This window comes from Vandammella animalimorsus (genome assembly GCF_002288875.1).
GTDB classification, from domain to species: Bacteria; Pseudomonadota; Gammaproteobacteria; order Burkholderiales; family Burkholderiaceae_C; genus Lampropedia; species Lampropedia animalimorsus.
The window spans coordinates 171,258-227,284 of record NZ_NTBH01000005.1 but is presented as its reverse complement, the minus strand read 5'-3'; the positions used below and the strand labels follow the sequence as shown (position 1 = coordinate 227,284).

Annotated in this window: 54 protein-coding genes and 1 pseudogene (1 of these 55 only partly in view); 31 read left to right on the top strand and 24 right to left on the bottom strand. The window is 66.2% G+C overall.

The window, feature by feature from the left end; all coding sequences use genetic code 11:
* The 3 genes from CLI93_RS09295 to CLI93_RS09285 form a co-directional block, all read left to right on the top strand.
* Positions 1-655, top strand: partial view of a valine--tRNA ligase gene (locus tag CLI93_RS09295; protein WP_095542189.1) — the 3' end only. 2,294 nt of this gene lie to the left of the window's left edge; 655 of the gene's 2,949 nt are visible here — the last part of the coding sequence; its start codon lies off the left edge, out of view; it ends in the stop codon at positions 653-655.
* 67 nt (positions 656-722) lie between these two features.
* On the top strand, positions 723-923 hold the full coding sequence (locus CLI93_RS15405; RefSeq protein WP_238945782.1) for a hypothetical protein: 201 nt from the start codon (positions 723-725) through the stop codon (positions 921-923).
* A gap of 109 nt (positions 924-1,032) precedes the next feature.
* A complete protein-coding gene (locus CLI93_RS09285; RefSeq protein ID WP_095542190.1) occupies positions 1,033-1,473 on the top strand; it encodes a putative toxin-antitoxin system toxin component, PIN family in 441 nt (146 codons plus the stop codon).
* A gap of 13 nt (positions 1,474-1,486) precedes the next feature.
* On the opposite strand, the gene CLI93_RS09280 is transcribed toward CLI93_RS09285, so the two are convergent.
* The 3 genes from CLI93_RS09280 to CLI93_RS09270 are packed head-to-tail and all read right to left on the bottom strand — an operon-like array spanning position 1,487 to position 3,828.
* Entirely contained in the window at positions 1,487-3,022 is a 1,536-nt protein-coding gene (locus tag CLI93_RS09280) for a TIGR04222 domain-containing membrane protein (protein ID WP_095995871.1), read from the bottom strand.
* A 49-nt stretch (positions 3,023-3,071) separates the two neighbouring features.
* Complete coding sequence (locus tag CLI93_RS09275) at positions 3,072-3,407, bottom strand: helix-turn-helix domain-containing protein (RefSeq protein ID WP_095539236.1); 336 nt, start codon at positions 3,405-3,407, stop codon at positions 3,072-3,074.
* Positions 3,358-3,828 (bottom strand): type II toxin-antitoxin system RelE/ParE family toxin, encoded by a 471-nt coding sequence (locus tag CLI93_RS09270; RefSeq protein ID WP_238945783.1) that lies wholly within the window; start codon positions 3,826-3,828, stop codon positions 3,358-3,360. Before CLI93_RS09270 ends, CLI93_RS09275 begins: the two co-directional genes overlap by 50 nt.
* An 86-nt stretch (positions 3,829-3,914) precedes the next feature.
* Between CLI93_RS09270 and CLI93_RS09265 the strand changes: the two genes are divergently transcribed.
* From CLI93_RS09265 to CLI93_RS09225, 9 genes and pseudogenes are all read left to right on the top strand, one after another.
* Complete coding sequence (locus tag CLI93_RS09265) at positions 3,915-4,400, top strand: NUDIX hydrolase (RefSeq protein WP_095542193.1); 486 nt, start codon at positions 3,915-3,917, stop codon at positions 4,398-4,400.
* A gap of 55 nt (positions 4,401-4,455) precedes the next feature.
* Positions 4,456-5,859 (top strand): aminopeptidase P N-terminal domain-containing protein, encoded by a 1,404-nt coding sequence (locus tag CLI93_RS09260; protein ID WP_095542194.1) that lies wholly within the window; start codon positions 4,456-4,458, stop codon positions 5,857-5,859.
* Positions 5,860-5,926: 67 nt separating this feature from the next.
* Entirely contained in the window at positions 5,927-7,234 is a 1,308-nt protein-coding gene (hemL, locus tag CLI93_RS09255; RefSeq protein WP_172424252.1) for a glutamate-1-semialdehyde 2,1-aminomutase, read from the top strand.
* Positions 7,235-7,431: 197 nt separating this feature from the next.
* Entirely contained in the window at positions 7,432-7,851 is a 420-nt protein-coding gene (locus tag CLI93_RS09250) for a PaaI family thioesterase (protein WP_095542196.1), read from the top strand.
* A complete protein-coding gene (locus CLI93_RS09245) occupies positions 7,848-8,267 on the top strand; it encodes a PaaI family thioesterase (protein ID WP_095542197.1) in 420 nt (139 codons plus the stop codon). The genes CLI93_RS09250 and CLI93_RS09245 overlap by 4 nt, the downstream gene beginning before the upstream one ends.
* Positions 8,268-8,486: 219 nt before the next feature.
* Positions 8,487-8,684 (top strand): CsbD family protein, encoded by a 198-nt coding sequence (locus CLI93_RS09240; protein ID WP_095542198.1) that lies wholly within the window; start codon positions 8,487-8,489, stop codon positions 8,682-8,684.
* Between the two features lie 297 nt (positions 8,685-8,981).
* The gene (locus CLI93_RS09235) at positions 8,982-10,001 is read left to right on the top strand and encodes a hypothetical protein (protein WP_095542199.1); all 1,020 of its coding nucleotides are present in this window, start codon (positions 8,982-8,984) and stop codon (positions 9,999-10,001) included.
* Positions 10,002-10,434: 433 nt separating this feature from the next.
* A pseudogene (locus CLI93_RS15640) lies at positions 10,435-10,545 on the top strand (winged helix DNA-binding protein); the annotation flags it as partial.
* A gap of 56 nt (positions 10,546-10,601) precedes the next feature.
* Positions 10,602-14,399 (top strand): hydantoinase B/oxoprolinase family protein, encoded by a 3,798-nt coding sequence (locus CLI93_RS09225; RefSeq protein ID WP_095542201.1) that lies wholly within the window; start codon positions 10,602-10,604, stop codon positions 14,397-14,399.
* Positions 14,400-14,420: 21 nt separating this feature from the next.
* Here CLI93_RS09225 and CLI93_RS09220 read toward each other — a convergent pair whose 3' ends face one another.
* On the bottom strand, positions 14,421-15,566 hold the full coding sequence (locus CLI93_RS09220) for a 2Fe-2S iron-sulfur cluster-binding protein (protein ID WP_095551081.1): 1,146 nt from the start codon (positions 15,564-15,566) through the stop codon (positions 14,421-14,423).
* 178 nt (positions 15,567-15,744) lie between these two features.
* Here CLI93_RS09220 and CLI93_RS09215 point away from each other — a divergent pair, with 178 nt between their 5' ends.
* Positions 15,745-16,461 carry a hypothetical protein gene (locus CLI93_RS09215; protein ID WP_172424253.1) on the top strand — a complete coding sequence of 239 codons (717 nt, stop codon included), beginning with the start codon at positions 15,745-15,747 and terminating at the stop codon, positions 16,459-16,461.
* Positions 16,462-16,465: 4 nt separating this feature from the next.
* Here CLI93_RS09215 and creC read toward each other — a convergent pair whose 3' ends face one another.
* The 3 genes from creC to CLI93_RS09200 are packed head-to-tail and all read right to left on the bottom strand — an operon-like array spanning position 16,466 to position 19,230.
* On the bottom strand, positions 16,466-17,941 hold the full coding sequence (gene creC, locus CLI93_RS09210; protein ID WP_095542204.1) for a two-component system sensor histidine kinase CreC: 1,476 nt from the start codon (positions 17,939-17,941) through the stop codon (positions 16,466-16,468).
* Positions 17,938-18,705 (bottom strand): two-component system response regulator CreB, encoded by a 768-nt coding sequence (gene creB, locus CLI93_RS09205; protein WP_095542205.1) that lies wholly within the window; start codon positions 18,703-18,705, stop codon positions 17,938-17,940. The genes creC and creB overlap by 4 nt, the downstream gene beginning before the upstream one ends.
* A gap of 42 nt (positions 18,706-18,747) precedes the next feature.
* A complete protein-coding gene (locus CLI93_RS09200) occupies positions 18,748-19,230 on the bottom strand; it encodes a barstar family protein (RefSeq protein ID WP_095539249.1) in 483 nt (160 codons plus the stop codon).
* Between the two features lie 249 nt (positions 19,231-19,479).
* On the opposite strand from CLI93_RS09200, the gene CLI93_RS09195 reads away from it, so the two are divergent.
* On the top strand, positions 19,480-20,595 hold the full coding sequence (locus CLI93_RS09195; protein WP_095542295.1) for a homocysteine S-methyltransferase family protein: 1,116 nt from the start codon (positions 19,480-19,482) through the stop codon (positions 20,593-20,595).
* Positions 20,596-20,700: 105 nt separating this feature from the next.
* A complete protein-coding gene (locus CLI93_RS09190) occupies positions 20,701-21,135 on the top strand; it encodes a CopD family protein (RefSeq protein WP_095539250.1) in 435 nt (144 codons plus the stop codon).
* Positions 21,136-21,174: 39 nt separating this feature from the next.
* Here CLI93_RS09190 and recD read toward each other — a convergent pair whose 3' ends face one another.
* From recD to CLI93_RS09175, 3 genes are all read right to left on the bottom strand, one after another.
* A complete protein-coding gene (gene recD / locus CLI93_RS09185) occupies positions 21,175-23,433 on the bottom strand; it encodes an exodeoxyribonuclease V subunit alpha (protein ID WP_238945784.1) in 2,259 nt (752 codons plus the stop codon).
* 41 nt (positions 23,434-23,474) lie between these two features.
* Positions 23,475-23,936, bottom strand: a complete 462-nt coding sequence (locus tag CLI93_RS09180) for an HD domain-containing protein (protein ID WP_238945785.1) — start codon at positions 23,934-23,936, stop codon at positions 23,475-23,477.
* Positions 23,937-24,093: 157 nt separating this feature from the next.
* The gene (locus CLI93_RS09175; protein WP_238945786.1) at positions 24,094-24,834 is read right to left on the bottom strand and encodes a GntR family transcriptional regulator; all 741 of its coding nucleotides are present in this window, start codon (positions 24,832-24,834) and stop codon (positions 24,094-24,096) included.
* Between the two features lie 155 nt (positions 24,835-24,989).
* Between CLI93_RS09175 and CLI93_RS09170 the strand changes: the two genes are divergently transcribed.
* Genes CLI93_RS09170 through CLI93_RS09140 form a run of 7 tightly spaced genes read left to right on the top strand, consistent with a single transcriptional unit; the run spans position 24,990 to position 31,898 of the window.
* A complete protein-coding gene (locus tag CLI93_RS09170; protein WP_238945787.1) occupies positions 24,990-25,745 on the top strand; it encodes an SDR family NAD(P)-dependent oxidoreductase in 756 nt (251 codons plus the stop codon).
* Positions 25,745-26,275: a TRAP transporter small permease gene (locus CLI93_RS09165; RefSeq protein ID WP_095542297.1), complete on the top strand. Its 531-nt coding sequence runs from the start codon at positions 25,745-25,747 to the stop codon at positions 26,273-26,275. Before CLI93_RS09170 ends, CLI93_RS09165 begins: the two co-directional genes overlap by 1 nt.
* Positions 26,276-26,284: 9 nt before the next feature.
* Positions 26,285-27,607 (top strand): TRAP transporter large permease, encoded by a 1,323-nt coding sequence (locus CLI93_RS09160; RefSeq protein ID WP_238945788.1) that lies wholly within the window; start codon positions 26,285-26,287, stop codon positions 27,605-27,607.
* Positions 27,608-27,635: 28 nt separating this feature from the next.
* Entirely contained in the window at positions 27,636-28,778 is a 1,143-nt protein-coding gene (locus CLI93_RS09155; protein ID WP_238945789.1) for a C4-dicarboxylate TRAP transporter substrate-binding protein, read from the top strand.
* Between the two features lie 9 nt (positions 28,779-28,787).
* The gene (locus CLI93_RS09150; protein ID WP_095542209.1) at positions 28,788-29,537 is read left to right on the top strand and encodes an SDR family NAD(P)-dependent oxidoreductase; all 750 of its coding nucleotides are present in this window, start codon (positions 28,788-28,790) and stop codon (positions 29,535-29,537) included.
* Positions 29,534-31,249: an FAD-dependent oxidoreductase gene (locus tag CLI93_RS09145; RefSeq protein ID WP_095542210.1), complete on the top strand. Its 1,716-nt coding sequence runs from the start codon at positions 29,534-29,536 to the stop codon at positions 31,247-31,249. Before CLI93_RS09150 ends, CLI93_RS09145 begins: the two co-directional genes overlap by 4 nt.
* Before the next feature lie 31 nt (positions 31,250-31,280).
* The gene (locus CLI93_RS09140; protein ID WP_095542211.1) at positions 31,281-31,898 is read left to right on the top strand and encodes a glutathione S-transferase family protein; all 618 of its coding nucleotides are present in this window, start codon (positions 31,281-31,283) and stop codon (positions 31,896-31,898) included.
* 17 nt (positions 31,899-31,915) lie between these two features.
* Here CLI93_RS09140 and CLI93_RS09135 read toward each other — a convergent pair whose 3' ends face one another.
* On the bottom strand, positions 31,916-32,353 hold the full coding sequence (locus CLI93_RS09135; RefSeq protein ID WP_095542212.1) for an Lrp/AsnC family transcriptional regulator: 438 nt from the start codon (positions 32,351-32,353) through the stop codon (positions 31,916-31,918).
* Between the two features lie 149 nt (positions 32,354-32,502).
* On the opposite strand from CLI93_RS09135, the gene CLI93_RS09130 reads away from it, so the two are divergent.
* The gene (locus tag CLI93_RS09130) at positions 32,503-33,462 is read left to right on the top strand and encodes a DMT family transporter (RefSeq protein ID WP_095542213.1); all 960 of its coding nucleotides are present in this window, start codon (positions 32,503-32,505) and stop codon (positions 33,460-33,462) included.
* Here CLI93_RS09130 and yjgA read toward each other — a convergent pair.
* Positions 33,423-34,100, bottom strand: a complete 678-nt coding sequence (gene yjgA, locus CLI93_RS09125) for a ribosome biogenesis factor YjgA (RefSeq protein WP_095542300.1) — start codon at positions 34,098-34,100, stop codon at positions 33,423-33,425. The genes CLI93_RS09130 and yjgA overlap by 40 nt on opposite strands.
* Before the next feature lie 115 nt (positions 34,101-34,215).
* On the opposite strand from yjgA, the gene pmbA reads away from it, so the two are divergent.
* Positions 34,216-35,631: a metalloprotease PmbA gene (gene pmbA, locus CLI93_RS09120; protein ID WP_095542301.1), complete on the top strand. Its 1,416-nt coding sequence runs from the start codon at positions 34,216-34,218 to the stop codon at positions 35,629-35,631.
* Between the two features lie 55 nt (positions 35,632-35,686).
* Here the strand turns inward: pmbA and lnt are convergent, their stop codons facing one another.
* The 6 genes from lnt to CLI93_RS09095 form a co-directional block, all read right to left on the bottom strand.
* Positions 35,687-37,321, bottom strand: coding sequence for an apolipoprotein N-acyltransferase (gene lnt, locus CLI93_RS09115; protein WP_238945790.1), 1,635 nt, complete (start codon positions 37,319-37,321; stop codon positions 35,687-35,689).
* 159 nt (positions 37,322-37,480) lie between these two features.
* On the bottom strand, positions 37,481-38,353 hold the full coding sequence (locus CLI93_RS09110; RefSeq protein ID WP_095542214.1) for an HlyC/CorC family transporter: 873 nt from the start codon (positions 38,351-38,353) through the stop codon (positions 37,481-37,483).
* Positions 38,354-38,534: 181 nt separating this feature from the next.
* Positions 38,535-39,272 (bottom strand): GNAT family N-acetyltransferase, encoded by a 738-nt coding sequence (locus tag CLI93_RS09105; RefSeq protein ID WP_095542215.1) that lies wholly within the window; start codon positions 39,270-39,272, stop codon positions 38,535-38,537.
* 86 nt (positions 39,273-39,358) lie between these two features.
* Positions 39,359-39,529 carry a hypothetical protein gene (locus CLI93_RS15150; RefSeq protein WP_172424254.1) on the bottom strand — a complete coding sequence of 57 codons (171 nt, stop codon included), beginning with the start codon at positions 39,527-39,529 and terminating at the stop codon, positions 39,359-39,361.
* Between the two features lie 162 nt (positions 39,530-39,691).
* Positions 39,692-40,525, bottom strand: coding sequence for a class I SAM-dependent methyltransferase (locus tag CLI93_RS09100; RefSeq protein ID WP_172424255.1), 834 nt, complete (start codon positions 40,523-40,525; stop codon positions 39,692-39,694).
* Positions 40,526-40,878: 353 nt separating this feature from the next.
* Entirely contained in the window at positions 40,879-42,198 is a 1,320-nt protein-coding gene (locus CLI93_RS09095) for a branched-chain amino acid ABC transporter substrate-binding protein (protein ID WP_095542217.1), read from the bottom strand.
* 418 nt (positions 42,199-42,616) lie between these two features.
* Between CLI93_RS09095 and CLI93_RS09090 the strand changes: the two genes are divergently transcribed.
* The 6 genes from CLI93_RS09090 to CLI93_RS09065 all read left to right on the top strand — a co-directional run bounded on the left by CLI93_RS09090 (position 42,617) and on the right by CLI93_RS09065 (position 48,555).
* Positions 42,617-42,838 (top strand): zinc-finger domain-containing protein, encoded by a 222-nt coding sequence (locus CLI93_RS09090; protein WP_095542218.1) that lies wholly within the window; start codon positions 42,617-42,619, stop codon positions 42,836-42,838.
* Between the two features lie 88 nt (positions 42,839-42,926).
* Entirely contained in the window at positions 42,927-44,267 is a 1,341-nt protein-coding gene (locus tag CLI93_RS09085) for an O-antigen ligase family protein (protein ID WP_238945791.1), read from the top strand.
* Entirely contained in the window at positions 44,264-45,403 is a 1,140-nt protein-coding gene (locus CLI93_RS09080; RefSeq protein WP_238945792.1) for a glycosyltransferase, read from the top strand. Before CLI93_RS09085 ends, CLI93_RS09080 begins: the two co-directional genes overlap by 4 nt.
* The gene (locus tag CLI93_RS09075) at positions 45,400-46,455 is read left to right on the top strand and encodes a glycosyltransferase family 2 protein (RefSeq protein WP_095542219.1); all 1,056 of its coding nucleotides are present in this window, start codon (positions 45,400-45,402) and stop codon (positions 46,453-46,455) included. The genes CLI93_RS09080 and CLI93_RS09075 overlap by 4 nt, the downstream gene beginning before the upstream one ends.
* A complete protein-coding gene (locus tag CLI93_RS09070) occupies positions 46,452-47,495 on the top strand; it encodes a glycosyltransferase family 32 protein (RefSeq protein WP_095542220.1) in 1,044 nt (347 codons plus the stop codon). Before CLI93_RS09075 ends, CLI93_RS09070 begins: the two co-directional genes overlap by 4 nt.
* Positions 47,485-48,555: a glycosyltransferase family 32 protein gene (locus CLI93_RS09065; protein ID WP_095542221.1), complete on the top strand. Its 1,071-nt coding sequence runs from the start codon at positions 47,485-47,487 to the stop codon at positions 48,553-48,555. Before CLI93_RS09070 ends, CLI93_RS09065 begins: the two co-directional genes overlap by 11 nt.
* A gap of 179 nt (positions 48,556-48,734) precedes the next feature.
* On the opposite strand, the gene CLI93_RS09060 is transcribed toward CLI93_RS09065, so the two are convergent.
* Positions 48,735-49,625, bottom strand: coding sequence for a fructose bisphosphate aldolase (locus CLI93_RS09060; protein WP_095542222.1), 891 nt, complete (start codon positions 49,623-49,625; stop codon positions 48,735-48,737).
* 303 nt (positions 49,626-49,928) lie between these two features.
* On the bottom strand, positions 49,929-50,828 hold the full coding sequence (locus CLI93_RS09055) for an META and DUF4377 domain-containing protein (protein ID WP_172425540.1): 900 nt from the start codon (positions 50,826-50,828) through the stop codon (positions 49,929-49,931).
* Between the two features lie 193 nt (positions 50,829-51,021).
* On the opposite strand from CLI93_RS09055, the gene trpC reads away from it, so the two are divergent.
* Entirely contained in the window at positions 51,022-51,828 is an 807-nt protein-coding gene (gene trpC / locus CLI93_RS09050) for an indole-3-glycerol phosphate synthase TrpC (protein WP_095542223.1), read from the top strand.
* Between the two features lie 38 nt (positions 51,829-51,866).
* Here the strand turns inward: trpC and hprK are convergent, their stop codons facing one another.
* The 4 genes from hprK to CLI93_RS09030 all read right to left on the bottom strand — a co-directional run bounded on the left by hprK (position 51,867) and on the right by CLI93_RS09030 (position 55,981).
* A complete protein-coding gene (gene hprK, locus CLI93_RS09045) occupies positions 51,867-52,859 on the bottom strand; it encodes an HPr(Ser) kinase/phosphatase (protein ID WP_095542304.1) in 993 nt (330 codons plus the stop codon).
* An 8-nt stretch (positions 52,860-52,867) separates the two neighbouring features.
* Entirely contained in the window at positions 52,868-53,347 is a 480-nt protein-coding gene (locus tag CLI93_RS09040; RefSeq protein WP_095542224.1) for a PTS sugar transporter subunit IIA, read from the bottom strand.
* A gap of 207 nt (positions 53,348-53,554) precedes the next feature.
* Complete coding sequence (hpf, locus tag CLI93_RS09035; protein WP_095539279.1) at positions 53,555-53,890, bottom strand: ribosome hibernation-promoting factor, HPF/YfiA family; 336 nt, start codon at positions 53,888-53,890, stop codon at positions 53,555-53,557.
* A 300-nt stretch (positions 53,891-54,190) separates the two neighbouring features.
* Positions 54,191-55,981, bottom strand: coding sequence for an acyl-CoA dehydrogenase (locus CLI93_RS09030; protein ID WP_095995868.1), 1,791 nt, complete (start codon positions 55,979-55,981; stop codon positions 54,191-54,193).
* Positions 55,982-56,027 lie beyond the last annotated feature (46 nt).

Below are 56,027 nucleotides of genomic sequence, written 5' to 3'. Positions count from 1 at the left end.
GCGCGTGCTCGAAGCCGTGCTGCGCCTGGCGCACCCCGTCATCCCGTTCGTGACCGAGGCGCTGTGGCAAGTCGTCGCCCCGCTGGCAGGCAAGACCGTGCCGCCCGGCGGCAGCATCGCCACTGCGCCCTACCCACAGGCGCAGGCCGAAAACATCGACGAAGCCGCCGAGGCCGAAGTCGCGCAGCTCAAAGCCCTGGTTGACGCCTGCCGCACCCTGCGCGGCGAAATGAACATCTCCCCCGCCCAGCGCCTGCCGCTGTACGCCGTGGCCGATTCGGCTGCCGCCAGCCAGCAACTGCAAGCCGTGGCGCCCGTGCTCAAGGCCCTGGCCAAGCTCAGCGAAGTCAAGGTCTTCGCCAGCGAGGCCGAATGGGCGCAAGCCGCTGCCGCCGCGCCCGTGGCCGTGGTGGGCGATGCGCGCCTGTGCCTGTTCGTCGAAATCGACGTGGCCGCCGAACAAGCCCGCCTGAACAAGGAAATCGCCCGCCTGGAAGGCGAGGTGAAAAAGGCCCAAGGCAAGCTCGCCAACGAAGCCTTCGTCGCCAAGGCCCCGCCCGCCGTCATCGAGCAGGAAAAGCAGCGCGTGGCCGACTTCGGCGCCACGCTGGCGCGCCTGCGCGAGCAGTTGGAGAAGCTGGCGCGGCTGGGCTGAAGCGCTTTATGCCCCTGCACATCGCCACCCCCTTGCTGGCCGCGAGGTCTGGTGCAAGCTCGAAGCCGTGCAGCCGCCGGGTTCGTTCAAGTTTCGCGGCGTGGGCCTGCCCGTGACCATGGTCGTGCCGCACACCACCAGCGCCCACGCGCGCCAGGCCATCACCCAGTACAGCGCCAAGGCCGTGGCGCATGGCCGCGTGTGGGGCGAAGCCCGCGCGCTGGCGCAATTGCAGGCCTGGCACGCCGATCTGCATGCATTGACATGATGAAAGCCCGCTACCGCTTGCACTGCCAGCGCAGCAGCTTCAAGGCCTGCGCAGCGCAGCCTCAGGCTGCCGTGCGGCTGACCCGCGCCCAGCAAACCAACCCGTAGAGATGACACCGCCGCGCGCCCTGGTGCTGGACACCAACATCGTGCTGGACATGCTGCTGTTTGGCGACCCGAGAGCGACCGCCGCGCAGACGCAGCTGTGGGCTGCGCTGGCCCAACCCATGCCGCGTCTGCGCTGGATCGCCACCACGGCCATGCGCGCCGAGCTCGCGCACGTGCTGACCTATGCCCATCTGCAGCCGCGCATGGCCCATTACCAGCGAACGGCGGCAGACATCCTGGCGCAATTCGACGCTGCGGTCACCCTGGTCAATGCCGCCGCCGAAACCGCCGTGCGCTGCCGCGATGGCGACGACCAGAAATTCATCGACCTGGCCATCGCCCACCGCGCCGTGCTGCTGAGCAAGGACCGCCAGGTGCTCAAGCTGCGCAACCGCCTGGCGCGGCTGGACGTGCTGGCCGCAGCGGCACTGCCGCAGCTTTGATAGCCTGCCCACATCAACCGCCACAGCCCCCACAACCGCCGTCGCAGCCACCGCCATCGCTGCCGGAGGAGCCACTGCCGGCAATACCGCCGCAGCCCGCGCCGCCCTGCCCGCCCTGGGCTGCGGGCGGCTGCATGAATGCCCCCTGCAGCGGCGCTGCCGCCGCCATGCCATGCAGCGCTGCTCCGCCCAGCAGGGCCAGCGCCCACGGCAGATGCGCCTGCCGCGCCTGCTTTGGATCGTCGCTGCGCTCCAACTGCGCCAGGCGTTCGCGCTGGGCTTGCAGCACGGCCTGGCCTTCGAGGGTCAAGCGCGAGGGGCGCAAATGCCGCCACCACAGCAGCGGCGCCACCAGCAGCAACAGCAGCAGCGCCAACAAGAAGCCCACCGGGCGCTGCAGCTGCCAGCCGCTGAACACCCGCAGTGCGCCCACCAGCGCCAGGGCCGCGTAGCCCAGCGCCAGCAGCTTGGCATCCCAAGGCCGATACCACTGCCGGCGCTGCGGCGCCTGCAACCAGCCCTGCTGCCACAGGCGCTGTTGCAGGTCGCGAATTTCCGGCTTGAGCTGCAACACCGTCTGCGCCCCGCTCTCGCCATTGAGCAGCGCGGCAGCCACCTTGCGCTGCAGCGCATCGGGCGCCACGAGCGTCGCGCCGCGCCGCCAGGCGCCCTCGTGCCAATGCACATGGCCAGCCTGCCACAGCTCGGCGGCCACAGTGTGCGCCACCCGGTACGGCCCGCCGGCCAGAAAGGCCAGCTCATACAGCTGCGGCGCACGCGCCGGCAAGGCCTTGTGCCGCGCCGGGCGCAGCCGCCAGTGCAAATGCCGCGCATACCAGAGCAAGACCAGCATGGCCAGGCCATACAGCAGCAAGAACAGCGGGCCGGACATGCGCTGCTGCGGCTGCGCCGCCGTCAGCTGCGCGCAGCCGGCCACCCAGGCGGCCAGGCCCAGCGCCCATGCGGCGCGCCCACTCCAGCCATCTCCCCAGCCGCTGCCGCCGCTCTCGTACTCCTGCTGTTGCCTGGGCTGGCTGCGTGTGGGCCACCAGCGCGGCTTGGGAATGCGCCAATGCGGCCGCTGCGCCGCTGCAGCCGCAGCCTGCCAGCGCTGCGCGGGCGCGGGCCAGATGTCCGGCGGCGGGGCGGCGCCAAAGGCCTGGGCATAGGCCTGCAGCGTGCGTGCGTAGTTGTTCCGATGGCGCTGGCTCTCGCACGCGCCGCCCCGGTTGGGCACGTGGTGCATGGTGACCTGCAGCACCTGCGGGCAGAACTGCTCGAAATAGGTCTGGCTGTCGAGCAAGTGCTCATGCCAGACAGCGTCGACGGCCTCGCTGGGGCATTGCGCGCCCTGGTGCGTGACCAGCAGCCACATGAAGCGCCGGTACTCCTGCACCGCGCGCGCGGCATAGGCCGCATCCCAGCCATGGCGCTGGCGCAGCCGCAGCTCCAGATGGCGCGCGAAGCCCTCGTCCTGCGGCCTCCAATGCTGCAGCCGCTGCCACAGGGCATCTGCCGGCCCCGCCTGGGCCTTGGTGTGATCGTTCATGCCTGCTCCTTTGCTGAGCTTTTGTGCAAAAAACCGCTGGCGCGGCAAGTCACAGCACGGCTTCCAGCCCCTTGCGATCGAGCAGATTGAGCAGCTTGAGCGATGGGCCGCTGGGCTGTTTATCGCCTTGTTCCCATTTCCTCACGGTTGAGACACTGGTGTTGAGCACACTGGCCAGCACCGCCTGGCTGAGCTTGAGCTGAGCGCGCAGCGCGCGGATCTGGGCGCTGTCGTAAGTCGGCACGGGCTCGATGCAAAGTGCCTCAAACTGGCCCATCTTGCGCTTGTCAATGAAGCCCAGGCGATGCAGATCGGCTGCTGTCTCATGCACTGCATCAAGGATCGGACTCTTGGCGCGAGGCTTGGTGGGGGTCTTGACGTTCATGGCAAATCTCCTGCAAGAAACCGTCCTCGACGGCTTTGTTCAACTGCGCGGGCGTGCGCGCCAGCAACTGGCTGGCCAGAGCCTGCAAGGCCTCCAGCTCCACAGCGGAAATGTTGGCTCGCGCACTTTTCTCGAAGCCGAACACGAAGAACCAACGATTGCCCAGCCGAGTCGCCACGAGTGTTCTGGCGCCACCGCTTTTGCCACGGCCGGGCAGGGTCACGCGCTTTTTGACCACACCGCCACCCAGATCGGCATCCACCAGACCACAGCGCATTTCTTCGACAGCCGCGCAAAGCGCCGGGTCGGTCAATGCCGTTTTGTGCATCCAACGGCTGAAATAGCGGGTCTTAAAGACTCGTGACATTGAAATATTGTGCCACCTAGTGGCATATTTTCCAAAAAACTCCCATGCCATCATGACCGAACGGCCTGTGAACGCTCGCGCCTGCTCCTTGACTGTTCTGTTGCCCGATGGGGGCTGACGGCAGTCCCATAATATGGCGCATGCCACAGCGCTGGAAACCCAATGTCACCGTCGCGGCCGTGATCGAGCGGCAAGGGCGCTTTCTGCTGGTCGAAGAGCACACTGCCGAAGGCCTGCGTCTGAATACGCCTGCCGGCCACCTGGATCCGGGCGAGAGCCTGCCGGCCGCCTGCCGCCGTGAAGTCCTCGAAGAGACGGCCTACGATTTCGAGCCCACCGCGCTGGTGGGCATTTATCTGCACCGCACCGCGCCAGATGCGCCGCAGGACATCACCTACCTGCGCTTTTGTTTTTGCGGCACGCTGGGCGCGCACCATGCCGGGCAGCCGCTGGACCAAGGCATCGTGCGCGCGCTGTGGCTGAGCCCACAGGAAATCCGAGCCAGCCGTGCGCTGCACCGCTCGGCGCTGGTGCAGCAATGCATCGACGACTACCTGGCCGGCCAGCGCAGCGCGCTGGATTTGCTGCACGCCCAAGTCCACCACCCGAACGGGGGCGGACAATAGCCCCTCTTGCCTGCCAGCCATCGCGGCTGGCCTTTTGCTTTTTGCCCCATCGCCTATGCACCACCGCCCCGATTTCGATGCCACGCCCTACATTCAGCGCCGCCAGCGCCTGGCCGCCAGCCTGCCGCCTGGCAGCATTGCGCTGATCCCCACAGCCCGGGAGTGCATTCGCAACCGCGACTCGCATTTCCCATATCGGCACGACAGCTATTTTTATTACCTGAGCGGCTTCACTGAGCCCGATGCCCTGCTGGTGCTGCACGCCGATGGCCAGAGCCTGCTGCTGTGCCAGCCCAAGGATCTGGAGCGCGAAATCTGGGACGGCTACCGCCTGGGCCCTGAGGCTGCCATCTCCACCCTGGGCGTGGATGAGGCCGACAGCATCGAGCAGCTGGACGCGTGCCTGCCCGCGCTGCTGGAAAACAAAAGCGCCATTTACTACCCCTTTGCCACGCATGCCGGGCTGGCCGCGCAGGTCGAGCGTTGGCTGGAGCGCGTGCGCGCCCGCGCCCGTTATGGCGCGCAAGTGCCCACGGCACAGCACGACCTGTGCGAACTGCTCGATGAGATGCGCCTGGTCAAGGACGCGCACGAGATCGCCACCATCGGCCGCGCCTGCCAAATCAGCGCCCAGGCCCACATCCGCGCCATGCAATGCTCGGCCCGGTTGCTGGCCGCTGGCGCCGATGCGCGCGAATACCACCTGGAGGCCGAGCTGCTGCACAGCTTCCGCCACCATGGCGCGCAAGGCCCGGCCTACAGCAGCATCGTTGCCGCTGGCGCCAATGCCTGCGTGCTGCACTACCGCGCCAGCGATGCGCCGCTGCGCCCGGGCGAGCTGGTGCTGATCGACGCCGGCTGCGAGCTCGACGGCTACGCCAGCGACATCACCCGCACCTTCCCGGCCGATGGCCGCTTCAGCGGCGCGCAGCGCGCGCTGTACGAGCTGGTGCTGGCCAGCGAAGAGGCCGCCATCGCCGCGGCCCGCCCTGGCGCGCGCTTTACCGACCCGCACGACGCCGCCGTGCGCGTGCTCACCCAGGGCATGCTGGATCTGGGCCTGCTCGACGCGCAGCGCGTGGGCAGCCTGGACGATGCCATCGAGCAGCGCGCTTACTTCCAGTTCTACATGCACCGTACCGGCCACTGGATGGGCATGGACGTGCACGACTGCGGCAGCTACAACGAGCCCAGCGAGCGCGGCCAGCTGCACGAGCGGCGCGATGCCCTCTCGGGCGAGCTCATCCGCGAACGCCCCTCCCGCATCCTGCGCCCGGGCATGGTGCTGACCATCGAGCCGGGCATCTACGTGCGCCCCGCCCCCGGCGTGCCCGAGGCCTTCCACCACATCGGCATCCGCATCGAGGACGACGCCCTCATTACCGCCGAGGGCAACACCCTGCTGACACGCGATGCGCCGGTGCAGCCCGACGAGATCGAAGCGCTGATGCGCGCCTGATGCGCAGAAGCATGCCCCGCGCCGGGCGCTGCCTCCCTGAACTGAAACCGACCCCATCCCCCCTGCCATGAACGCCAACCAAACCCTGTTCGAACGCGCCCAACGCAGCATCCCCGGCGGCGTCAACTCACCCGTGCGCGCCTTCAAGGCCGTCGGCGGCACACCCGCCTTCATCGAACGCGCCCAGGGCGCTTACCTCTGGGATGCTGGCGGCCAGCGCTACATCGACTACATCGGCTCCTGGGGGCCGATGATCCTGGGCCACGGCCACCCCGAGGTGCTGGAGGCCGTGGCCCGCGCCGCGCGCGAAGGCCTGTCCTTCGGCGCGCCCACCGAGCGCGAGATCGAGCTGGCCGAGCAAATCCTGCAGCTCATGCCCAGCATGGAGATGGTGCGCCTGGTCAACTCCGGCACCGAGGCCAGCATGAGCGCCATCCGCCTGGCGCGCGGGGCCACCGGGCGCCACAAGATCATCAAGTTCGAGGGCTGCTACCACGGCCACGCCGACGCCCTGCTGGTCAAGGCCGGCTCGGGCCTGGCCACCTTCGGCCACGCCACCAGCGCCGGCGTGCCGCCGGACGTGGTGCGCGACACCCTGGTGCTGGAGTACAACAACGTCGCCCAGCTCGAAGAAGCCTTTGCCCGCTTTGGCGCCGAAATCGCCTGCGTCATCATGGAGCCCATTGCCGGCAACATGAACTTCGTGCGCGCCAGCCTGCCCTTCATGCAGGCGGCGCGCCAACTCACGCGCCAGGCCGGCGCGTTGCTCATCATCGACGAGGTCATGACCGGCTTTCGCGTCGCGCTGGGCGGCGCGCAAAGCCTGTATGCCGCGCAGCTGCCGAGCTTCGCGCCCGATCTGACAGTGCTGGGCAAGGTCATCGGCGGCGGCATGCCACTGGCCGCATTTGGCGGGCCGCGCGCCATCATGGAGCAACTCGCGCCGCTGGGCCCGGTCTACCAGGCCGGCACGCTCTCGGGCAACCCCGTGGCCACCGCCTGCGGCCTGGCCACGCTGCGCCTGATCCAGCAGCCGGGCTTTCACGCCGCACTGGGCGCGCGCACCCGCGCCCTGGTCGATGGCCTGCAACAGGCCGCCAGCGCCGCCGGCATCACCTTGAGCGTGGACAGCGAAGGCGGCCTGTTCGGCTTCTTCCTGCTGCCGCAGCTGCCGCAGAACTACCAGCAGGTCATGCGCAGCGACGGCGCACGCTTCAACCAGCTGTTCCACGGCCTGCTGGCGCGCGGCGTGTACCTGGCCCCAGCCCTGTACGAAGCCGGCTTCGTCAGCGCCGCGCACAGCGCTCAGGACATCGAAGACACCTTGGCCGCTGCACGCGACGTCTTTCAGGAAATGGCGCGAACTGCCGCATAGGCCAAGGGCAGCAACGCATCGTGTGCGCTGAGAGAAACTTGTCAGCCATGGCCGTAGGGAATGCAAACAGGGCAAGCCCCTATTGCCCAAATAATGCCCAGCTTTAAGAATCCCATCGATTGGAATAAAAGTGTTTCAAAGGCTGGGTTTCGTGCTCAATGCATCGAAAGGCCATCAATCTCTACAGGAGTTTTTCCATGTCCAATGAAGAAATGAAGGCCTACTTGCAGTCCATCATCGCCAAGACGCCCTTTGCCGCACATCTACAGGCAGAGGTTTTATCCATCGAACCCGGCAAGGTGGAGTTGAGCGTGCCCATCGTTCCAGAAAGGACAAGCCAGCATCATGGTTTTGTGCATGGCGCCGTGATCGGGTTTGTTGCAGACAGTGCTTGCGCCTGGGCCGCAGGCTCGGTTGCTGGCGATGTGGTGACTTCGGAATACAAACTCAATCTCCTGGCTCCCGCGATCGGCGAGCGACTGATTGGCGTTGGCTCAGTCATCAAGGCCTCCTCGCGCACAGTGGTCACACAGGCTGAGGTATTTGCCGAACGGGGCAATGAGCGCAAGCTTGTTGCATGCGCCCTGGCCACCATTGCAAAGGTGGACGGAAAATGAATCCGCCCGATTGTCCAGAAGGCTTCAAGCCGCTGTTTCGCACCAGCCCGTTCCTGGACGCAACCGGCCCCTATTTCTACAAGCCTCTCGAAGAAGGCTTTATTGTTGGACTGCGCGTAGCTGCAAAGCACCTCAACACATCAGGTACAGCACATGGCGGGCTATTGGCCACCTTGGCAGACGTGGCTCTTGGATATGTGACGGCCATGTCGCAGCAGCCCCCCGTCCGCATGACGACGACCAATCTGGGGCTGGATTATGTCGGGGTGGCCCATGAAGGCGACTGGCTGCAGGCCCATGTCTCGGTGGTCAAGCTCGGCAGCCGCCTGGCCTTTGCCAACGCGCTGATCGCCGCCAACGAGGTGCCGGTCGCCACTGCCAGAGCCACGTTCCTGGTTATCGGCAGCACCCCATGAAAGACCATTTCCCAAGCCCCACCGCCAGGCACTGCAATCGCTGATAATCATGGCAATAGCAATTCCATTTTGTGCGCTCTGGCCTTGCTGCAATTGGAGCGCGCAAACTCATGAAAAACCATTCAAATCATCATGGGATTTGACAAATCCTGAAATGCTGTTACCCTGAAAGGCAAGATTTGATTTGCAAATCGAATTCAATTCAAGAAAGGAAATGCCATGAACATGGATATCATCGAAGGCAAGTGGGAGCAACTCAAAGGCAAGGCCAAGGAAAAATGGGGCAAGCTGACCAACGACGATTGGACTGTCATTGAAGGCAAGCGTGACCAGATGGCCGGCCTGATCCAGGAGCGCTATGGTCGCACCAAGGAAGAGGCAGAGAAAGAGGTTGAAGACTGGTTCAACAACAACTGAGCATTGCTTCGCCATTGGCATAAAAATCCACCCTAATGGGTGGATTTTTATTTTCCACCCCAAAATTCAATCTGAAAAGTTACATAAATTTTCATTATGGCAATAACCATTTGATTTTTGCGTTTTTAAGAAGCCGAATACTCCTGAGATTACTCATGTGCTATATTCAATACCCAAATTTCATGAATCTCCAGATCAACCAATGAAGTCATTGGGCGTCAAGTCAATGCCTTCTGATTTGAAAAATCAGGTTTCATGAAATGAATTTCAAATCCATTCACCGATTGAGGAGAACAAATGACCGACAAGAAAATCCATGATGGCGACCTGAACCGTGACCCGATCACCGGCGAACCTGGTGCTCACCCTGTGGGCACTGGCATTGGCTCTGCCAGCGGCGCGGCGGCGGGTGCAGCGGTGGGTGCAGCCGTGGGCGGCCCCATTGGGGCTGTGGTGGGTGGCGCTGTGGGTGCAATCTCCGGCGGTCTGGCAGGCAAAGGCGCTGCCGAAGCCGTCAACCCCACTGTGGTCGATCCCGTAGCCGAAGAAGCCTTCTGGCGCGAAAGCTATACCAAGGCGCCTGGCTATCGCTCCGACTACACCTTTGACGACTACGGCCCGGCCTATCACCTCGGCTACGACGCTTACTCGCGCCACAACGGCCGCAGCTACGACGAGGTCGAGACCGAATTGGCGCGCGAGTGGGAAGTGCAAAAGCGCAGCTCGCGCCTGAACTGGGATGAGGCCAAGGCATCGGCCCGCGCCGCCTGGAATCGCCTGGAGCAGCGCCAGGGCATCGCCGACGGCCGGCCCGTGCAGGCCCAGGCCGTGGCAGTGCCGCAGGGCGATGCCAACCCCGACCCCATCACCGGCGAGCCTGGCGCCCACCCCGTGGGCACCGGCGTGGGCGCAGCCGGCGGCGCTGCCGCGGGCGCGGCCATTGGCACCATGGTGGCTGGCCCGGTGGGCACGCTGGTGGGCGGCGTGATTGGCGCCGTCTCCGGCGGCCTGGCCGGCAAGGGGGCTGCCGAAGCCGTCAACCCCACGGTGGTCGATCCGACGGCTGAGGACGCCTACTGGCGCGGCAATTTCACCAACACCCCTGGTTACAGCGCGGACTACAGCTACGACGACTACGGCCCCGCCTACCAGCTGGGCTATGACGGCTATGCCCGCTACAACGGCCGCAGCTACGATGAGGTCGAGGCCGAGCTGGCGCGTGAGTGGCAGAACGTGAGGCAAAACTCCCGCCTGAGCTGGGAGCAGGCCAAGCACTTCACGCGCGCGGCCTGGCAGCGACTGGCAACCAAGGGCTAAAAGCCAGCCCAATCGTCGGCTTGGGGCAGGCCGCCAAACGCCAAAAGCGCCAAGCCGCACACAGGCGCTAACAAGCCCAAAGGGGTCAGCACATGCTGGCCCCTTTTTCGTGGGCCATGCATCACCGCGCAGTGTCGCAGTGTCGCCGCAGTGCCAAGCCACAGCCCATCGCCCCGGTGGCATGGCGTTTTTACCGGTATCTTGTTGGCATTGAATCGACAAAATACTCGGTACTTTGCCGCTATGAGCCACCAAGCCCCCCTCCTGCCGAACCCAACGCTGCCGGCCCTGCCAGCCCCCCTGCGCGGCCCTACATCGCTGCCTCGTCGCAGCTGGTTTCCGGCCCACAGCGCCGAGATGAGCTAAAGCAGCCTCACGGTGTGCTGGAACGCCTTCAGCCGCTGGGCCGTGCGCTGTGCATGGCAGCTGCAGGCTCAATGACGAGGACACGCACGTCGTCAACTACGCGCTGAAAAAGCTGGTGGCCGCCGGCCTGGCCGTGGGCGAAAAAACCGGCAAGGAAGTTTTCTACAGCCCCTCCGAACGCGACCAGCTCGCTGTGAGCCATTGTTTCTCGTCCCCCTTGATCTCCTTTCCCGCATGACCTCTGCCCACTCCCCTGCAGCCCGCTGGCAATTCTGGATCGACCGTGGCGGCACTTTCACCGACATCGTGGCCAAGCGCCCCGACGGCAGCCTCATCACCCACAAGCTGCTGAGCGAAAACCCCGAGCAGTATCGGGATGCCGCCGTGGCCGGCATCCGCCAGCTGCTGGGCCTGGCCCCTGGCGAGCCCATCACGCCCGAGCTGGTCGAGTGCGTGAAGATGGGCACCACCGTAGCCACCAATGCGCTGCTGGAGCGCAAGGGCGAGCCCACGCTGCTGGTGACCACGCGCGGCTTTCGCGACGGCCTGCGCATTGCCTACCAGAACCGCCCGCGCCTGTTTGACCGCCACATCGTGCTGCCCGAGCTGCTCTACAGCGCCGTGGTCGAGGCCGACGAGCGCGTCAGCGCCTTGGGCGAGGTCGTCACCCCGCTGGACGAGGCGCAGCTGCGGCAGGCCCTGCAGATGCACGCCAACCAGGGGCTGCGCTCGGTGGCCATCGTCTTCATGCACGGCTGGCGCTTCACCGCCCATGAACAAGCTGCCGCGCGCATCGCCCACGAGGTGGGGTTTGCGCAAATCAGCACCAGCCACGCCACCAGCCCGATGATGAAATACGTCAGCCGGGGCGACACCACAGTGGTCGATGCCTACCTCTCGCCCATCCTGCGCCGTTATGTGGATCAGGTGGCCAGCGAGATGCCGGGCGTGAAGCTGTTTTTCATGCAATCGAGCGGCGGCCTGACCGATGCGCGCGCCTTCCAGGGCAAGGACGCCATCTTGAGCGGCCCGGCCGGCGGCATCGTGGGCATGGCGCGCACCGCGCAGCTGGCCTTTGCGCACGAGCAATCCAACCCGCCGCCCGAAGCCGCAGAAGCGCGCGACGCGGCCATGCGCGCCGATCACCCCCGAGTCATCGGCTTTGACATGGGCGGCACCAGCACCGACGTGAGCCACTACGCCGGCCAGTTCGAGCGCGAGTTCGAAACCCAGGTGGCCGGCGTGCGCATGCGCGCGCCGATGATGAGCATCCACACCGTGGCCGCTGGCGGCGGCTCCATCCTGCAGTTTGACGGCACGCGCTTTCGCGTCGGGCCGCAAAGCGCCGGCGCCAACCCCGGCCCGGCCAGCTACCGGCGCGGCGGCCCGCTGGCCGTGACCGACGCCAACGTCATGGTCGGCAAGCTGCAGCCGGCCTACTTTCCCAAAGTGTTCGGGGCCGATGCCAGTCAAGCGCTCGATGGCGAGGTGGTGCGCGCGCGCTTTGCCGACATTGCCCAGCAAATCGGCGCCAGCGCCTCCGCCAGCCAGCGCAGCCCCGAGGACGTGGCGCACGGCTTCATCCAGATCGCCGTGCAGCAAATGGCCGGCGCCATCAAGAAAATCAGCGTGGTGCGCGGCTACGACGTCACGCACTACACCCTGCAGTGCTTTGGCGGCGCGGGCGGCCAGCATGCCTGCCTGGTGGCCGATGCGCTGGGCATGTCCCGCGTGCTCGTGCACCCGCTGGCGGGCGTGCTCTCAGCCTATGGCATGGGCCTGGCCGACCAGAGCGTGATGCGCGAGACCGCCGTAGAACTGCCACTTTCCGCTGCGGCCCTGCCCCAGGTGCGCCAGCGCCTGGCCGAGCTGACCCAGGCCGCCCGCGAGGAGCTGCTGCGGCAGGGCGTGGGCCACGGCACCATCGGCGTGCACCACCGGCTGCACCTGCGCTACGAGGGCACAGACTCGGCCCTGATCGTGCCCTTTGACTCCAATGACGGCGCTTATGACGGCGCCGATGAAACCGCCGATGACGGCGCGGCGCTGGCGGCCATCGGGCAGGCCTTCGACGCCGCCTACCTGCAGCGCTTTGGCTTTCTGATGCATGGCAAATCGCTGGTGGTGGAGGCCGTCTCGGTCGAGGCCGTGGCCGCAGGCGATGCCCCGGCCGAGCGCGCCCAGCCCCTGCACCCCGCGCGCGAGGTGCCCCGGCGCGAAACCGTGCGCATCTACACCACTGGCCTGGACGGCCAGCCCAGCTGGCACGAGGCCGCCCTGGTCGTGCGCGAGGACATGCGCGCAGGCGACGTGCTGCAAGGCCCGGCCATCATTGCCGAGCAAAACGCCACCACTGTGCTGGAACCCGGCTGGCGCGCCCGCCTGACGGCGCTGGACCATCTGGTGCTGGAGCGCATCGCGCCGCGCGCCGCGCAGTTTGCCGCCGGCACGCAGGTTGACCCCGTGCTGCTGGAGGTGTTCAACCACCTGTTCATGAACATCGCCGAGCAAATGGGCCTGCAGCTGCAGAACACGGCCTACTCCGTCAACATCAAGGAGCGCCTGGACTTCAGCTGCGCGCTGTTCGATGCGCAAGGCCAGCTCATCGCCAACGCCCCGCACATGCCCGTGCACCTGGGCTCCATGGGCGAGAGCATCAAGACCGTCATCCGCGACAACGCCGGCCGCATGCGCCCGGGCGACGTCTATGCCCTCAATGACCCCTACCACGGCGGCACGCACCTGCCCGACGTAACCGTCATCACCCCCGTGTACCTCGATGGTGCCAGCGAGCCGCTGTTCTACGTGGGCAGCCGCGGCCACCATGCCGACATCGGCGGCATCTCGCCGGGCTCCATGCCGCCGTTTTCCACCCGCATCGAAGAAGAAGGCGTGCAGATCAGCAACTTCAAGCTGGTCGATGCCGGCCGGCTGCGCGAGGCCGAGCTGATCGCGCTGCTGCAAAGCGGCCCCTACCCCAGCCGCAACCCGCAGCAAAACCTGGCCGACCTGAAAGCACAGATCGCCGCCAACGAAAAAGGCGTGCAGGAGCTGCGCAAGATGGTCGAGCAATTCGGCCTGGACGTGGTGCGCGCCTACATGGGCCACGTGCAGGACAACGCCGAGGAAAGCGTGCGCCGCGCCATCGCGCGCCTGGCCGCGCGCATGCAAGGCGGGCAATTCACCCTGCCGCTGGACAACGGCGCGCACATCCAAGTGGACGTGCGCATCGATGGCGCCGCCCGCAGCGCCCGCGTGGACTTCAGCGGCACCAGCGCCCAGCAAAGCAACAACTTCAACGCCCCCACGGCCGTGTGCATGGCGGCCGTGCTGTACGTGTTCCGCATGCTGGTGGACGACGACATCCCGCTCAATGCCGGTTGTCTCAAACCCATCGAGGTCATCATCCCCGAAGGCTCGATGCTCAGGCCCGCGCCACCTGCCAGCGTCGTGGCCGGCAACGTGGAAACCTCCACCTGCATCACCAATGCCCTGATCGGCGCCCTGGGGCTGATGGGCGCCAGCCAGTGCACGATCAACAACTTCACCTTCGGCAACGCACAGCACCAGTATTACGAAACCATCTCCGGCGGCTCCGGCGCAGGCGGCGTGTTCGATGAGCGCGGCCAGCTGGTGGGTGGCTTTGACGGCACCAGCGTGGTGCAAACGCACATGACCAATTCGCGCATGACCGATCCCGAGGTGCTGGAGTGGCGCTTTCCCGTGCGTCTGGAGAGCTACGCCATCCGCCCCGATTCAGGCGGCGCGGGCCGCTGGCGCGGCGGCAATGGCGGCGTGCGCCGCCTGCGCTTCTTGCAGCCCATGACGGCCAGCATCCTCAGCAACGGCCGCGTGCACGGCGCCTTCGGCATGGCCGGCGGCGCAGCGGGCGCTGTGGGCATCAACCGCATCGTGCGCGCAGATGGCCAGGTGCAGGAACTGGGCCACATCGGCAGCGCCGAAATGCAGCCCGGTGACATCTTCGAGATCCACACCCCCGGCGGCGGCGGCTTCGGCAGCAGCCAAGGGTGAGGGCAGGCAGCCAGAGCCTGCTCAGGCCTTCGCTTCTTGCTGGGTGGCGCAGGCCGGGCAGCTGATCTGGCCAGTGCGCTTGTGGTAGAGCACGGTCACGCCAGCGGCCACTTCCGCGCCGCACTGGTCGCACAGCGTGGCTTCGGAGAGCGTCTCGTGGTCGAAGCCCTCGATCGAGAAGATCTGATCGCCGATGCGCTTGGGCCACTCCTTGTCCTTGACGATGTCCCAGCGGTAGTACTCCTCAAAGCGCGTCCAGCGTTCGATCTGTGATTCGCTCAGGCCGTGCTCGCGCAGGGTTTCGACCATCAGGCGCTGGCGGTGGTCGAACAGCGAGTGCGGGATGATCATCCAGTGGTGCATGTTGCGCGGGTTCTCGCCCCAATAGACCTTCTCGCCGGTCATCAGCTGCTGGATGAAGCTGTATTGCTTGCTGGCGGCGCGGTCCATGGTTACGCCGTGAAAGAACGGCGAGAGCAGCGGGTCGGCATAGACCTTGGCATAGAAGGCGTCGAAGATCTTGCGCGCCAACTTGCCATTGTCCAGCTCCTGCCACAACTGCGGGTCGGTCGGCGGCGGGGTGACCAGCTCGGGCAAGTCCTTGTAGTCCAGGTTGAAGGGGCCGCGCACCTCGAACTCCAGGCCGAACTCGGCGCCGGGCGCGAAGTAATCGGGCACCACGTCGCCCTGCTGCAGCACCCAGCGCGCCTCAGGCACGGGCGTTTGCTGCGGGTCGCTGGTGAGCATGAGCACCGGCTCATCCTCCAGCGCTGCGCCATTGACCAGGCGCAGGCTTTGCCCGGCGCGGTAGTCCAGCCCCGTCATGGGCTCGAACTGGATGCGCAGCGAGCCCGTGCCGTGGCCGTCGACCTCCACCAGCATGCAGCGCGTGACCATGTCCTGCGCCTGCTTGCGCTCGAGCTGCATGGAGCTGGTGGCCACGCACTTGCAGGGCAGGAAGTAGCCCCGCTCACGCAGGCGATCGGGCAGTCCGCGCTGGGCTTTCTCAGGGATCTCCCCTGTCACACAGCGCGTCATGCAGGTATGGCAGGAGCCGCCCTTGCAGGAAAACGGCGTGGCAATGCCAACGCGCAGCATGGCGTCGAGCACGGTTTCATGCTCAAAGGGGCGAATGGTCTGGCCCTCGAATTGGATTTCTATGGTCATGGTCTCGTGGGAAGGGTTCAGGGCGTAGCCTGCGACAGGCAGGCCGGGCATTGTTGGGCAATGCAACGAATTGTTGCACGGCTGCCCGGGGCCTGCCAAGCCCGCGGCCCTGGGCTGCCCTGGAAGGGGCCGGCCTACAATGCGCGGCTTGGTCTTAGCCCCCACAAGGAAAACCCACGTGCCCCCCGTTTCTGTCAGCGCGCCCGCTGTGCGCAGCGCTGCTGCCCTGCCCCCCCAACGCGTCAGCCGGCTGCTGCAAGGCATGCAGCTGTTCACTGGGCTGGTGTTCGCCCCAGTGCTGTTCCTGCTGTGTCAGCGCCTGCCCGTGCAGCTGGGCTGGGAAAACGGCCCGCTGGAGATGGCGCAGAACATTCTCCTGGGCCTGGCAGCGCTGCTCTCTGCCGGCATGGCCTGGCGCCGCCGCGCGCATGGGCAGCGCTTTCTCTGGTGGGCGCTGGCCCTGCTCTGGCTGGTGCTGCTGGGGCGTGAGATGTCCTGGGGCGGTGTGTTCTGGCCCCCGGTGCGGGTGGAGACCATCATCGGCCCGTACTACAGCTCCCAAGTGCTGCCGTACAAGGGCTGGCTCAAGCTGCTGGATCTGGCCGCCGTGCTGGCACTGGCAGTGCTGCTCTACCGCGCCCAGCCCCGACAGCTGCTGCGCCAAGCCTGGCAGCAGCGCATCTGGGCGCCCTGGGCCTTTGGGCTGTGCTGCCTGCTCTACACCATCATCGCCACCATGGCCGATGGCAAGCCCGGCACCGTGGGCCACAGCTGGACGAATGCGCAGGTCATCGAGGAAGGCTTCGAGACCGTGGCCTATTACTTTTTGCTGCGCGCCCAGCTGTGGACGTTCTGGCGCTGGCTCAAGCCAGCCGCGCCGCCCGCACAGGTCTGAACCCTCAATCGGCAGCCATGGCAGAGGCCGGCAGAACCAGCCTGGCTTGCGCGCCCGGCCCGTCTGCGGCATTGGCGATGTCGATCTCGCCCTGGTGGATGCGCATGACCTCGCGCACGAAGGCCAGGCCCAGGCCGGTACTTTTCTGCCCCGTATCAGGGCGCGGCAGCGAATAAAACCGCTCGAACAAATGCCCCAGCGCATAGTCGGGGATGCCCGCGCCCTGGTCGCGCACGGTGATGGCCTGCATGGGCTGCTGCGGCTGGCCGGGCCCAGGCGGCCAGGGCTCGATGTCGATGGTGATGCGCCCGCCGGGCGGGGAGAACTCCAGCGCGTTGTCCAGCACATTGCCCAGAGCCTGCTGCAACAGAAACTGGTCGCCATGCACGGCCAAAGCCTGCGCCGCCCCCTGGCAGCGCACGTCCACGCCCAGCCCCTTGTGCTGCAGGCGCGTGGCGCGCGAGTCCACGACCTGCTGCACCCACTGGTGCGTAGGCACGGTGCGGGCGCTGGCCGGGGCCTGCAGCTGCTCCACACGGGCCAGGGCCAGCAGGCGGTCGATGATGCGCTGCAGGCGCTCGGACTGCTCCAGGATGGTCTGGGCAAACTGGCGCTGGTCAGGCTCCGACGCACCCGGCAGCAGCTCAGCGGCGGCGCGAATGGCCGTCAGCGGGCTTTTCATCTCGTGCGTCAGGCTTTGCACGTAGTGCTCCACATACTGCTTGCCATCGAGCTTGTGGCGCATGTGCTCCAGCGCCCGGGCCAGCTCCGTCAGGTGCCGCCCGCCCGAGGTGGGCAACTGTGCGCGCTGGCCTTCGGCCACGCGGCGCGCGTAGTCGCGCAGCCGGTGGATGGAGTGCGACAGCCAGGCCGTGAACAGCACGCCAATCGCCCCCGAGGCCAGCAGCAGCAACAGGCCCAGCTGGCGCACCCGCTGGCGGGCGTTGTGGGCGTACTGGGCCACGCTGTGCGAGGGCTTGCCCAGGCTGAGCACCCCCACCAGGTTGCCTTGATCGATGATGGGCGCGGCCACGTACATGACGGAGCTGTTTTCATCGCCGGGCCTGTCGCGCGTGCTGCGCGCGCCGTAGTGCCCGCGCAGCGCCAGGTACACGTCGCGCCAGCGGCTGAAATCGCGCCCCACGGCTTCGGATTCCGAGTCGAACAGCACGATGCCGCGCGTGTCCGTGATGTACAGGCGCAGGTCCATGTGGTTTTTGAGGTTGCCGTGGATGTTGGCCTCGGGCTGGCGCGACTTGGCCGCCTGCAATGCGCGCTGCAACTCGGCATGTTGCAGGCGGCCCTGCGCCAGCTGCGGCGCAAGGATTTCAGCCAATAGATTGGCGCTGTCCACCAGCGTGTCCTCCGTGCCCTGACGCACGCCGGGCTCGACCTCGCGGCTGAAAAAGCCCAGGATGAACCAGGCCGCCAGGCCAACGATCAGGAAGTAGCCGATGAACAACCGGATTGCAAAGCTCATGCGCGCAGGCTGTAGCCCAGGCCACGGTGGGTTTCGATGGGGTCGGCCTCGGCCTGCACGGCGCGCAGCTTGGCACGCAGCGTCTTGATGTGGGCATCGACAGTGCGATCCAGGCTTTCCTGCGCATCGCTCCAGACCTGCTCCATCAATACGGCGCGGCTGAACACGCGCCCAGGCCGGGCCAGTAGCGTGGCCAGCAGGCGGTATTCATAGCGCGTCAGGCTCAGCCACTGGCCATGAAAGGCAATGCGCAGCCCAGGCTCGTCGTGCAGGAATGGCCCGCGCGCCTGGCCCTGCTGGCCCTGATGCGCTGCGTCCCCAGCCTGGGGCTGCTGCGGCTGGGCCGCCGCGCCCGCGCCGCCCTTGCGCGTGCGCCGCAGGATGGCGCGCACCCGCGAGGCCACCTCGCGCGGGCTGAAGGGCTTGGAGACGTAATCGTCCGCGCCGATCTCCAGACCCACGATGCGATCGACCTCATCGCTGCGCGCCGTGAGAAACAGCACCGGCAGCTCGCCATGCTGGCGGATCGTGCGGCACAGGTCAAAGCCGCTCATGTCCGGCAGGCCCACGTCCAGCACCGCCAGCGCAAACGGCGACGGCTGTTGTGGTTGCTGTGGCTGAGGTGCAGCCCCCAGCTGCAAGGCCTGCAGCGCCGCAGCGCCCAGCGCCACCCACTCGGTGGCAAAGCCCTCGGCCTGCAGCGCATAGGCCAGCGTCTGCGCAATGGCCGGCTCGTCCTCCACGATCAGGATGCGCTCGCTCATGGCTCAATGGTATTCAGGGGCGGGCAAGGCGGGGCAGCGCCTTCAGAAAAAGGAATAAAAGCAGCGAAACGGCACCTTGCGCTCGGCCCAGAACTCTGCCGCATCGCGAAACACGTCCAGCAGCTGCTCGCGCATTTCCTTGTCGAACTTGCTGCTGATGGGGATGTGCTCGAGCACGACGACAAAGCCCGGCTGGGCGCCGGCCTGCCGCAGCGTGTCGGTCAGGCAATCGAACAGGGCATCCAGGTTGCGCCCAAAATAACCCGGCAGCAGAAACTGCTCGCCCAACTCTTGCAGGATGCGCTGCTTGGTGGTGGCCTCGCTGAGCTGCGCATAAAGAAAATGCTGCCCCCAGCACTGGGCCACGGCCTGCAAATCCGTGGGCTGATAGGCACGGATGGACTGCACGATGTTGGCAGGCACGGTTTTCTCAATGTGTGCGGCCAAGTCGCGCAGCTGCGCATCCACCTGGGGCCTGGCCGACGGGGGGCAGGATGAGGGCAACACAGACTCGTTGGAAGGCATAGGGCAAGGAGGGTGGTGCATGGCGCAAGCCAGCGGGCCTGTCATTGGGGCCACTGGCTTTTGGCTGGCGTGCATTGTGGCGGAGAAAACTGCCCGGATGTGTAAAAAACACCCTGCCGATGGCGCAAAGCCAAGGCAGGGTTTGCACGCACGCCCATGTGCGGCCCTCTCTACAATACGGCCCCTTTTGCCAGCGTGCGCCGCACAGCGCGCCGCCTGCGTGTTGCCGCCAACGTGTCGTCCTGCGCCATGCCTGCTTCTCACACCCCCGCCCATCCAGCCTACACCCGCGCCCAGGCCCTGCCCGCGCTGCTGCAGCAGCGCATCGTCATCCTCGATGGCGCCATGGGCACCATGATTCAGCGCTTCAAGCTGGAAGAGGCGCAATACCGCGGCCAAGGCTATGACGGCCCGGGCGCCGCTGGCGCGCGCTTTGCCGACTTCCCGCGTGACGTCAAAGGCAACAACGAGCTGCTCTCGCTGACCCGGCCAGACGTCATCTCCAGCATTCACGAAAGCTACCTGGCCGCCGGCGCTGACCTGATCGAAACCAACACCTTCGGCGCCACCGCCGTGGCCCAGGAGGATTACGGCATGGCCGATCTGGCGCGGGAGATGAACCTGCGCTCGGCCCAGCTGGCGCGCGCGGCCTGCGACAAGTTCAGCACCCCCCAACGGCCGCGCTACGTGGCCGGCGCGCTCGGGCCCACACCCAAGACCGCCAGCATCAGCCCGGACGTGAACGACCCCGGCGCGCGCAACGTCGATTTCGAGACCCTGCGCCAAAGCTACCTGGAGCAGACCCTGGCGCTGATCGAAGGCGGCGCCGACGTCATCCTGGTGGAGACCATCTTCGACACCCTCAACGCCAAGGCCGCGCTGTTTGCCGTGCAACAGGCCTTCGAGCAAAGCGGCCAGTGCCTGCCCATCCTCATCAGCGGCACCGTCACCGATGCCTCGGGGCGCATCCTCTCCGGGCAGACCGTCACCGCCTTCTGGCACAGCGTGCGCCATGCCCAGCCGCTGGCCGTGGGCCTGAACTGCGCGCTGGGCGCGGCGCTGATGCGGCCCTACATCCAAGAGCTGGCCAGCGTCGCCAAGGACACTTTCATCAGCTGCTACCCCAACGCCGGCCTGCCCAACCCCATGAGCGAAACCGGCTTTGACGAAACCCCCGAAGTCACCAGCCGCCTGGTGCACGAATTCGCTGCCGAAGGCCTGGTCAACATCGTCGGCGGCTGCTGCGGCACCACCCCCGACCACATCGCCGCCATCGCCCAGGCTGTGGCCCAGGAGCCCAGCCGCGCCTTGCAAGCCACCGGCCGCTTTGCCCGCTATCGGGAAGAGGGCAACGATCCCGCCTGACTGAATCTGAATCGCACGGCGCGCTGAATACCCCTACCCCGCTTGGCCAGGCACAGAAGCTGCGCCCGGCCGCCTTGCCCCACAACTGCCCCGCCCTGCCCCACCATGTCATACCTCTGGACCAAAGCCTTTCACATCGTCTTCGTCAGCGCCTGGTTTGCCGGCCTGTTCTACCTGCCGCGCATCCTCGTGAATCTGGCGCAGGTGCCGCCGGAATCACACGCCGAGCGCCAGCGCCTCATCGGCATGGCGCAGCGCCTGCTGCGTTTTGCCGCGCTGCTGGCCATCCCCGCCATCGCCCTGGGCCTGTGGCTGTGGCTGGCCGAGGGCATAGGCCGCGGCCCAGGCAACGGCTGGCTGCACGCCAAGCTGGCGCTGGTCGCCCTGGCCCTGGGCTACCACCACGGCTGCGGCGTGCTGCTGCGCAAGATGGTGCAGGGCCAAAGCCGGCGCTCGCACACCTGGTACCGCTGGTTCAACGAAGTCTCTGTGCTGCTGTTTGCCGCCATCGTGGTGCTGGTGGTGGTCAAGCCATTCTGAGAGCCTGGGCACAATCTCTGCACGGTCGGCAACTAGGGCCTAACGCACCACCGCGCCGCGCGCATTTGCGGATTGATCCGGGCCATCGTGCAGCAAGGCCCCCAACCCGCTGGTGCGGCGGGTGCGCTGGGCCATGGCCTGCTGCCAGATGCCTTTGCCAGGGCTGAGGTAGCTCAGCCGCTGACGCGCGCGCGTCAGGCCGGTGTAGAGCAGCTCGCGCGTCAGCAGCGGGCTGGCATGGCCAGGCAGCGCCAGCAGCACGTGCTCGAACTCCGAGCCCTGGCTTTTGTGCACCGTCATGGCAAATGCCGTCTCCACATGCTGCAGGCGGCTGGTGGCCACGGATCGGATGACCGCAACGCTGACGCTGGCTGGCGCAGCCTGCGCACCCGCCTGGGGCGACATCGCCTGACCGTCGGCCAGGTACACGCGCAGCGCTGCGCCCGGCTGCGGCCCTGGCAGCGCCATGCCGATGTCGCCGTTGAAGACGCCCAGATGGGCATCGTTACGCGTGACCATGACGACGCGGCCAGCGAACCAGCCCTGCGCCTTGACCGCCAGGCCAGCGCTGCGCAGCAGCTCCAGCACCAGCGCGTTCATGCCGTCCACGCCCCAAGCGCCAGCGCGCGTGGCGCACAGAATGCGAAAACGGCCCAGCGCCTGCAGGAGCTGGGCCACCCAGCGCTGGTGCGCGGCCTCATCGCCCGCAGGGGGGGCGGCGCGCAGCAACCTGGCCAGCGCCGCGTAGCCGGGCGCGGTCTCGGCCTGCTCCTCCTCGGGCCAGATCACGCGCCGGGCATCGGCCAGTGTGGCCTCTTCCCGCCAATGCACACTGCGCTGCGCCTCAGGCTGTGCCTGCAGCGCGGCCATGGCCCGCGCCATGGCCTGCGCATCGCCTTGCTGCACGGCCTGTGCCAGCTGGCCAATGCTGCCGCCAAAGCGGCGACTTTCGCGCAGCATGGCGATGGTTTGCGCCAGCGGCGGCGCGGCCGCTGTGGCCAGCAGCGGCTGCGGCAGCGCCTGGCCCGTGGTGCGAGCGATGTGCTCGGCCGTGGCCTGGCTGTAGCGGCCGCTGGCTGCATCGCGGCAAAGGTCGCCCAGCACGGCCCCGGCCTCCACCGAGTCGAGCTGGTCCTTGTCGCCCAGCAGCACCAGATGGGCCTGCTCGGGCAGGGCCTGCAGTAGGGCCGCCATCATCTGCAGGTCCACCATCGAGGCTTCATCGACGATCAGCCAATCGAGCGCCAGCCGGTTGCCCGCATGGTGGCGCAACCGGCGCGTGCCAGGCTGCGCGCCCAGCAGCGAGTGCAACGTGCGCGCGGCCGGAATGGCCGCCAGCGCCTGGCGCAGCGGCGGCGCGACCTGCGCATCGCTGAACACGGTGTGCAATGCCGCCTGCAGGGACTCACTCAGCCGCGCAGCGGCCTTGCCCGTGGGGGCCGCCAGCCGGATGCGCAGCGCCGCCGGCTGCGGCGCCATGGCCAGCACCGCAGCCATCAGCCGTGCGGCGGTGTAGGTTTTGCCCGTGCCCGGGCCACCGGTGATGACGCTCACGCGCTGGCGCAAGGCCAGGGCGCAGGCGATCTGCTGCCAATCCAGCCCCGGCGCAGCCGCCGCGCCCGGGAACAGCCCCCCGAGCACCTGCGCCAGCTGCGCCTGCCAGGCCGCATGGGCCGGGCCATCCTCAGCCACCGCCGCGCCGCCTGCATCCCCATGCGCATGGGGATGCGGCCAAGGCCAGGGCCGCGCCCGCGCCAACAGCGCGCTGGCCACGCCGCATTCGTAATCGTGGTAGCGGCGCAGGTACAGGCGCAGCGGCCGCTGGCCCTGCATGTGCAGCACCAGCGGCGGCGCGGTATCGGCAGCGGCATCGGCCATCGGCTCGCCGGCTTTGGCGGCTGCTTGCACCAGCGCATCGGCCTGCACGCGCTCGATCAACGGGCTGTCCAGCACCGCCAGCCAATGGGTGGCATCGGCGGGCAGTTGCGCGCACAGCTGCTGCAATGCCTGGTGTGCTGCCAAGGCCTGGGCCTCATCGCCCAGGGCCGACCAATCCAGCCAGCCAGGCACAGCTTGGGCCAGGCCTTCGAGCTGCAGGCAACTGTGGCCACGCCCTTCCAGCGCACACAGCAGGGCCACGGCGTAGGGCAGGCTGGCATGGCAGACGCTGTCCTGCTCCAACACCCACTGCGCAAATGCCGCGTCCAGCCGGCGCAGCCAGCCGGCCTCGGCCCATTGCCACAACTGGGCCAGGCTGGCGGGGGGGGCGGGACGGGGCAAATCACTGGGGCTGGGCATGGCGCGGCATCGGGCAAAAGATGGAGCGTGGGCAGGAGACATCAGGCATCGCGCTCATGCGCGTCCAGCCAGGCCAGCGCCTGGCGGTATTCGGCCATGCGGGCATGGTCCTCGGGCTGGGGATCGGGGATGCGCGCCCAGTCCATGTTGTCCAGGATGTCGGCGCGCTTGACGGCGCATGCAATCGGATCGGCCGCAGCGCGCTGCGTTGCCGCCAGGCGCGACTCCCAATCAGGGCGTGTGAGCACGCGCACGGCCTGCACCACCTGCGGCGCAAAACCCTGTTGCAGCAAATCCTGCTCCGTCAGCAGCGTTTGCTCCAACACATCGTGCAACACCGCCGCCATGCGCTGCTCGGCACTGGCGCCCGCCCCCAGGCGCGCCATCACCCGCAGCGGATGCAGCACATAGGGCGAGCCATCACTGTCGCACTGCCCGGCATGGGCTTTTACGGCCAGGACAATGGCCTGTTCCAGGGGGCCCAGAGGGCTCAGAGGCGCCACGTCATCAAGAACACCATGGGGCTCTTCGCTGTGGCCCCCACCACTGTTGCAATCACTCATCAATGCCCTGCCACTTGAGATAAAGAGGCCTGTGACATTCAGGCCACCGTGCATTGTGCGTCAAGGCCGCTGCACCCACGCGCATGCAAACCTAGCCTTACCGGCGAAGTTGGGGCGCCTTTTTCTGCCCCTGTTGTGCCGCGTGTTGCGCCGCCTGTTGCAAATAGCTTTGTCTGAACAGCAGCCCGGCAAAGTAGACATGTTCTTCCATCAACTGTTGCGCGCGGTGCGCATCGCGCTCCAGCACTGCGGCCACGATACGGTGATGGTCGTCATGTGAGCGGCGCAGGATGCCCAAATCCAGCTCCCAGCGCATGACCCGCGACGAGGCCTGTGGCACCGCATTGTTGATGTGCTCAATGTATTTCTGCACCTGAGGGCTGCGCGCTGCCTGTGCCAACAGACGGTGCAAGTCCATGTTCATCTGCTGGTAACTCAGCTCCTGCTGCGGCGTCAAACGGCCTTTGGCAAGCAAGCCATCGCCCACGATCAGGCATTGCCGAAGCTGCTGCGCCATCTCTGTGCTGACCCCGTTGAGCGCCGCTTTTCTGCATGCCGCAGCCTCCAGCGCAGCGCGCGCTTCATAGGCGCTCATGATCTCCTCCAGATTGAACTCCTTGATCGTATAGCCCCGGTTGGGCCGGTGTTCTATCAAACCTTCTGCGCTGAGCATTTGCAGGGCACTGCGCACAGGAGTGCGCGACACCCCAAGTTGCTGCGCCACGGGAATTTCTTCAAGCCGTGCGCCCGGCGGGAGCTTGCCCTGTGAAATCCAGTCACGCAGCTGCTGGGTGATTTGTTCCGATAAGGTAGGCATATGTATACAAATTTTGATCAATCTGGCAGATCTAGGGTATTCACTGAGAGATTTTCGGCAATTATGTATACACAATTGCCATCGAAACATTGATCCGGCATGGTGCCGCAGTCTTTCTGAAACCCGGCAAACGGGCCATTGAAGCCCAATGCCAGCCTAGTTGCAATCGCATGAGCATGTCCCGTCTTTTCATTGTGGCCGGAGGTGCCAAAGGCATTGGCGCTGCCATTGGCACGCTACTGGCGGCGCGAGGCCATCGCGTGGCCATTGCTGACATTGACACAGACAATGCCGCCCGCACCGCCCAGTCAATGGGCACCGACCATGCGGCCTACCACGTCGATGTCAGCGATGAAGCCAGCGTCACCCGCTTGTTCGACGCCGTACAAAAGCAGCAAGGCCGTATCAGCGGGCTGATTTGTGCGGCCGGCCTGCTCATCTTGCCCAATGGGCAAAGATCCCCCATTGAAAAACTTGAGTTGGAAGATTGGGAACGTTCCTTTGCTGTGAACACACGCGGGGCATTTCTGTGCAGCCGGGAATTCTTGCGCCGCTTCAGTGCCATGCCTACGGCGCACGGCCGAGTCGTCTTTCTAGGCTCTGTCGCAGCCCAGCTTGGCGGTTATCGCTCCAGCGCGGCATACATCGCCGCCAAGGCCGGGCTGATGGGCTACGCCAAGGCCTATGCCCGCGAAGTCGCCCATCTGGGCATTACCGCCAATTGCATCGCCCCTGGCCTGATCGACACCGACATGCTGCGCAACACCATTGCCAGCAGTGGCGATCTTGACAAAGCCGCCAACAGCATTCCGTTGGGCCGCATCGGCAGTGTCGAGGACGTGGCCGCCGCCGCGGCCTATCTGGTATCGGAAGAGGCCAGCTATCTCACCGGCAGCGTCATTGACGTCAATGGCGGCTACAGGATGCAATGATGCTGAGCAAGCTGATTCACTTCCTGGCCCGGCTGCTCATGGCCTTGGCCGGCCTGGCACTCATGCTGATGATGCTGCATGTCACGCTGGATGTGGCCGGAAAGTATCTCTATAAGCGCCCCGTGCCTGGCACGGCCGAGGTCGTGGCCGCCTACTACATGATCTCGGTGGTTTTTCTGCCGCTGGCCTGCATTGAGCTGGATGGGCGTTCCATCGTCGTGGAAATGTTGTACGACCGCTTGCCTGGCCAGTGGCAGAAGCCTTTGGATTTCATTGCCAGTGTCATTTCGCTGGCGTTCTTCGCATTTTTGACCTGGCTGGGCATTGGCTTGGCGCAAGAGGCCTGGCAGGTGCAAGAGTACGTCGATGGCCTGTGGCGCATCGTCGTCTGGCCCAGCCGTTTTCTCATCCCCATCGGCATGGGCGCTGCCACGCTGGCCCTGCTGCTGCGCCTGGTGCAACAACTGCGCCCAGGCCATGGCCGCCAAGCCTGTGCCAGCCAGCCCTCCGGCCGAAAAACCGCGCAGTGAGGCCCAACCATGGACTTGGATCGCTCAACCGTTGGCCTGATTGGCGTCGTGGTGACGCTGCTGCTGGTATTTGTCCGGGTGCCTATTGGCGTGGCCATGGGCGCGGTGGGCGTGTGCGGCATTGCGGCCTTGACGTCCTGGAATGCCGCCATAGGCATTTCCAAGGCCATCCCCTACGAAATCATTGGCGACTGGAATCTCTCAGCCGTGCCCATGTTTTTGCTGATGGGCTACATCGCCACCGCCGCGGGCCTGACCCAGGGCCTGTTTGCCGCCACGCGCATCTTCTTTGGCAGGGTGCCTGGCGCGATGGCCTCTTCCACGGTGATTGCCAGTGCCTTGTTTTCCTCTGCGGCAGGATCGAGTGTGGCCACTGCAGCGGCCTTCTCGCGCATTTCCGTACCGGAAATGCTCAATGCCCGTTACGACCCGGCGCTGGCCACTGGCACCGTGGCTGCTGCCGGCACACTGGGTTCGATGATTCCGCCCAGCGTGCTGATGATCGTCTACGGCATCCTTGCCGACGTTTCGATTGCGCAGATGTTCATGGCCGGCTTGGTGCCCGGTTTGCTCACGGCGTTCATGTTCATTGCCTACGTGACGCTGCGCGTGCTGCGAAATCCATCCCTGGCTCCACCGGATCCAACACGCTACGACGCAGCGGCCAAACGCCAGGCACTGCTGGACGTCTGGCCCTTGCCCGTGCTCATTCTCGGCGTGCTCGGCGGCATCTTCAGCGGCTTGTTCACCGCCACCGAAGCCGGCGCCATCGGTGCGGCACTGGCTTGCGTGATTGCCGCGCTCAAGCGGGCCATGCGCTGGCATGTGATGCGGCAAGCGCTGCGCGATACGGCCGAGGGCACGGCGTCGATTTTCATCATTGTGGTCGGCGCGGCCATCTTCTCGCGCTTCATGTCCTTCAGCCAATTGCCTGGCGCCATGGCGCAATGGATGCTGTCCATGACGGACAGTACGCTGGCCATGATTTTGGCCATCAGCCTGATCTATCTGCTGCTGGGCACCGTGCTGGAAGGCATTTCATTGATGCTGCTGACCATCCCCTTGCTGCTGCCACTTCTGGAAGCCGCAGACGTGCACATGGTCTGGTTTGGCATCCTGGTCATCAAATTGCTGGAAATCGGCCTATGCACCCCGCCTGTGGGCATGAACGTCTACGTCATCAAGAGCGCCCTGGGCCAGCGCGTGCCGCTGGGCACGATTTTCCGTGGCGTTGGCGGATTCATTCTTGTGGATTTGTGCACGCTGGGCCTGCTCATCGCCTTCCCGCAGATTGCATTGTGGCTGCCCACCAGCCTGGGCACTGCAACTTGACTTTGCCAACCCACTCAGGAGAACGTCCATGCCACCACGCCGCGCTCGCCACACCTTGCTGACATTGGCCATGGCCCTCTGGGCCACCACCAACAGCCATGCGCAACAGGTCCAAAACATCACCGCCACCAACTGGATGGCAACCAGTCATGTGCTCAATCGGGAGAACTACCAAAAGTGGGCACAGGACGTCGCCAAGGAGTCGGGCGAGCGCATGAAGATCGAAGTGCATTCCTCAGGATCCCTGGTGCCTGCACGCACGACCATGCAAGGCGTGCGCGACGGCGTGGCGGCCGTAGGCATCGTCTACCCGCCCTACACGCCTTCGGAGTTCCCGCTCAACAACGTCCTTAACGATTTGGTGTTCGTCTCCGACGACGACATGGCTGCAGCCTTTGCCTATACCGAGCTCAACCTCAAGAACGCTGCATTGCAAGCCGAATGGCGCAAGAACGGCGGGCTGTTTCTCGGCGGTTACTCCACTCCCGTCTACAACCTGCTGTGCAGCCGCAAAACCATCCGCGACGTCAACGATGCCCAGGGGCTGAAAATCCGCACTGCAGGCGGCGCGCAAAATGCCTGGATCAAAGCGCTGGGCGCGATCCCAGTGTCCGTTCCTTCGTCCGACATCTACACAGGCCTGGAGCGCGGCTCCATCGATTGCACGATGAGCGATCCATCCAACCTGGGCACGAGCTACAGGTTCTGGGAAGTCGCCAAAACCGTCACTCGTCTGCCCATGGGCGTCGTGGTTGGCGCTAACTACGTCTTCAACACCAAGGACTGGAAGTCCTATAGCGACGAGCAGCGGCGCATTTTGATCGACACCATTGCCTGGGGAATTGCGCGCTCCCAGGTGGGCTACCACAACGAAGTGGAAATTGCACTGAAGGGCGCGCGCGAGCGCGGCCTGGAGATGGTCGAGCCGTCTGCCGCCCTCAACGAAAAGCTGGTGCAATTTAAACGCGATCTGGCCAAGAATTTGCCGCAGCAGGCCATGCAGGAGAGAAAGGTCGCAGACCCTACGGCGCTGATCCAGGACTACCTGAGTGCAGAGCAGAAATGGAAGCAGCTGTTGCAAGGCATCGACCGAAGCAGCGCCGAAGCCGTGCACAAGGTACTGAGCGACAACCTGTACCAGCAAATCGACTCCACCAGCTACGGCCTGTGAGCCCCGGCCATGCCTGCGCAGCACAACTCGCCCGGCGAGGCGCCAATTGCTCTTGTGACCGGTGGGGCCCGTGGCATGGGGCTGGCCACGGTCGAGCGGCTTTGCGACGATGGTTTTCAGGTCATCTGGCTGGATCGTGATACTCAAGCCGTGGCTGCTGCAAAGGCACAGATGGCGCATCACAAACGCCATATTCCTTGCGTGCTCGACCTGAGCGATGAAGCCGCCATACGCACATTCGTGCGCTCCCTGCCACCAATCCAGGCCTTGGTCAATAACGCTGGCCTGTTCACCGAACGCAGCTTCGAGCAGGTCAGCACCCAAGACTTCGAGCAGGCCTATCGCATCAACCTGATGGCCGCAGCCATATTGACTCAGGAAGTCGCCCGGTGCATGCCCGATGGCGGGCGCATCGTGAACATTGCCTCGCGGGCCTATCTCGGGGCGCGCCACCACCCACACTACGTCGCCGCCAAAGCCGCGCTGGTGGGATACACCCGCGCCTGTGCCATGGAGCTGGCGCATCGCGACATTCTGGTCAATGCCATCGCCCCTGGCCTGATCGACACCCCCATGCTGCGAACGCTATCACCCGAGCGTCTGGCCCAGCAATTGGCCCTTCAGCCCACGGGAAAGGCAGGCAGTCCGAAGGACATCGCACAGGCGGTTGCATTCCTGGTCTCGCCGCGCACTCGCTTCATCACTGGCCAGGTGCTGATCGTTGACGGCGGCAAGTCGCTGGGCGGGAGCCTCGCATGAAGGATGCGATCTCGCCAAGCAACTGGGATGTGATTGTCGTTGGCTCGGGTGCGGGGGGCATGGCTGCAGCCATTGCCGCCAAGCGGCATGGGCTCTCGGTACTGCTGCTGGAGAAACACCACCAGATTGGCGGCAGCACTGCTTTGTCGGGCGGCGCCATCTGGGCTCCGCTGAACGATCACAGCGCCCAGGCTGGCCACCCCGATGACCCACAAGCGGTGCGCCAATATCTGGATCAGGTCGTGCAGCGCGCCGCCGAACCCGCCTTGCGCGAAGCATTCCTGCAGGCCGCGCCCCAGGCCATGCGCGCCCTGCAACAAGCAGGGCTGCAATTGAAAGCCCGCACTTATTGCCCCGATTACTACCCAGACCTGCCAGGCGCCGGCATGGGCGGTCGCACGCTGGATCCAGCCGAATTCGACGCAAGGCAGCTGGGCCAACGATTCAACGAGCTGCGCGACCCATTGGCCCAGTTCATGGTGCTCGGCGGCATGATGGTTACCCTGACAGACGCTAAAAACTTGCTGTCCGCAACCCGCTCATGGACGGCGTTCAAGGCCTGCCTGCCCTTGCTGCTGCGCTATGCCAAAGACCGTCTGCAAGGCCACCATCGCGGCACTCGCCTGGTGCTGGGCAATGCCCTGGCCGGACAGCTGTTTGCCATGCTTCTCAAACACCAGGTCGACTATCGCTTGAATACCAAGGTGCTGAAATTGCAGCGCAGCTCAGGCAACACCCGCATTGACCACGTCCTGGCGCAATGTGATGGACAAGTCGTCGCACTGCATGCCCGCCACGGCATTGTTCTGGCCACTGGCGGTTTTGCTTGGCATGGCGCTTTGCGCACCGAGCACTACCCACAACCCAGCGGGCCTTATTCCATGGCTCCAGAGCAAAACACGGGCGATGGCATCACCATGGCATTGGCCAGTGGCGCCGCCTGGGGCCGCTGCGCCTCCGGGCCCGCCCTGTGGGCACCCGTTTCGCTCTGGCCACAGGCTGATGGTCAGGTCATTCGCTACCCGCACTTGGTCTGGGACCGCGCCAAGCCGGGTCTGATGGCCGTCAACAGTGCGGGCAGTCGCTTCGTCAACGAAGCGACAAGCTACCATGAGTTCGTCCGCGCCATGTATGCCAGCTCTGAGCCTGCCATCCCCGCCTATCTGATTTGCGACCACCACTTCATGGAGCGTTGGGGCCTGGGGTTGGCGCTGCCAGGCGGACGTCCACGCCAGCACCTCATAGAGCAAGGCTATCTGTACCAAGCACCATCCCTGGCAGAGCTGGCCCGCATGCTGGGGCTGCCACCAGCAGCGCTGCAAGCCAGCGCCGCACGCTTTGATGGCTACGCCCAGTCGGGCCATGACCCTGAGTTCGGCAAAGGCGCCAACGCCTACAACCGCTACCTGGGCGATCCGGCCCAGCAACCCAATGCCTGCCTTGGCCCACTGCGCACAGCACCCTTTTATGCCGTCAAGGTCTTTCCCGGCGACATCGGCACCGCACAGGGCCTGGCCATCAATGGCCATGCCCAGGTTCTGGACACGCACGGCCGGCCCCTGCAAGGGCTGTACGCCGCAGGCAACGACGCCTGCTCCGTATTCGGCGGCGAATACCCCGCCGCTGGCATCACACTGGGGCCCGCCATGACCTTCGGCTGGCTGGCAGCACAGCACATGGCCAGGAACCACCCAGGCCCAACGGCTGCCTGATTCCACTTCCAAACCCTCAAGCATCCAATACATGCAAATCTTCTTCTCGCCCTATTCGCCATTTGTGCGCAAATGCCTGATCACGGCCTGGGAGCTGGGCCTGCACGAGCGCATCGAGCTGCTGCCATCCAATGCCCATCCCGTGCAGCGCTCGCAGGCGCTGGTGGCGATCAACCCCTTGGGCAAGGTGCCGACCTTTTATACCGATACGCAGGAAGTGCTCTACGACAGCCGCGTGATCTGCGAATACCTCAATGCGCTGGCCCAGGGGGAGATCTTCCCTTGCCAGCTGGGGCCGCGCATGCAGGCCCTGACGCTACAGGCCCTGGGCGACGGCATGCTCGAAGCCTGCCTGCTGGCCCGTTACGAGGAAGTGGCCCGCCCGGCGGCCTATCAGTGGGCCGACTGGCGCGCCGCGCAGCTGGACAAGGTGCGCAGCGGCCTGGCCCACCTGGAGCCGCAGGCGGCGCAGCTGGCCCAGCGCGTGGACATCGGCACGATCACGCTGGCCTGCCTGCTGTGGTATCTGGATCTGCGGTTTGCCGCATACGGCTGGCGCGGGCAATACCCCCAGCTGGCGGACTGGTACGCGGCGTTCAGTCAGCGCGGCTCGATGCGCCATGAGTGGGCGCTGGCGCCAGGCGGCTGAGCCTGCGCTGCCGGCCATCAAAACGCCGGCAGGCGTCGCGCCACTGGCTGCGATTTGACGATGGCCGAGTGGGTTTCGGCCAGGTGGGCGATGCGTTCGAGGATGTGGTCCAGGTGTTCGATGGAGCGCAGCTGCAGGCGGGCGATGAAGCCGTCTTCGCCGGTGACTTTGTCGCATTCAACCAGCTCGGGGATGGTTTGCAGCAGTTTTTCCACCGCCTTGAGCTGGCCGGGCAGGGGCTTGATGCGCACCATGGCCTGCAGCGTGTAGCCCAGCGCGCGCGGCTCGACCTGCACGGTGAAGGCGCGGATCACGCCGCGATCTTGCAGCTTGCGCAGCCGCTCGGCTGTGGCCGGGGCGGACAGGCCCACTTGTTCGGCCAGGTTTTTGATGGGCAGGCGTGCATCGGTTTGCAGCAGGTGAAGCAGTTGGCGGTCGGTGTCGTCGAGCATCATCGGTTTTTCTGTGGGTTGGCCTTTTTTTCGGATGATTATTTCGCCATTTGCCTTCGATGATGGCTGTTGAATGGGCGGCCTGGCCGATACATTGCCTGGCTTCGTACAGGCTCATTCACACGGCAACAGGCAGCAAGGCGGCAAGGCAAATGAACAACGCAGAGACGGGGCAGCAGGCGCCATGGCGCGGCGGGCTGGAGATGGCGGCGGCGATGACGATCTCCGGCACCATTGGCTGGATGGTGGTGTCCTCGGGCCGGCCGGTGGCGGAGGTGGTGTTCTGGCGCTGCCTGTTTGGCGCGCTGACGCTGCTGCCGGTGTGCCTGGCGCTGGGGCAGTTGCGCCGCACGGCCTGGCCGGGGGCGCGGCAGCTGGCGCTGGCGGCCTGTGCCGGCGTGGCCATCGTGCTCAATTGGCTGCTGCTGTTTGGCGCCTATGGGCGCACGTCGATTTCGGTGGCGACGGTGGTCTACAACACACAGCCGCTCATGCTGGTGGCCCTGGGGGCGCTGCTGCTGGGCGAGCGGCCGGGGCTGGCGCGCTGGCTGTGGTTGCTGCTGTCTTTTGGCGGGGTGGCGCTGGTGGCGCAGGCCCGGCCCGGCGGGGCGGATGGCGCTTATCTGGCCGGGGTGGCGATGGCGCTGGGCGCGGCTTTTTTCTATGCGCTGGCGGCCTTTATCGCCAAGCGCTTGCGCGGCATGCCGCCACAGTTGCTCAGCCTGATGCACACCGTGGTGGGCGTGGCGCTGCTGTGGCCCGCCATGCCGCAGGCCGGGGCCGTGGCGGCAAGCAGCTGGCCCTGGCTGGTTGCTTTGGGCGTGGTGCACACGGGGTTGATGTACATCCTGCTGTATGGGGCCATTCAGCGCTTGCCCACGTATTTGACCGGGGCGCTGTCGTTCCTCTACCCGCTGGTGGCGCTGGCGGTTGATGTCTGGGCCTTTGGCCAGTGGCCCGGCCCTCTGCAGTGGCTGGGCGGGGCGCTGGTGCTGCTGGGGGCGGCGGGCATGGTGCTGGGCTGGCGCTGGCCCCAGCGCCGTTGGGCTGCAAGCCAAGGCCCCATCCAGAATCAGGCCTCGCCCTCTCCATCGCCATCGTCCTCGCGGTAGTGGCGCTGATCTTCGGCCTGCTCGGCCTGGGCGCGGCGGGCGCGGTCGATCCACTGGAACAGCTCGCGGTAGGCCTTGCCTTTGCGCGGCGCCTTGCCCTGAGAGGTTTCGGCGGCAGTGGCCGCAGGGCTTTCCTTGCGGGCCTGGCGGATCAGGCTGCGCAGTTGCTGCACGTCACCAGCCGGGTAGTGCTGCAGCCATTGGGTGAGGGCCTGGTCGTCGGCCAGCAGGCGCTCGCGCCATTGCTCGGCTTCGTGCAGGGCCTGCTTTTCTTCGGCGCTGCCGCTTTTCTGGATGTCCAGCGCGGCGCGGATGGCGTCGATCTCGGCGGCGTCCAGCCGGCGCATGAGCTTGCCCACGTATTGCATCTGGCGGCGCCGTCCTTCGAAGTCGCTGATGCGCCGCGCCTCCTGCAGGGCTTCGCACAGCGCATCAGGCAGGCTCAGCCGGGCAAACAGCTCGCTGCGCAGCCCCAGCAGGGCTTCGCCCAAGGCCTGCAGCTCATGGCTTTCGCGCTTTTTGTCGCTTTTGCTGACTTCGCGGCCTTTGAGCTCGGCCTTGAATTGCTGGTCCTCTTCGCTGCCTGCGGCAACAAAGTGGCCGCGCACGAAATAACCGCGTGGGGATTTTCTCTGCATGGGTTGGAATGGGCGCCTGGCCCGCTCAGGGCCAGGGAAGGTCTGCACGATGACAGCGGCCATGGAAAATGGAATGGGCCGCCTCTGGGCGGCCGCAAGTATCATACCGGCCATCATGAAGCCAGTCTCCCGAAACCGCTCTTCCCGCGCGCGCGCCGCGGCCCGTCAGGCGCAGCCCGCGCAGCTCTTTTCCTACACCCGCGAGCAATTCCAGGCCTTGGCGCACCAGGCGCTGGCCGAGGCCAAGAAGCTCGGCGCCACGGCCGCAGCGGCCGAGGTTTCCGAAGGCTCCGGCCTTTCTGTCAGCGTGCGCCAGGGCGAGCTGGAGACGGTGGAGCGCAACCGCGACAAGTCGCTGGGCGTCACGGTGTTCATCGGCCAGCGCCGAGGCAATGCCAGCACCTGCGATTTCTCCGCCGCGGCCGTGGCGCAGACGGTGCAGGCTGCCTACGACATTGCCCGCCACACGGCCGAGGATCCGCACGCGGGCCTGGCCGATGCGGCCGATATTGCTGCGCCAGGCACGCATTTGGAGCTGGATCTTTGCCACCCCTGGATGATCGACAGCGAGGCCGCCGCCGCACTGGCGCTGCGCTGCGAGCAGGCCGCTTTCCAGACCAGCGGCCAGATCACCAACAGCGAGGGCGCCAGCGTCTCGGCCCAGCATGGGCATTTTTATGCCGCGCACACCAATGGCTTCGAGGGCGGCTACGCCAGCTCACGCCACAGCCTGTCGGTGGCGCCAATTGCGGGCAAGGGCGCGAACATGCAGCGCGATTATTGGTACAGCTCGATGCGCGACGCGCGGCGCCTGGCCTCGCCCGAGCGCATTGGCCGCTATGCGGCCGAGCGCGCGCTCTCGCGCCTGGACAGCCGCCGCATCGCCACACGGCAATGCCCGGTGCTGTTCGAGGCGCCGCTGGCCGCTGGCCTGCTGGGGGCCTTCACGCAGGCCATCAGCGGCGCGGCGCTGTACCGCCAGAGCAGCTTCTTGCCCGATTCGCTGGGCCAACAGGTCTTCCCCGAGCACATCGAGATCGAGGAAAACCCCTTTCTGCTCGGCGGCAAGGGCAGCGCCCCCTTCGATGCCGAAGGCGTGCGCGTGGCGCCGCGCCACGTGGTGCGCGATGGCCGCGTGCAAGGCTATTTCCTCAGCAGTTACACGGCGCGCAAGCTGGGCATGCGCAGCACCGGCAATGCCGGCGGCTCGCACAATCTGTGCCTGAACTCAACCCAAACGCAGTCCTGCGACGATCTGCCGGCCATGCTGCAAAAGTTGGGCACTGGGTTGTTCGTCATCGAGCTGATGGGCCAGGGCGTCAACGGCGTGACTGGCGACTATTCGCGCGGCGCCAGCGGCTTCTGGGTCGAGAACGGCCAGATCGCCTTTCCGGTGCAGGAGATCACCATCGCCGGCAACCTCAAGGACATGTTCATGGGCATCGAGGCCGTGGGCGCCGATGCCTATACCTATGGGGCCAAGACCTGCGGCTCGGTGCTGATCAACCGCATGACAGTCGCCGGCGGCTGAGCGCCCCTGAAATGCCCCCAATGCCAGCGCCGTGCGATGTCTGCATCGTGCCGCATCAGGCCATGCGCGGCAGGCGGCGCATCACGATCGGCACCAGCAGCAACATGCACAGCGCCAAGCCCCACAGCGGCCACAGGCCGGCGTGGCCGGCCCAGCGCGCATAAGGGGTGATGCTGTCGGCCTCGCCGGCCTGGCCCACGCCGCGCACCTGGCCACTGAGCACCTGCACGCTGGCGCGCTCGGCCCTGGCCTGCACCTGGCCGCGATGATCGATGATGGCCGTGGCGCCGGTATTGGTGGCGCGCACCATGGGGCGTTCAAGCTCCAGCGCGCGCATGCGGCTGATGTGCAGGTGCTGGTCGATCACCACGCCATCGCCAAACCAGCCGATGTTGCTGAAGTTGACCAGCACGGTGGGGGCCTGGGATGGGTCGGCAAAGCGCCGCGCCAGCTCCTCGCCGAACAAATCCTCATAACAGATGTTGGGCGCGAAGCGCTCGCCCTGCCAGGCAAATGACGGCTGCACCGGCAGGCCGCGGCTGAAGCTGTCCAGCGGGATGTCCATCAGGTCGTTGAACCACTGGAACATTGGCGGCACGAATTCGCCAAACGGCACCAGGTGCGACTTGCTGTAGACGTAGTCCGGCTCGCCAGGGCGGATGCCCGCCACCGAGTTGGTATAGCCCGAGGCCGCATCGCCCAGCGGCAGCCCTGTGAGCAAGGCCTGCTGGCCGCTGCGGTAGGGTGCGGTGACGACCTCCAGGTAGCTGCTGGGCAAATCCCGCTCCAGCACCGGGATGGCGGTTTCCGGCGCGATGACCAGCGACTCCTTGCGCTCCAAGAACTGGCGCCCGTACCAGTTGAGCGAATCCATGACGCCGGTGCTGGGGTCGAACTTCTCGGCAATCGGGATATTGCCCTGCAGCAGCGCCAGCCGCACCGGCGGGCGCTGGGCCAGCGCAGCATCGGCCTGGGCCCATTGCGCCGCCTGCCACTGGCCGCCGTAATGCAGGCCTGCGGCCAGCGCCCCCAGCCACAGCAGCGGGGACAGCAGCCGCGGCGCGGACACCGGCAGGCGCGCCACATGGATGAAACGCCCAAAGATATAACCAGGTACAGCCGCCAGCGCCAGACCGAGCAGTGCCGCAGCCAGCGCCGCCACGGCGCCGATGCCGTACACGCCCACCCAGCGCGCCAGCGGCGCCAACGGGCCATCGACATGGGCATAGCCAATGGCCCCCCAGGGAAAGCCCGTCAGCCACTGACCACGGGCCAGCTCGGCCAGCGTCCAGCAGGCGGCAAACACCACGGCACTGCCCAGATAGCCATGCACGCGCGCATACCAATACAGCACGGCGGCCACGCCGTAATACAGCGCCAGCGCCCCAGCCAGCGCCGCCACGCCGGCCCCGGCCAGCGGCGCAGGCAGGCCGCCGAAGACGTGCATCGAGGTGTACAGCCACGCGAACGCCGCGGCCAACCAGCAAGCAGCAAACCACCAGCCGCGCCAGGCGGCCTGCCAAGGGCTGCGACTGCCATCAAGGAACAGGAAAAAGCCCCCCAGGGCCAGCAGCTGGGCCCACCAATTGGGCTGCCCCTGGGCATCGGCCAGGGCCCAGGCCTGCAAGGCGCCCAACAGGGGCAGAAAGAAAAAAGCCGCCAGGCGGTCGGGTCGGAGCAGGCGCAGCATGGGTGGTGCAAAAGAAGATGGGGAGTGCCACTGCGGCAGGATGCGATGCGCGCAATGGTAGCGGGCCCGGCGGGGCCGCCATTACATATCGTCACAATACTGCAAACCGCGCGCTGGGCAGGCGCGGGGCTGTTGCAGGGCGGTGTGCCAGCGCGGCCCTCAGCCCTGCTGCGCCGCCGGACGCGTGACACGGAACCAGCGGATGGCGCCGCCCTTGGCGTGCAGCACGTCGAAATGCAAACTGGCCAGCGTCACGCTCTCGCCACGCGCCGGCACATGGCCCAGCACGTGCGCCACCAGCCCGCCGATGGTTTCGAGCTCGTCCTGCGTATCGGCCTCAGGCAGTGTGACTTCAAAGTACTCCTGCACCTTGCCGATGGGCGTGTCGCCGCGCACGCGCCAGCTGCCATTGGCCAGCGCGTAGATTTCGCCCAGATCTTCGGGCTCATCGAACTCATCCTCGATCTCGCCGACGATTTCCTCCAGCACATCCTCGATGGTGATCAGCCCGGAAGTGCGCCCGAACTCATCGACCAGGATGGCCATGTGGTTGCGATGCAGGCGGAACTCGCGCAGCAGATCGTTGAGGCGCTTGGTCTCGGGCAGCAGCAGCGGCGCGCGCAGCAGCGAGCGGATGTTCAGCTCGGGCGCGCGCTGCAGCTTGAGCAGGTTCTTGGCCAGCAGCACGCCGATGATGTTCTCGCGCGAGCCTTCATAGACTGGAAAGCGCGAGTGAGCGGTGCGGATCACCGTGGCCAGCAGCTCTTCATAGGGCGCATCCACATCCAGCATGTCCATGCGCGAGGCAGCCACCATGGCGTCAGCGGCAGTCATGGACTCCATGCGGATGACGCGCTCGAGCATGATGCGCACCTCAGGTTTGATGGTGTCTTGCTCTTCTGCAGCGGCAATAGTGTCGATCAGAGCCTGCGGCGTAGCCGGCGGCGGATAGAGCAATTGGGCGATGCGCTGGCGCAGACTGCGCTTTTCTTCTTTTTCGTTGGCGCGCGCGGGGGCGTGGTCAGACGTCACGAAAGCAATGCACCCGCAAGGGGCGATGGTTGGACACAGGGCGCAAGCATAGCCGAAGTCGCCCAAGAGCGACCAACCAAGCCGGCTGCAGCCACGCGCCCTGCGCCGCTACAGGTCAATGCAAGGGCGACCCCGGCTGCCATTGGCTGCCGGGGCCATCGCACTGCTGCGCCATGCGCCTTCAATCCTGCTTCTGCGCTGGCGCAGCGTCTGGCTCCTGCTCAGGCACAGGCCGAGCCTCGGGCTTACGGTGCATGCCCATGCCCCAGAGGTTGTCCAGAAAGGACTGGAACTGGTAGGCCTGCACCTTCATGCGGTAATCAAATTCGCCGATTTGATCCTCGAATGCCTCTGTCAGGCGCGAGTTCAGATTGGGCTTGGGCAGCTTCAAATAGGCCTCGGATTCGCTGCCCTCTCGGTGCACTGTCGCGCCCGCATTGCGCGCAATCTTCAGCATGGGCGCGTTTTCACTGAGGGCATGGATGTACATGGTCTCCACCCCCTCATTGCGCGCATGCATCATGGCGCGGTCGTAGAGTTTGGCGCCCAGGCTGCGCCCACGGTACTTGCTCAGCACCGACACGCCAAACTCCGCCGCGCGCGGCTTGCCCGGCGTGGGCGGGTCGAACGCCAGGTGGGCCATGGCGATCAGCTCCAGCTTGCGGTTGTGGATGCCGTAAATCTCATCACGCTGGAAATCCAGCCCCTCCACATAGCGGCGCACCTGCGCATCCGAGGCCGGATAGCCAAAGCGCAAATAGCGGTCGCGCTCGGTCAGGCTGAGCAAATGCTCCAGGATTTGCTCGCGGTGCGTCGGCCCCAGCGCACGAATCGGTATGTGCAGGGGCTGCAACGCACGCCGCTCCTTGGCATCGCCAGGAGCCGCCGAAGAGGGGGGTGACTGTTTCGTGTCGATCATGGCTGGTACACAAAGGTCGGGTGGATGGATGGGGCGGCGCAGGTGCAAGGCTGTTCAGAATCTCTGCTCGGTGGGCAAGCGCCCGTTCAAGCCGTCTTGCCCCAAGCGGCTTCTGCAACACATTGCAAAGAATGGCCGGGAAAACCCTCTATGCAAAGAGCATCAAATGCAATATAGGGCGCATGGCCGATCAATGCAACGACGCGCATTTTGGTTGACAGGGCAAAACGGTTGCTTGCGCCGCTGAGCATCGGCATAGGCCAGATGCGATAGAGACGCTACGACCGAGCACAAAGGCAGGAGGGCAAGTCTGCACGAAGCCCGCAGCTGGCGATGGCGCTGCGCCCTGAGCAGCAGCGAAAATGTGTCGCGCAGCAGACTGCCCGGACCGGGCCGCCAGACCCGCGCCGCTGCGGCGCCTATGACTGCAGCGTCACATGCACCATGCCCGGCATGTTGTCCCGGGCCCATGGCCAGGCCCGCAGCCATTGCAGGTACCAGGCAGGCCAGGCGCGGTAATGGCTGTAGCCGATCCAGCGCACCTGCGCCCCAGGGCCCAGCCACTGCCTGATCTGCGCAGGCACGGCGCTGGCGCCTATGCCCCAGCGCATGGCCGGCACCCGATAATGGCTGGTTTTCCAAAGCCCGCCGGGGCTTTGCGTCAGTGCCGCCACCCAGGGCGGCACCACGTCGAACATGAGCTGCAGCGGCGCAGCGCCAGTGCTAAAGCGTGCGGCGACGGCCTGCAGCAGGCGCTGCACCTGCTGCTCGCTCAGATACATCAGCATGCCCTGGGCGCTGATAAAAACGGGCTCCTGCGCATCCACCAGTTCCATCCATGCCGGGTTGCAGGCATCGCCGCGCCAATGCTCCAGACGGGGCGCAGCCGATGAGCCAGGGACGATGAAATGCTCGCGCAGGGCGATGGCCTCGGGCGTGTCGATGGCCAGCCAGCGCACCTGGCCGTTGTCCAGCCGCAGGCACTGGGTCTCCAGGCCGCAGCCGAGCTCGACCACAGTGCCTGTCGGGTACTCTTGCAGCCAGTCGCCGATGACGTCATCGAAGGCCTGTGCCCGCGCCGCGTGCGAGGAGTCGGGCGGGCCAAAGTGCCGCTCGAACGGATAGTCGATGGCCGCGTAGATGCGCTCGGCATGTGGGTCGCGGAAAAACGCATCACCGCGCAGCGATTCGCTGGCGCGATTGTGCAACGTCCACAGCATGGTTTCGGGCACAGCCTGGAGGTGAACGCGCATGGGCATCGTGGGCTACTTTCGCAAATGACAAGCCAGCCATGCTGACTTGTGTGCGGCAGCATACCCAGGCCCATGCCTGGCAGGCAATGCGGCCTTACCCTCAGAGTTTGGATGGCCACAAGGCGCGCTCAGAACCTGTTCAAAATCTCGGTGCGAGCGGGCAAGAAGCGGTTTGGGGTGGGCTGCAAGGCGCAAAACGCAGCCATAGCTGGGGCTATGGCGAGGCTTTGCGGGCGCAGCAAAGCGCCCAAATCCGCTCTCTTGACCGCCGTGCAAAGATTTTGAACAGATCCTCAGAGCTCGCTCATGCCCGAAGCGAGGGGCCGCTGCGAAGTGCGGCCCAAACTGCCCCTTTACTGGGGCCGCTGCATGCTGCAGCGGTGCGGCATCTGGGCCTGCTCGGGCGTGAGGGTTCGCACGACCTCGAAGCCATAGCCCGAGCCCTCGACGTCAAAGGGCACGGCCTCGCTGCCGGCTTTCTGCATGCGCCCGACCACCAGCGGCTGCTGGAACTGGTGATCGGCCGCGCGCATTTGGCCGGCCTGGCCGGCCAGCTCCACCTGCAGACCTTCCAGGGCCTGGGCCACGGCCGCCGGCTCGGTGCTGCCGGCCTTTTCCATCGCCGCGGCCAGCGCCTCGATCAGCAGCTGCATGCGCATGTGCACATAGTCATCAGCGGGCTTGGGAAAGCGCTCGCGGAAGGACTGATAGAACGCGCGGCTGGCCTGGCCCGGTTTGTTGGGCAGCCAGTCGGCCACGGCAATGACCTTGCCGATGCCGGCATCGCCAATGGCCGCTGGCGCGCCCAGCGCATTGCCGTAGAAGGTGTAGAAACTGCCGTCAAAACCCACTTCGCCAGCGGCCTTGATGAACAGCGTCAAATCGTTGCCCCAGTTGCCGGTGACCACGGCCTGCGCGCCGCTGGCCTTGATCTTGGCGCCGTAGGGTGCAAAGTCCTTGATGCGGCCCACGGGGTGGTATTCCTCGGCCACGATCTCGATGTCCGGGCGGCGCTCGCCCAGCTGGCGGCGCGCCTCGCGCAGCACGGCGTGGCCAAAGCTGTAGTCCTGACCGAACAGATAGACCTTCTTGATCGCCGTGTCCGCCTGCAACACATCCATCAGCGCATTCATGCGCATGTCGGCATGGGCATCGAAGCGGAAATGCCAAAAGCTGCACTTTTCATTGGTCAGCGCCGGATCGACGGCCGAGTAGTTGAGAAACAGCATGCGCTGCTGCGGAGTGCGCTGGTTGTTCTTTTCCACTGCGTTGAGGATGGCCTCGGCCGTGGCCGAGGAATTGCCCTGCAGCACGTACTGCGCACCGGCATCGCGCGCCGACTGCAGCGCCGCCAGCGCCTCGTCGCTCTGGCCCTTGCTGTCAAAGCGCAACAGCTGCAGCGGGCGCTTGCCGCCTTGCTGCTCAGGCAGGGCCACGCCGCCGCGGGCGTTGACGCGCTCGACCGCCCAGGCCAGGTTGCGAAATACCGCCTCGCCGGTGTTGGCAAACGGGCCCGAGAGGCTTTCGACCAGGGCCAGGCGGATGGGCTCGCCCTTGGGCTCTGCGGCAGTGGCGGCATGCGCCCAGGCAGGCCATGCCGCACAGGCTGCGAGCAGGCCGCCCAACAGCCAGCGCCGGGGGTTGGACTTCGGGGGGGAAATCTGTTGTGTCATTGCGTGTCCTTTGGCAAAGCATTCGACAAGATGGCGCATTATCCTTGGGCGTTTTTGCTCATTTGAAAGCATTCCATGTGCATGCACGCAATGAAAAAGAGGGGGATTTTCCGAACTTTTCAATGAGTTAAAGAAAGTTGCTGCAAGCAGCATCTTTCTACGCTGAAATCTCCACTCTGGGCCAAACTTTCCAGCCATGCCGCCACGCATTGGCAAAACTGCAGATGAACTGGGCCAATCCGCCATGCTTTGAACAGGCTTTTGCGGGCTGCCCTCAAAATCGCCTCGCATAGATTGGGATGGGCTGCAAGGCGCAGTGACGCTGCGATTCATGAAGACCTTCCCAAGGGCGCGGCATAAAATCCGGTTTGCGCCGGGCACTGCCCAGGCTTTTTTGTTTTGTCTGACCACCCCCTCTATGAGCCACGCATCCTCCTCTACTGCTTCCAGCGTCGAATTGCTGGCCAAGGACCTCAATGAAAACGGCGGTGTGTTCTGCCCCAGCCCGGTGGCTGGCATGCCGCTGTGGAACCACCACCCGCGCGTTTTCCTGGACATCGCCCACACCGGCCAGGCGCGCTGCCCTTATTGCGGCACGCACTACCACCTCAAGGCGGGCGAAGTGTTCCGCGGCCATTGAGCTGCGCCCTCCCCAGCCGCCGCGTGTGCGCCGCCCTTGCGGCGCGCCATGTTGGCATCTGGGGCTGCAGCGCCACCAGGGCTTTGCCGTGCCTGCAAGTAGTACAAGTATTTCCCCCTCCTGGCCCCAGCGCCTGAGCAGTGCGGCGGTCTTCTTGATCCCCGCACTGGCGCTGTGGCTGCCCTCGGGCTACTCCTGGGGCGCGGCGCTGCTGCTGCTGGGTGCGCTGTGCAGCCTGCAGCATTGGTCGCGCATGCCGGTCGATGCATCCACGCGCTGGCTGGCCGCAGCCATGGTGCTGATGGGGCTGGTGTGGATTTTCCTCTCCGACCCGGCCGAGGGCCTGGGCCGCTGGGATCGACCGATCAAATTCCTGCTGGCCCTGCCCTGCCTGTTCTTTGCCGCCGCCTACCCGGCCAATCCGCGCGCCTTGTTCTGGGGCGTGCTGCTGGGCTGCCTGGGCGCGGGCGGCATTGCCCTCTGGCAAGTGTTCTTACTGGATTACTGGCGCGCCACGGGCACGACCAATGCCATCCAATACGGCAATCTGGCTCTGCAGCTGGCGGTGATGCTGGCGGCGTTGAGCTGCGGCACGCTGCTCACGCGGGGCCGCTGGGCCAGGCCGCAGCAACGCGGCCTGATGGCTTTGGCGATGCTGGCCATACTGGCCGGTTGCATGGCCTCGGTGCTGTCGCTCTCGCGCGGCGGCTGGCTGGCCTTGCTGTTGGCGCTGCCGCTGGCCCTGGCGCTGGCCAAAAATGCCCGCCCGGCGCTGGCGCTGGGCCTGGGCGGCGCCTTTCTGGCGTCAATGACCATGGTGGTCGTGGCCAAGCCGCACATGCTCAACGAGCGCTGGCAGCGCACCGTGGGCGAGGTGGCCCAGTTCGAAGCCCGGCACGGGGCAGACAGCTCCATCGGTCAGCGTCTGGAACACTGGCGCCTGGCCTGGGACATGGGCCTGGAAAAACCGCTGCTGGGCTGGTCGTTGCCGGGCTACATGCAGGAGAAGCAGCTTCGCGTGCAGGCTGGGCAATACCGCCCCTCCATCCTGCAATACCAGCATGTGCACAACGAAGTGCTGGACGTGTTCGTCAAGACTGGGCTGGTGGGCGTGGCGGTGCTGGGCTTTTTCTATCTGGTGCCGCTGTGCGTGTTTTGGCCGCAGCGCGGCAACCAAGCGCACCATGACGACGGCGGGTCACGCCTGCAGGCGCTGCAGGCCCAGCAGCGGGCCCTGGAGCTGGCCGGGCTGAGCCTGCCGGTGATGTTTGCCGGCTACGGCATCACGCAGGTGTTCTATGCCCACAACAGCGGCATCATGTTCTACCTGTTCATGACCATTGCGGTCTGGAGTTGTCTGCGCGGCGTGCGCCAGCAGATCGTCCAGCTCACCGCCAGCGGGCCGGTCGCACCGGCAGCCACGCCGTGAGCACACCGCATCGCCCCAGCCCTGGCGTGCGCCCGCGCGTGCTGCACTTCGTCACCGGCGGCTTTTCCGGCGCCACGCAGGTGGCCATCGACCTGGTGCGCGCCCACCTGCACAGCGGCCAGTTCGAGCCCCGGCTGGTGCTGCGCCGCAAGCGCCAGACGCCGCCGGACAAGGTGGCCGCACTGCGCGCGCAAGGCCTGCCGGTGGACGTGGTCAGCGGCTGGAGCCACTGGGCCACGATCTGGCAGCTGCGGCGCATCTGCCTGCAGTGGCCGCCCGACATCCTGGTGGCGCACGGCTTCAGCGAACACCTGTGGGGCCGCTACGCCGGGCTGTGGGCCCAGGTGCCGCTGCTGGTGCACGTGGAGCACAACAGCCGCGAACGTTACACCCCCTGGCGGCTGGCCCAGGCGCGCTGGCTGGCGCGGCGCACGGCCTGCATCATCGGCTGCTCCCAAGGGGTGCGCGATAGCCTGCTGGCCCTGGGCTTCGCGCCGGAGAAAACCATCGCCATCCCCAATGGCATTGCGCTGCAGCCCTATGCCCAGGCCGATGCCCTGCCGCTGGCCCAACGCAGCCCAGGGCTGGTGATGGTGGCGCGCTTTGCCCGCCAGAAAGACCACGCCACCTTGCTGCACGCGCTGGCCGCGCTGCGCCAGCGTGGCCTGCAGCCTACGCTGTGGCTGGCCGGCGGCGGCAGTCAGCGACTGCAGCGCCGCGCCCGGGCCTTGGCGCAGCAGCTGGGCCTGGGTGAGCAAGTGCAGCTGCTGGGGCGCTGCGACGACGTGCCCAGCCTGCTGATGGGGCAGCGCATTTGCGTGCTCTCCAGCCACTACGAAGGCATGCCGCTGGCGCTGATCGAAGGCATGGCCGCCGGCTGCGCCGTGGTCGGCTCGCGCGTGCCAGGCATTCAGGAGGTCATCGCACATGAGCGCAACGGCCTGTTGGCCGCGCCCGGCGATCCGCTGGCGCTGGCCGATGCGCTCGAGCGCCTGTTGCGCGACCCCGCCTGGGCTGCCAGGCTGGCCGCACAAGGCCGCCACGATGCCCAGTCGCTCTACAGCCAGCAGCGCATGCAGGCCGCCTACGAAGCGCAGTTCCTGCAGCTGCTCACCCAAGGCAGGCCCGCACCATGAGAGAGCGCCCCTGGCTGAGTGTGCTGGTGCCTGTCTACAACGTGCAGGACTACCTGGGCGAGTGCATCGCATCGCTGATGGCGCAGCTTGAGGGCGTGCCCGGCGTGCAGGTGCTGCTGCTCGACGATGCCTCCAGTGACGGCTCGGCCGCGCTGGCCCAGCAGCTGCAGGCGCGTTGGCCCGGCGCGCTGCAACTGCTGCGGCACCCGCACAACCAGGGCCTGAGCGCGGCGCGCAACAGCCTGCTGGCCGCCAGCAGCGGCGCCTACATCTGGTTTCTCGACTCCGACGATTTCCTGCAGCCGGGCGCCATCGCCAGCCTGCACCAGGCCATCCAAAGCCACGCCCCGGACTTGGTGCTGTGCGACTTCAGCCTGTGGCGCGCCCAGCCGCGCCTGAAGCACCGCCTGCGCGGCGAAGCCCACCGGCGCAGCTTCCACGGCCCAGCGCGCACCCTGCTGCGCGATCGCACGGCCTTGCTGCAAGGCATGCTGCTGGGCGGGCAAATGCATGCCTGGTCCAAGATCGCCCGCCGTGAGCTGTGGCAGGGCCTGCAGTTCCCGCCCGGGGCCTATTTCGAGGACATGGCCACCATGCCCCGGTTGCTGCTGCGCGCGCGCAGCGCCATCCATGTGCCCGAGCCCTGGGTCGCCTACCGCCAGCGCGCCGGCAGCATTCTGGCGGGCATGAATGCCGCCAAGGCCGCCGACCTGTCGCGCGCGCTGCGCCCCTTCGTGCAGGACTGGCGCCACTGCGCCCAGGCCGAGCCGGAGCTGGCCAGCGACGCCATGCGCTTTGCCATCGCCCATCTGGCAGCACGCAACTACCTGGGTGCGCTGCGCGCCCTGCAGCGCGCCGCGCCGCCACCTGTCCAGGCCCAGGCACTGGCCAGGCAGTTCGCGCAGGACTACCTGGCCTGCAGCCCGCTGCCGCCTGCTGCCCTGCTGCGCGGCTACCTGCGCCGCGGCTGGCTGCTGCGCTACGCACGCACGCGCCAAGCCGTGCTGACCGCCCCAGCCGCTGCACAAGACGCCGCACGAACCACCGCATGAGCGCACCCACCCCCGCCACGCCGCCCAGCGGCCCCCCTGCCAACCAGCCAGCCCTGAGTTGGCGCGTGCGCGGCGAGCTGCTGCTGGCGCGCCTGCTCAAGCGCTGGTACGGCTGGCGCCGCCCGGCGCTGCCGCCCTGGCAGGCGCCGCCAGCCCAGCTCTGGCAGATCGGCGCGCCCGCACCGGTCGGGCCTGCGCCAATCCCACGCATTCTTTGGACCTATTGGGACAGCACAGCCCCACCGCCACTGATCGCCCGCTGCCTGGCCAGCTGGCGCCAGCACCACCCGCACTGGCGCATCGAAGTGCTGGACCTGGCCCGCGCCCGTGCGCTGCTGCCCCATTTGCCTGCGGTGCTGCTGGCCGATTCGCCCCAGAAACTGGCCGACTGGCTGCGCCTGGCGCTGCTGCAGCGCCATGGCGGCATCTGGCTGGATGCCAGCACCATCCTCACCGCGCCGCTGGACTGGGTGCTGCAATCCCAGCAAGCGCAAGGCAGCGAATACCTGGGCTTTTACCTGCAGCGCTTCACCACCTCGACCCAATACCCGGTGGTGGAAAACTGGTTCATGGCCGCCGCGCCAGGCAGCGCCTTCGTCACTGCCTGGCAGCGCGAGTTCGACGCTGAAGTCGTGCCGCGCGGCAATACCGGCTACCTGCAGCACCTGCAGGCCCTAGGCTTGTTGCCAGCGCTGCAACAGGCCATCGACGCGCCGGATTACTTGAGCATGCACCTGGCCGCCCAGCGCGTGCTGCAGCGCGACGATGCCCGCTACCGCCTGACGCTGTGGCCAGCAGAAGCCAGTGCCTTTGCCTATCACGTGCAAGCCGGCTGGCAGCGTGCCCGCCTGAAAAAACGCCTGTTTTTCATGCAGGCCGGCCCCGCCGTTGCGCCGCTGATCAAGCTGCGCGGGCCCGACAGGCGCAAGCTCGACCACTACCTGGCCGCCGGCCTGTACCTGCCAGGCAGCCTGGTTGGCCGCTATCTGATGGCGCCGCCTGCCAGCCCTACGCCCGACCACGACGCCCATGCCCGCTGACGCCTTGACCGCACTGCCCTCTGCCGCCCCAGTGGCCGCCGCTGCCCCTGATGCCCTTTGGGCCAGCGCACTGCTGCCAGGCCTGATCGGCTGCGCGCTGCTGCTGGCGCTGGGCGCGGCAGCGCTGGCCCTGTGGCTGCGCCGCCATGCCCGCCTCCAACCCCTGCCAACGCCGGCCGTGCAGCGCTGGCAGGCCGGCCCTGAGACGACGGCCGATGCGGCCCAGGGCCTGCCAGCGCCCATCCCGCGCGTGATCTGGACCTACTGGCACGACGCCCAGCCCCCGCTGGTGGTGCAGCGCTGCATCGACAGCTGGCGCCGCCTGAACCCGCAGCACACCGTGCACCTGCTGCATGCGGACAATGTGCGCCAGTTCCTGCCCGATCTGCCCGAGGCGCTGGCGCAGCTGAACATCGCCAAGCAGACCGACTGGATGCGCCTGGCGCTGTTACAGCGCCATGGCGGCATCTGGCTGGATGCCTCGATCATCCTCACGCGCCCGCTGGACGACTGGCTGCCGGCGCTGCAACAGGCGCAGCGCGCCGATTTCGTCGGCTTTTACCTGGACGGCTACACCACCGCGCCAGACTTCCCGGTGATCGAAAGCTGGTTCCTGGCCGCCCCGGCCGGCAACCCCTTCATCGCACAGTGGCTGGCGCGCTTTCATGCCGCAGTGGTCGAGCAGGGCACGGCCAGCTACCTGCAGACGCTGCGCCAGCAGGGGCGCTTTGCCCAGTACACGCAAAACATTGGCGAGCCCAGCTACCACACCATCCACGTGGTGGCGCAAGAGGTGCTGCACCAGGCCGTGGCCCTGCCCCCGGCGCAGCCCTGGCGGCTGGCGCTGCTGCGCGCCGAGGACAGCGCCTACTGGCTGCACCTGCAGGCGCGCTGGAAGCGCCGCCCGCTCTACGCCCGTCTACTGTGGGCGCGCGGCGATGCCAGTTGCTGGCCTGCGCTGGTCAAGCTGCGCGGCGGCGAACGCAACAAGCTCGAGCCCTGGCTGCGCCGCAGGCATTGGCGCGCCGGCAGCCTGGCCGGGCGCTTTCTGGCCGATTGAAGGCCCGCCGCGCCCCCGCACCGGGACGTGGGGCCTGTGCGTGGTGCCCGGCGGCCGCAGGCACAAAAAAGCACTGCCGCAGCGCACGCCCTGTGCAAAGGGCTGCGCGCTGCGGCAGTGCTGGCAGGCAAGCTGTGGGCCTGGCAAGGCGGCCCACAGTGCACAACGCAAATGGCCGATCAGGCGATCGAGGCCTGGTAGATGGATTCGATGGAGTCCTCCAGCGCCTGGTCGAACTGGTCATCGCCTTGCTGCGCCGACAGGCCTTCGGTCAGTGCGCGGCTGAAGCTGGCGATCACGCCGGGGTTGCGCGCCAGCTTGGCATTGGCCTCCTGGCGGCTGTAACCGCCCGAGAGCGCCACAACCTTGAGCACGCTGGGGTGCGCCACCAGCTCGTCGAAGAAGCCGTCCACCGTGGGCAGCGTCAGCTTGAGCATCACCGGCGTGGCGGCGGGGATCTTGTCCAGGCGCTGCAGCAGGCCTTGCTTGAGTTCGGCCTCGATGGCCTGCTTATCCGCTGCCTTGATGTCCACCTCCGGCTCGATGATGGGCACCAGGCCCGCGGCCAGCACCTGCTGCGCCAGCTCGAACTGCTGATCCAGCACCGCAGCAATGCCCGCCGGGTTGTTGGCCTTGATGACCGAGCGCTCCTTGGTGCCAAACACGCCCTTGGCCTTGGCGCGCGCCAGCAACTCGGCCAGGCCGGGGATGGGCTTCATCAGCTGCACGCCATCGGCCTCATCCTGCAGGCCCTTGTCGATCTTCAGAAAGGGCACAACGCGCTTGTCTTCCCACAGGTAGCTGGCCGCATTCTTGCCGTTGAAGTCGCGCTCGAGCGTCATCTCGAACAGGATCGCGCCCAGCACGCGCTGGCCATCGAAGGCCGGGCTGCTGACGATGCGGGTGCGCATCTGATGGACCAGATCGAACATCTGCGCCTCGCCGCTGTAGGCCGATTCCTCGATGCCGTAGAGCTTGAGCGCCTTGGGCGTGCTGCCGCCGCTTTGATCCAGCGCGGCGATGAAGCCCTGGCCGCTGGCGATGCGCTGCTGTTGTTCGGCTGTGGACATGGGTGCGTTTCTCCTTTGGTGCGAATGAATGACGACGGGCAGGCTTGGCGGCTCAGCGCGCGCAGGCCCAGGGCGGCTCATCCAGCCATGACGCTGCGTTGGTTGTGCTCACGCCAATGTGTGCTTGCGCCCGCGGCCGGTGACTGCGAAATCCAGCGCGCATTCTACCGGCCCACCCGCGCTGGACAGCGCCTGCGCTCTGCCAAGGCGCGGGCACTGTGCATGGAGTAAAAAAGCCGCCCTGTGCGGGCGGCGTCTTCAAGCGGCAGCGCTGCGGCAAAGCCTGCTCTGCCTTTGACGGTCTCAAGGGCGCTGCGGTTGCACCCACTCGGTGCCCACGGTCTCGTCCAACACGTAAACGTACGGACTGGCAACCCCCGGGCGGCCGCCCCGGGCCGGGTAGCGATGAATGCGCAGCAAGCTGCGCACGCCCGGCTCATGGGTAAAGCCTTCGATGGGCTCATGGAACAGCTCCCACGGCCCGGACGACTGGCGCAGGCCCTGAGCATCGAACTCAACGCGGCGCACCTCCAGGCACTGGCGCGTGCGGCCGGCCTCGCTGCAAGGCCGGGTGCGCGGCGCCACTTCCAGAAAAATGGTCTGCGGGGCCGCGCCATGGCGCGTGGCATGGGTGGGCGCGCCTTCAAGCTGCCACTGGCTGCCATTGGCAAACTCCAGCCGCAACTGCGGCGCGTGCGCCGGGCCGCTGATGCGCCAGCTGCGCACCTGCGGCAAGGCCGCTGCCAACTGCTGCTCCAGCGTCATCAAACGCTGATCGGCGCAGGCCTTCTTGGTCTGCATGGGCACATCCACACGCAGCTGATCCGGCCCTGCCAGGTAGGTGGCGCTCAACAGATTGCACAGGCCGCTGACGCCCAGGTACTGGCCGTCAAAGCGCAGCTGCACCGGCGTTCGCAAGGCGCGCTGGCCCCGGCCAAACCAGGCGCCGTCTCGCCCGGTGACCGTGCGCAGCTGCCAGTGGTACGCCGTCAGCGCATCCATGGCCTGCGCAGGCGCTGCAGCAGGCGCCATCGGGCTGCCGACATGGTCCGCTCTGGCCTGGGCAAACAGGTCACGCTGCGCAGGCTGATCCGGCTGGGCTGGCCCATTGTCGGGCGCGCCTGCCACCCCGGCGCCAGTGGCGCAGGCAGTCAACATGCCGCAGCACAGTGCAGCCAACATGGCATGGAATCCGTATCGCATCCAACAGCCCTTTCCTCGTTCAAGCTTGGTCGTGATGGCGGGCATGTACGCCCGCACGCCCTGCGCGCCAGGCCACCGCCCCAAAGGGTTTGCATCATAGCAAGGCCAAGGACATGGCCGTGCGCCAGGCGCTGGCCGCGCCCGCCTGCGCATACACTGCGGGCTTTGCCCATCCGCACACACCGCTGCCGCCATGTCCGACATCCTGGAAAAAATCATTGCCGTCAAGCATGAAGAGATCGCCGCCGCGCAAAAGCGCATGCCCTTGAACGCCGTGCGCGCCGATGCCGAAAGCCGTGTGCTGACGCGCGATTTCGAGGGCGCACTGCGTACCAAGATCGCCCAGGGCCAGGCCGGCGTCATTGCCGAGATCAAGAAGGCCAGCCCCAGCAAGGGCCTGTTGCGCGCCGATGCGCAGTTCATTCCTGCGGACATCGCACAAAGCTACGCCCAGGGCGATGGAACCACCAGCGCCGCCTGCCTGTCGGTGCTGACCGATCGGCAGTTCTTCCAGGGCAGCGTGGACTATCTGAAGCAAGCCCGCGCCAGCGTCGATCTGCCGGTGCTGCGCAAGGATTTCATGGTCGCGCCCTACCACATCTACGAATCACGGGCCATGGGCGCCGATGCCGTGCTGCTCATCGCCGCCGCGCTGGACGATGGATTGATGGCCGAGCTCGAAGCCATCGCCCTGTCGCTGGACATGGCCGTGCTGGTGGAGGTGCACGACGCCCATGAGCTTGAGCGCGCACTGCGCCTGAAAGCCCCGCTGCTGGGCATCAACAACCGCAACCTGCGCACATTCGAGACCCGCCTGCAGACCACGCTGGAGCTGCAAAAGCACGTCCCGCCCGAGCGCCTGCTGGTGACCGAATCGGGCATTGCCACGGCTGCGGACGTGCAGCTGCTGCGCGAGGCCGGCGTGCACGCCTTCCTGGTGGGCGAGGCCTTCATGCGCGCGCCCGAGCCTGGCCTGGCCCTGGCGCAGTTGTTCGGCTGAGGGGGCCGCAGGCGGAGGCCGGCGTTTCAGACGCCTGCTCAGTCGGAGGCTGGCCGCTGCGAATCGTCGGACTCAGGCAGCGCGCCGTCGGCCTGCATGGCCAGGCGCTGGCGGCGGGTGAATTCCTGGTAGGTGTCGATGCCGCGCAGCTGCAGGATGTAGTTGCGCACCGCCGCCTCGACCAGCACGGCGATGTTGCGCCCGGCCATGACTTGGATAATGGCCTTGCGCACCGGCACGCCCAGGATGGATTCGGTCAGCGGCTCGTGCGGCAGGCGCTCGTAGTCGCGCTCCATGGTTTCGCGGCGCACCAGATGCACGATCAGCCGCAGCCGCATGCGGCGGCGCACCGCGGTTTCGCCAAAGATGGCGCGGATGTCGAGCAGGCCAATGCCGCGCACCTCCAGCAAGTTCTGCAGCAGCTGCGGGCATTTGCCCTCCAGCGCGTTCTGGTTGATCTGCACCACATCAACGATGTCATCGGCCACCAGGCCATGGCCGCGCGTGATCAGCTCCAGGCCCAGCTCGCTCTTGCCCAGACCGGATTCGCCGGTGATGAGCACGCCCACGCCCAGAATGTCCATGAACACGCCGTGCAAGGTGGTGCTGGCCGCAAACAGCTTGAACAGGTAGCTGCGCATCACGTCGATGACGTAGGCCGAGGACTCGGCCGTGGCGAACATGGGGATTTGCGCCGTCTCGCACATGTCCAGCAGGGCCTGCGGCGCCTGCTGGCCATCGGCCAGGATCAGCACTGGCGGCTCCAGCTCCGTGATGCGCGCCACGCGGCGCACGCAATCGGCCTCGGTGGCATTGGTCAGATAGCGCACCTCGGACTCGCCCAGCACCTGCGCGCGGAATGGGTGGATGTAGTTCAGATAGCCGACCAGATCGGCACTGGCGCGCGCCGAGCGCAGCGCACGCTCATCGAAACGCCGCGCATAAGCGCTGCGCCCCGCAATCCAGCGCCATTGCAAGGCCTGCGCGAATTCGTCGAACAGGGCCTGAGCGCTGACGGTGTTGGGCATGATGGCCGGCCTTATTGCACCTCGGCGGGCAACTGGCTGGGGTGCCAATTGGCCACCAGGCTGTGCAGCTGCTGCGCATCATCGGCATGGATCATGGCCTCGCGCAGATCCACATCGCTGAGCATCTCGGCAATTTCCGAAAGGATTTCCAGGTGCTTTTCGGTGGCCGCCTCGGGCACCAGCAGGAAGATGAGCAGGCTGACGGGCTGCTCATCGGGCGCATCGAAACCGATGGGCTGCGCCAACTGGAAAATGGCCGCCATCGGCGCATTCAATCCTTTGATGCGACCATGCGGAATGGCCACGCGGTGCCCAAGGCCAGTGGAGCCCAGGCGCTCGCGCGCAAACAGGCTGTCGGTGACGACGGCGCGCGAGAGGCCATGCAGGGTTTCAAACAGCAGGCCAGCTTCTTCGAAAGCACGCTTCTTGCTCGTGACTTCGACGTGCACCAGCACGCGCTCGAGAGGCAGGATGGAGGCTAGACGGTTCATAAGTGGGGGAAGATTATGCCTATACAGTCCAGCACCCCTTCAATCTCTCGGTATTTCCCCTAGTTGGACTTGACATTCACGATGTATTGACAGTCAGGCCCAGTGTTTGGTATGGGGCGCAAGCAGCCCCGAGCAAACAACAAGCCCGCCAGGCAAAGCGCCAGGGCGGGCTTGTCATTGAGAGATTCGGCTCAAGGACGAATGCGCTTAAGCAGAAATGGTCTTCTTGTGGGCCTGATGGTCATGCTCCTTGAGCTTGTCCTTGAAGCGCACCACTTGGCGGTCGAGCTTGTCCACCATTTCATCGACGGCTGCGTACAAATCCTCATGCGCGGTCTTGATGTGGATGTCGCCGCCCTTGAGCAGCATGGTGCATTCGGCCGTCTGGCGCCCTTGCTTTTCCTTGGTGTTCTCCAGCCCCAGCACCACCCTCACATCGATCAACTGGTCGAAGCGCTTGGCCACGCGCGCGAGCTTGCTTGTGACGAATTCACGCAATGCAGGCGTGACTTCCAGATGGTGTCCGCTAATGGTCAGGTTCATAAGACTTGCTCCTTTCGTGATGATCGGCGCCAGCGCATTTTGCCCACTGAGCGTCAATGCACTGGCAGGCAAAAGCCCAAGCTGGCTTTTTGCTCAGCGCCTCGCGCGGGCTGGGCGCCCGGCCCGCACAAAAGCCTGAAGCTGCACTATGCGCCGCCGCTGCGTTTTCCGCAATAGAGGCTCACCCGCAGAGTCTGCCAAACCGCACCATGCAGGGTGCATCACTGCCGCGCGCGCACAGCGCCTGGCAGGCCAGGCGCTGTGGCGCAACTGCGTAATGCCCTTCATCGCGCCATGCGATCAAAAGCCATCGAGCGGCAGCTCGGTGACGCTGTGCGCACCGTTGACGATGGCGTCGCGCAAGGCCTTGGTGCGCGGCAGGATGTGCTCGGCGTAGAAGTGCGCGGTGGTGATCTTGGCGTCGCAGAAGGCCTGATCCTGGCCCTTGGCGCGCTCGGCCTGCGCGGCCAGCAGGGCGCGGCCCATGTTCCAGCCTGCCACCAGGTTGCCCGCCAGCATCAGGTAGGGCACGGAGCCGGCGTAGGCGGCATTGGGGTTTTCGCGGCTATTGGCGACGATGAAGTCCACCACGTCCAGATAGGCTTGGCGGGCAGCGGCCAGCTCACGCGCCACGGCCTGGGCTGGCTCCGTGCCCAGCGCAGCGAGCTCCTGCTCGGTCTTGGCGATGCGCTCGGCAATGGCTTTGGCGACCTGCCCACCGTCACGGCCGGTCTTGCGCCCAACCAAATCGTTGGCCTGGATGGCGGTCGTGCCTTCGTAGATCGTCAGGATCTTGCAATCGCGGTAGTGCTGGGCTGCACCCGTTTCCTCGATGAAGCCCATGCCGCCGTGCACCTGCACGCCCAGCGCCGTGACTTCCTGGCTGATCTCAGTGCTGTAACCCTTGACCAGCGGCACCATGAATTCGTAGAAGGCCTGGTTTTCCTGGCGCACCTGGGCGTCCGGGTGGCGGTGCGCAGCGTCGTAGGCGGCCGCGGCCGTCAGCGCCGTGGCGCGCGTGCCTTCGGTCAGGGCGCGCATGGTCATCAGCATGCGGCGCACATCCGGGTGGTGGATGATGGGCGCGCTGCCCTTGACCGAGCCATCGACCGGGCGGCTTTGCACGCGCTCGCGCGCATAGGCCACGGCCTGTTGGTAGGCACGCTCGGAGACGGCAATGCCCTGCACGCCCACGGCGTAGCGGGCGGCGTTCATCATGATGAACATGTACTCCAGGCCGCGGTTTTCCTCGCCCACCAGATAGCCGATGGCGCCGCCGTGATCGCCAAATTGCAGCACCGCCGTGGGGCTGGCCTTGATGCCCAGCTTGTGCTCAATACTCACGCAGTGCACGTCGTTGCGATCGCCCAGCGAACCGTCGGCATTGACCAGGAACTTGGGCACCACGAACAGGCTGATGCCCTTGACGCCCTCGGGCGCGCCGGCCACGCGTGCCAGCACCAGATGCACGATGTTCTCGGCCATGTCGTGCTCGCCGTAGGTGATGAAGATCTTGGTGCCAAAGACCTTGTAGGTGCCATCGGGCTGCGGCTCGGCGCGCGAGCGCACCAGCGCCAGATCGGAGCCGGCCTGCGGCTCGGTCAGGTTCATGGTGCCAGTCCACTGGCCGGAGATGAGCTTTTCCAGGTAGGTGGCCTTGAGCGCATCGCTGCCGGCTGTGATCAATGCCTCGATGGCGCCATCGGTCAGCAGCGGGCACAGCGCAAAGCTGAGGTTGGCGCTGTTGAGAATTTCCTGGCAGGCCGCGCCGATGGTCTTGGGCAGGCCCTGGCCGCCGAATTCGGCATCGTGCTGCAGGCCTTGCCAGCCGCCCTCGGCGTACTGTGCAAAGGCCTCTTTGAAGCCCGGCGAGGTGGTGACCTGGCCATCCTTCCAGCTCGAAGGCTGGGTGTCGCCCACCACGTTCAGCGGGGCCACGACATCCTCGTTGAACTTGGCGCACTCTTGCAACACGGCCTGGGCCGTGTCCAGGCCAGCTTCCTCAAAGCCGGGCAGCTGGGCCACGGCCTCGATGTTGGCCAGATGCTCGATGTTGAACAGCAAATCTTTGATGGGTGCTTGATAACTCATAATCGGATCTCCAGTGCTAATAATCCTCTATTCGAGAATACGAAAA

Coding starts and splice junctions, on each gene's coding strand:
- CLI93_RS09285 (WP_095542190.1), top strand. CDS start 1,033: ATGACACCGCCGCGCGCCCTGGTGCTGGACACCAACATCGTGCTGGAC.
- CLI93_RS09280 (WP_095995871.1), bottom strand. CDS start 3,022: ATGAACGATCACACCAAGGCCCAGGCGGGGCCGGCAGATGCCCTGTGG.
- CLI93_RS09275 (WP_095539236.1), bottom strand. CDS start 3,407: ATGAACGTCAAGACCCCCACCAAGCCTCGCGCCAAGAGTCCGATCCTT.
- CLI93_RS09270 (WP_238945783.1), bottom strand. CDS start 3,828: ATGATGGCATGGGAGTTTTTTGGAAAATATGCCACTAGGTGGCACAAT.
- CLI93_RS09265 (WP_095542193.1), top strand. CDS start 3,915: ATGCCACAGCGCTGGAAACCCAATGTCACCGTCGCGGCCGTGATCGAG.
- CLI93_RS09260 (WP_095542194.1), top strand. CDS start 4,456: ATGCACCACCGCCCCGATTTCGATGCCACGCCCTACATTCAGCGCCGC.
- hemL (WP_172424252.1), top strand. CDS start 5,927: ATGAACGCCAACCAAACCCTGTTCGAACGCGCCCAACGCAGCATCCCC.
- CLI93_RS09250 (WP_095542196.1), top strand. CDS start 7,432: ATGTCCAATGAAGAAATGAAGGCCTACTTGCAGTCCATCATCGCCAAG.
- CLI93_RS09245 (WP_095542197.1), top strand. CDS start 7,848: ATGAATCCGCCCGATTGTCCAGAAGGCTTCAAGCCGCTGTTTCGCACC.
- CLI93_RS09240 (WP_095542198.1), top strand. CDS start 8,487: ATGAACATGGATATCATCGAAGGCAAGTGGGAGCAACTCAAAGGCAAG.
- CLI93_RS09235 (WP_095542199.1), top strand. CDS start 8,982: ATGACCGACAAGAAAATCCATGATGGCGACCTGAACCGTGACCCGATC.
- CLI93_RS09225 (WP_095542201.1), top strand. CDS start 10,602: ATGACCTCTGCCCACTCCCCTGCAGCCCGCTGGCAATTCTGGATCGAC.
- CLI93_RS09220 (WP_095551081.1), bottom strand. CDS start 15,566: ATGACCATAGAAATCCAATTCGAGGGCCAGACCATTCGCCCCTTTGAG.
- creC (WP_095542204.1), bottom strand. CDS start 17,941: ATGAGCTTTGCAATCCGGTTGTTCATCGGCTACTTCCTGATCGTTGGC.
- creB (WP_095542205.1), bottom strand. CDS start 18,705: ATGAGCGAGCGCATCCTGATCGTGGAGGACGAGCCGGCCATTGCGCAG.
- CLI93_RS09200 (WP_095539249.1), bottom strand. CDS start 19,230: ATGCCTTCCAACGAGTCTGTGTTGCCCTCATCCTGCCCCCCGTCGGCC.
- CLI93_RS09195 (WP_095542295.1), top strand. CDS start 19,480: ATGCCTGCTTCTCACACCCCCGCCCATCCAGCCTACACCCGCGCCCAG.
- CLI93_RS09190 (WP_095539250.1), top strand. CDS start 20,701: ATGTCATACCTCTGGACCAAAGCCTTTCACATCGTCTTCGTCAGCGCC.
- recD (WP_238945784.1), bottom strand. CDS start 23,433: ATGCCCAGCCCCAGTGATTTGCCCCGTCCCGCCCCCCCCGCCAGCCTG.
- CLI93_RS09170 (WP_238945787.1), top strand. CDS start 24,990: ATGTCCCGTCTTTTCATTGTGGCCGGAGGTGCCAAAGGCATTGGCGCT.
- CLI93_RS09165 (WP_095542297.1), top strand. CDS start 25,745: ATGCTGAGCAAGCTGATTCACTTCCTGGCCCGGCTGCTCATGGCCTTG.
- CLI93_RS09160 (WP_238945788.1), top strand. CDS start 26,285: ATGGACTTGGATCGCTCAACCGTTGGCCTGATTGGCGTCGTGGTGACG.
- CLI93_RS09155 (WP_238945789.1), top strand. CDS start 27,636: ATGCCACCACGCCGCGCTCGCCACACCTTGCTGACATTGGCCATGGCC.
- CLI93_RS09150 (WP_095542209.1), top strand. CDS start 28,788: ATGCCTGCGCAGCACAACTCGCCCGGCGAGGCGCCAATTGCTCTTGTG.
- CLI93_RS09145 (WP_095542210.1), top strand. CDS start 29,534: ATGAAGGATGCGATCTCGCCAAGCAACTGGGATGTGATTGTCGTTGGC.
- CLI93_RS09140 (WP_095542211.1), top strand. CDS start 31,281: ATGCAAATCTTCTTCTCGCCCTATTCGCCATTTGTGCGCAAATGCCTG.
- CLI93_RS09135 (WP_095542212.1), bottom strand. CDS start 32,353: ATGATGCTCGACGACACCGACCGCCAACTGCTTCACCTGCTGCAAACC.
- CLI93_RS09130 (WP_095542213.1), top strand. CDS start 32,503: ATGAACAACGCAGAGACGGGGCAGCAGGCGCCATGGCGCGGCGGGCTG.
- yjgA (WP_095542300.1), bottom strand. CDS start 34,100: ATGCAGAGAAAATCCCCACGCGGTTATTTCGTGCGCGGCCACTTTGTT.
- pmbA (WP_095542301.1), top strand. CDS start 34,216: ATGAAGCCAGTCTCCCGAAACCGCTCTTCCCGCGCGCGCGCCGCGGCC.
- lnt (WP_238945790.1), bottom strand. CDS start 37,321: ATGCTGCGCCTGCTCCGACCCGACCGCCTGGCGGCTTTTTTCTTTCTG.
- CLI93_RS09105 (WP_095542215.1), bottom strand. CDS start 39,272: ATGATCGACACGAAACAGTCACCCCCCTCTTCGGCGGCTCCTGGCGAT.
- CLI93_RS15150 (WP_172424254.1), bottom strand. CDS start 39,529: ATGCCGATGCTCAGCGGCGCAAGCAACCGTTTTGCCCTGTCAACCAAA.
- CLI93_RS09100 (WP_172424255.1), bottom strand. CDS start 40,525: ATGCGCGTTCACCTCCAGGCTGTGCCCGAAACCATGCTGTGGACGTTG.
- CLI93_RS09095 (WP_095542217.1), bottom strand. CDS start 42,198: ATGACACAACAGATTTCCCCCCCGAAGTCCAACCCCCGGCGCTGGCTG.
- CLI93_RS09090 (WP_095542218.1), top strand. CDS start 42,617: ATGAGCCACGCATCCTCCTCTACTGCTTCCAGCGTCGAATTGCTGGCC.
- CLI93_RS09075 (WP_095542219.1), top strand. CDS start 45,400: ATGAGAGAGCGCCCCTGGCTGAGTGTGCTGGTGCCTGTCTACAACGTG.
- CLI93_RS09070 (WP_095542220.1), top strand. CDS start 46,452: ATGAGCGCACCCACCCCCGCCACGCCGCCCAGCGGCCCCCCTGCCAAC.
- CLI93_RS09065 (WP_095542221.1), top strand. CDS start 47,485: ATGCCCGCTGACGCCTTGACCGCACTGCCCTCTGCCGCCCCAGTGGCC.
- CLI93_RS09060 (WP_095542222.1), bottom strand. CDS start 49,625: ATGTCCACAGCCGAACAACAGCAGCGCATCGCCAGCGGCCAGGGCTTC.
- CLI93_RS09055 (WP_172425540.1), bottom strand. CDS start 50,828: ATGCGATACGGATTCCATGCCATGTTGGCTGCACTGTGCTGCGGCATG.
- trpC (WP_095542223.1), top strand. CDS start 51,022: ATGTCCGACATCCTGGAAAAAATCATTGCCGTCAAGCATGAAGAGATC.
- CLI93_RS09040 (WP_095542224.1), bottom strand. CDS start 53,347: ATGAACCGTCTAGCCTCCATCCTGCCTCTCGAGCGCGTGCTGGTGCAC.
- hpf (WP_095539279.1), bottom strand. CDS start 53,890: ATGAACCTGACCATTAGCGGACACCATCTGGAAGTCACGCCTGCATTG.
- CLI93_RS09030 (WP_095995868.1), bottom strand. CDS start 55,981: ATGAGTTATCAAGCACCCATCAAAGATTTGCTGTTCAACATCGAGCAT.